Below are 57,333 nucleotides of genomic sequence, written 5' to 3'. Positions count from 1 at the left end.
TTGAACGGGCTCTCTTCCATTTTTCCCATTGCCACTCCCTGGCGGTGCCAGCCAGCCTCAGTGCTGGCAGCGGCGCTCCAGCGCGTCGAGGTACAGGCCGGCCACGTTGATGTCGGTCTGGTCCATGATCTCGCGGAAGCATGTCGGGCTGGTGACATTGACCTCGGTCAGATAATTGCCGATGACGTCCAGGCCGGCCAGCAGGATGCCGCGCTTCTTCAGCTCCGGCCCCACCGCCGCGGCGATCTCGCGGTCGCGCGCCGTCAGCGGGCGCGCCTCGCCGCGGCCGCCGGCCGCCAGGTTGCCGCGCGTCTCGCCGGCGGCGGGAATGCGCGCCAGGCAATAATCGACCGGCACGCCGTCTATCACCAGAATGCGCTTGTCGCCGTCGCGGATTTCCGGGATGTAGCGCTGCGCCATCACGGTGCGGCGGCCGCGCTCGGTGATGGTTTCAATGATCACGCTGAGGTTGGGGTCATTCGGCTTGACGCGGAAGATGCTGTCGCCGCCCATGCTGTCCAGCGGCTTGAAGATCGCGTCCTGGTGCTGGTTGACGAAGGCGCGCAGCCGATGCGACTCGGCGGTGATCATGGTCGGCGCGATGACCTCCGGGAAACGCAGGATGGCCAGCTTCTCGTTGAAGTCGCGCAAGGCCTGGCCGCTGGTGAACACCTTGACGCCCTGCTCTTCCGCCAGCGAGAACAGCTGCGACGCGTACAGGTATTCCATGTCGAACGGCGGGTCCTTGCGCATGACCACCGCGCTGAAGGCGCTCAGCGGCTGGCGCAGCTTCTGCCCCAACTTGTACCAGTGCGGACGCTCGTCGGTGACGGTCAGGTCCACCGCGTCCACCAGGATGCGGCCACCCTCCACCGACAGCTGGTGAGCCTCGGCGAAGCTGACGGCGTGGCCGCGGCGGTGCGCCTCCTCCATCATGGCGAAGGTGGTGTCCTTGTAGATCTTGAAATGTTCCAGCGGGTCGGCAATGAACAGGATGCGCATGGCGTTTCTCCTGCGAGGGTTATTCGGCGTCCGGATCGGTGGCTTCCAGCTCCAGCGCGGCGGCCAGCAGCGCCAACCGCGAAATCACGCCGTAGGCGTAGAAGCGGTTCGGGGCGCAGTCCGGCAGGCCCTTGCGGTCCGGCAGACACGGGGTTTCAAACGACAGCGGCACAAAGTGCATGCCCGGCGCGTTCAGGTTTTCGTCTATGCCGCGGCCGGTATGCACGCGGTAGAAACCGCCGACGACGAAGCGGTCCATCATGTAGACCACCGGCTCCGCCACCGCCTCGTTGACCGTCTCGAAAGTGTACACGCCTTCCTGCACGATCACCTCGGAGACCTCCAGGCCTTCCTTCACCACCGACATCTTGTTGCGCGCCTTGCGGTTGAGGCCGATCACCTCGTCCGGACTCTTCACGCTCATCACGCCCATGCCGTAGGTGCCGGCATCGGCCTTGACGATGACGAAGGGGTCGTTGTCGATGCCGTATTCGCGGTATTTGACGCGAATCTTGTCCAGCATCTGCGACACCGTCTCGGCCAGTTGCTCCTCGCCGGTGCGCGCGTGGAAATCCAGGCCGCCGCAGCTGGCGAAGTAGGGATTGATGGTCCACGGGTCGATCGAGATCAGCTTGGCGAACTCATTGCAGACCTTGTCGTAGGCTTCGAAATGATGCGTCTTGCGGCGTACCGCCCAGCCGGCATGCAAGGGCGGCAGCAGCGTTTGTTCCAGATTCTTCAGGATGTCGGGAATGCCGCCGGACAGGTCGTTGTTCAGCAGCACCACGCAGGGATTGAAGCCATCGGCCAGCACCAACCGGTTGCCGCGACGCTCCAGCGGCTCCAGCGTCAGCTTGTCGCCATTGGCCGTGGCCAGTTCGGTCGGCTCGGTGATTTCCGGATTCAGCGAACCCAGGCGGACCTTGAGGCCGGCCTGCTCGAAGATGTGCACCAGGGTGGCGACATTCTGCAGGTAGAAAGTGTTGCGGGTGTGGTTTTCCGGAATCAGCAGGATGCTGCGCGCTTCCGGACACACTTTGTCCACCGCGCTCTGCGCCGCCTGTACCGCCAGCGGCAGGAATTCCGGATTCAGATTGTTGTGGCCGCCCGGGAACAGGTTCATGTCCACCGGCGCCAGCTTGAAGCCGCTGTTGCGCAGGTCCACCGAACCGTAGAACGGCGTGGCGTGGGCATGCCATTGGCTGCGGAACCAGTGCTCGATCTGCGGCTGGGCGGCCAGGATGCGGCTTTCCAGCTCGTACAACGGAGCGGTGAGGGCGGTGGCCAGGTGCGGAACGGGTGGCATGATCTTCCCTTGGGCGTGTTTTAATCCACCTATGGTGGGGGTGGCGGCGCGCTTATTCAAGTGCGGCAAAACAAAAGGCACCGCGCGAGCGGTGCCTTGCAGATGAAGCGGCGGCGCTTACAGCGGCCATTCCTCGCCGTAAGCCTGCAGGTAGATATCCTTCAGCGAGTCCCAGTCGAAATAGTGGTTCTGGCAGCCATGCGTGGTGACCTTGATCGCGCCGATCACATTGGCCAGGCGGCCGGTGACCTTCCAGTCGATACCGCGGCTGATGCCCCACAGCAAGCCGGCGCGGAAAGCGTCGCCGCACCCCATCGGATCGACCGGCTTGATCGGCATCTGCACGCGCGGAATCAAGTGCACGGTGTCGTCGACATAGATTTCCGCGCCCTTGGAGCCGCGGGTGACGATCAGCGCCTTCACCTTCTTGCGCAGGTCGTCCACCGTCAGGCCGGCGCGTTCGCGCATCAGCTCGCTCTCGTAGTCGTTGATCGCCACATAGCTGGCCAGCTCGACGATCTCGCGGATCTCGTCGCTGGACAGCAGCGGCAGCTCCTGGCCCGGATCGAAAATGAACGGGATGCCCGCCGCCGCCAGCTCGCGCGAGTGCTGGATGAAGGCGGTGTAGCCGCCCGGCGACAGAATAGCCAGCTCGATCGGGTCCGCGATATCCGACACGTGGTTCTCGGTGGCGAAATCCATCGCGCCCGGATGGAAGGCCATCAGCTGGTTGCCGTCCTTGTCGGCAATGCCGAAGCATTGCGGGGTATACTGCTTGCGGATCAGGCGGATGAAGCGATCGTCCACGCCCACGCGTTTCAGGTGCTGACGGTACGGCTCGAAGTCCTCGCCGACCACGCCCATCACGATGGGCTTCTCGCCCAGCAAGCACAAGCTGTAGGCGATATTGCCGGCCATGCCGCCGAATTCGCGGCGCATCGTCGGAGCGAGGAAGGTGGTCGAGATCTTGTGCAGCTGATCCGGCAGGATCTGGCTGTCGAATCGGCCATGGAACGAGAACAGGGTATCGTATGCGAGCGCCCCGCAGACGAGGATAGACATGCCCACTCCGCAAAGTAATCAATCGAACATTTTAACATAAAGTTTATTTTTCGATCATCCCCGGATGCACGCAAGTTGCGGAAATCCAAGACAATTCCAATGACATCACAGGAAAAGCCGATGAACTCCAAACGCCTGTTCGCCTCCCTGCTCCTAGCCGCGCTGCCGCTGGCCGCCCAAGCCGCCCCCACGCTGGAGCAAAGCCGCTTCGCCGACCTCGACGCCAAGCCGGTGGCCATGTCCGCCTACAAGGGCAAGGTGACGGTGCTGAATTTCTGGGCCACCTGGTGCGGCCCGTGCCGCGAGGAAATGCCGATGTTGAACGGCTTGCGCAAGAAGCTCGCGCCCAAGGGCGTGGAAGTGGTGGGCGTGGCGCTGGACAACAAGGAGCAAGTGGCGCCCTTCGTCAAACAGCTGAAGATCGGCTACCCCATCCTGCTGGGCAACGACGACACCTTGGACCTGATGCGCAGCCTGGGCAACAAGACCGGCGGCCTGCCTTACACGCTGGTGCTGGACCGCAGCGGCAAGGTGGCCGCCACGCTGACCGGCAAGCTGGACGAGAAGAAGCTGGAAGCGGCGGTCAAACCGTATCTGTAAGCCGGCGTTCCGCCGCATCGGCCATGATGGCGGAACGCCCGGCCGTGCCGGGCTTCCGCCCTACTTGGCCACTCTTTTCAGCGCGATTTGCGCCAGCACCTCAGCCATCTCCGCCGGCGCCTCAGGCTCCAGCAGCCAATAGCGCCGGCAATCGTCGGTGCGGCCCATCCAGCCGCCCTCGACGAGCTCGCGGCGGATCAAGACATGGTCGCCGAAGGCTTCCAATGCACGGATGGCCAGGTTGACCGCCGGCTCATCCCATTCCTCGCCGCGCGGCAAACCGAACCATAAGGCCCATAGGCAGGCGCGCTGCTCGCTGAATTTCTTCGGCCAACGGATCAAGCGGCCCTGTTCGTCGAAATGGCGCAGCAATCGCTGTGTCGGCACGGACACGACGACCGGTCCCGCGGCTGGCGGGCGATCATGCTCGGCGCGCAAATGCTGGAAATTCTGGAAGCCGGCGGCGCGCGCCAGCATATTGAGGATTTGCAGATGGCCGGGCGGCTGGGCCTGATCGGCCCATTGCTGTTTCAGGGAGCGGGCCAGCGACGAGATGTCGCTGCTGTAAAACGGATAGTGCGGGCGAGACATGGTTCGAATCCTGTCTGCGTGCCAAAGTCGGGAAAGACTGCCGCGGTCGCCGTTGCGGCCTGGCACGAGGTTCGAGCCAAGCGTGGAAAGTATCCTGCTGCCAAGACAGGTTTAGCGTGGCGAAATCGCCGGCGACGCCTGGGTGAACTGTTGACCCGCCGCCATGCTATCACCGCGTCATGGCTTTGCAAAGCCTGTAGCGCGGGCTGGCGCCACGCGCCCTGCCCACCCTTCACTCCTCACGTCCACGCAGCGACAAAAGAAAAGCCGACGCGAGCGTCGGCTTTTCATGGCGGCGATCAGGCGATCAGGCCAGCTTGCCGTGGCACTGTTTGTACTTCATGCCGCTGCCGCAGGGGCAGGGATCGTTGCGGTTGATGCGCAGGCCTTGAGCGGCCAGCGCGTCCGGCGACAGCGGATTATCCTCGTCGTCGCCCAGCGCGGAACCCGGATCGGCATGCTGCATTTCGAACTCAGGCAGCTCGTGCGGCTCCACCGCGTCCACGTCGTCCTGGCCGCGGATCTGCACCGTCATCAGCACCTGCACCACGCTGCGCTTGATGCGCTCCAGCATGTCGGCGAACAGCTCGAAGGCCTCGCGCTTGTACTCCTGCTTCGGGTTCTTCTGGGCGTAGCCGCGCAGGTGGATGCCCTGGCGCAGGTGGTCCATGGCGGCGAGGTGTTCGCGCCAGTGGTTGTCCAGCATCTGCAGCACCAGGCTGCGCTCGAACTGGCGCATCACGCCCTCGCCGGCCAGCTCCACCTTGGCCTGGTAGGCGGCGGCGGCCAGCTCGATGATGCGCTCGCGGATCTGCTCGATGTCGAGATTCGGTTCGGCCTTCAGCCATTCCGCCACCGGCGCGTGCAGCAGGAAGTCCGAGGCCAGGGTCTTCTCCAGGCCGGCCAGGTCCCACTGTTCCTCCATGGTTTCCGGCGGCATGTGCAGGTCGACCAGGTCGGAGATCACGCCTTCGCGCATGTTCACCACCACGTCCGACACATCGTCCTCCACCAGGATTTCGCTGCGCTGCTGGTAGATCACCTTGCGCTGGTCGTTGGCGACGTCGTCGTATTCCAGCAATTGCTTGCGGATGTCGAAGTTGCGGCCTTCCACCTTGCGCTGGGCGTTCTCGATGGAGCGGGTCACCCATGGATGCTCGATGGCCTCGCCTTCCGGCATCTTCAGGCGGTCCATGATGGCGGCCACGCGCTCGGAAGCGAAGATGCGCAGCAGCGGGTCTTCCAGGCACAGGTAGAAACGGGAAGAACCCGGGTCGCCCTGGCGGCCGGAACGGCCGCGCAGCTGGTTGTCGATGCGGCGGGATTCGTGGCGCTCGGTGCCGACGATATGCAGGCCGCCGGCTTCCAGCACCGCGGCGTGGCGTTGTTTCCACTCGGCGCGGATCGCTTCCACCTTGGCGTTCTTCTCGTCGTCGGACAGGCTGTCGTCGGCGCGCACGGCCTTGATTTCCGGCTCGGGGTTGCCGCCCAGCACGATGTCGGTGCCGCGGCCGGCCATATTGGTGGCCACCGTGATCATGCCGGGACGGCCGGCCTGCACCACGATGTCGGCCTCGCGGGCGTGCTCCTTGGCGTTCAGCACATTGTGCGGCAGTTTGGCTTCGGTCAACAGATGGGACACCAGCTCGGAGTTTTCGATGCTGGTGGTGCCCACCAGCACCGGCTGGCCGCGCTCGTGGCAATCCTTGATGTCGGCCAGGATGGCGTCGTACTTCTCCTTGGCGGAGCGGTAAACCTTGTCCTGGGCGTCCTTGCGGATCATCGGCTTGTTGGTCGGAATCACCACGGTTTCCAGGCCGTAGATGCTCTGGAATTCATACGCTTCGGTGTCGGCGGTGCCGGTCATGCCGGACAGCTTGCCGTACAGGCGGAAGTAGTTCTGGAAGGTGATCGACGCCAGCGTCTGGTTTTCGCGGTTGATCTCCACGCCTTCCTTGGCTTCCACGGCCTGGTGCAGGCCGTCGGACCAGCGGCGGCCGGCCATCAGGCGGCCGGTGAATTCGTCGACGATCACCACTTCGCCGTCCTGCACCACGTAGTGCTGGTCCTTGTGGAACAGCGCGTGGGCGCGCAAGGCGGCCATCAGATGGTGCATCAGCGTGATGTTGGTGGCCGAGTACAGACTGTCGCCTTCCTTCAGCATGCCCAGCTGGGTGAGGATTTCCTCGCTGCGCTCATGGCCGGTCTCGGACAACAGCAGGCTGTTGGCCTTCTCGTCCACCCAGTAATCGCCTTCGCCCTCTTCGGTTTCCTGGCGCTTCAACATCGGCGGCACCGCGTTCATGCGCTGGTACATGTCGATATTGTCTTCGGCCGGGCCGGAGATGATCAGCGGCGTGCGCGCTTCGTCGATCAGGATGGAGTCCACCTCGTCCACCACGGCGTAGGCCAGCTTGCGCTGCACCTTCTCGCCGACGCTGAACACCATATTGTCGCGCAGGTAGTCGAAGCCGAATTCGTTATTGGTGCCGTAGGTGATGTCGCAGCCGTAGGCGGCCTGCTTGTCGTCATGGGCCATCTGCGACAGGTTCACGCCCACGGACAGGCCCAGGAAATTGTACAGCGGCGCCATGATGCCGGCGTCGCGGCTGGCCAGGTAGTCGTTGACGGTCACCACATGCACGCCGTCGCCGGTCAAGGCATTCAGGTAAACCGGCAGCGTGCCCACCAGGGTCTTGCCTTCGCCGGTGCGCATTTCCGCGATCTTGCCATGATGCAGCGTCATGCCGCCGATCAGCTGCACGTCGAAATGGCGCATGCCCAGCACGCGGCGCGAGGCCTCGCGGCAAACGGCGAACGCTTCGGGCAACAGGTCGTCCAGCGTTTCGCCCTTGCTCAGGCGATCGCGGAATTCTTGGGTTTTGGCGGCCAGGGCCTCGTCGGACAGCGCCTGCATCGCCGGCTCCATCGCGTTGATGCGGGCCGCGGTTTGGCGGTATTGCTTCAGCAGACGATCGTTGCGGCTGCCGAACACCTTCTTGAGTAGCGAAGAAATCATGTAGTCGAATCCAGAAACCAGCGGGCCGGAAAACGTGTCCGCAAAAAATGCTGAAAAGTGTAGCACATTCCCAGCCAAGGTTATGGGGGCATCCATGCGCCACATCAAGAGCAGGGTAACAGACAACTGTTGGATTTCGACTACGCCCAGATAGAGCAAACGCTCGATTCAATTGACCGAACCATTCATACGATTTACATATTCCTTGGCGATAATCCGCGATTTTCATAGCGACAGCATAATTCACCCAGGAGCAGCGATGGATAGGCGGCAATTCCTCAAGTGGGGCAGTTTTCTGACGGTATCGGCAGCCAGCGCCGGGCTGAGCGCCTGCGGCGGCGGGGGCGATGGCAGCGCAAGCGCTGCGGCGGGGCAGAGCCAACTGGCCGCCGGCAAAGCCTTTGGCCTGGGCGTAGCCTCCGGCGATCCGCGGCCGGACAGCATCATTCTGTGGACCCGCGTAGACGGCGGAGACGGCGCCAACTCGCTGTCCGTCACCGTTCAGCTTTCCGACAAGCGGGACTTTTCAAATCTGCTGGTCAACCAGGCGCTCAGCGCCGACCCGGCCTGGGACTATACCGTCCGCCACAAGGTCACCGGGCTGTCCAGCGCCACCACCTATTACTATCGCTTCCTCACCGGCGGCACCAGCAGCGCCATTGGCCGCACCAAGACCGCGCCCGCCCCCGGCACCGCCGTTTCGCAGCTGAAATTCGCCTATATCACCTGTCAGGACTGGAGCGTCAACCACTGGGGGGCCTTCGACGAAATCGCCCAGCTGGATCTGGATTTCGTGATGCACGTCGGCGATTACATTTATGAAACCGTCGGCGCGGGCTTCCAGAACGGCAACAACGAGACCCGGCACGCTGCGCTGACGCTGCCCAACGGCACCAAACGCGCCGATGGCGCCATCTACGCCACCACGCTGGCCGATTACCGCTATCTGTACAAAAGCTACCGCTCCGATCCGCGCATCCAGGCGGTGCATGCCAATTTCCCGGTGATCTCGATCTGGGACGATCACGAGTTTTCCGACGACTGCTGGCAAGACCGCCAGGTCTACTATCCCGGCGACGACAGCGTGCCCAACACTCCGCGCCGCCGCAGCGCCAGCCAGGCCTGGTTTGAATACACGCCGGCCGATGTCAGCATCGACTTGTCCAATCCCTCGTTCCAGAACATCCAGATCTACCGCAGCTTCAGCTTCGGCAATCTGGCCACTCTGGTGATGACCGACCAGCGCCTGTACCGCTCCGACCACATCATTCCGGAAACCGCGGTGCCGAATACCGGCCTGGCTAATCTGGGCAGCCGCTACTTTGTGCCGAAATCCGCGCTGGCGCAGGCCGAGGCGGCCAAGATGGCCTCGACCGGCGGCAATCTGCTGAATGTCTCCATTCTGGGCGAAACGCAACGCAACTGGTGGCAACAACAGATGCAGGGCGCGTCCACTACCTGGAAACTGTGGGGCAATGAGGTGTCGCTGCTGCGCATGGGCGTGGACGGCACCATGGCGGTGGCCGGCCTGCTGGCGCAAGGACTGATCGCCGCCCTGGCCAAGCAGGGCATGGACTTCAGCGCGGCGCAACAGCAACTGGCCGGCGCGTTGTATCAAGACCTGCTGGCGGCCGACAAGAGCGGCGCCACGCCGGTGCTGAGCTACACCCACACCCAAGCGCTGCTGGCCACGCTCAGCAGCGGCGCCATCAGCGCAGGCATGTTCGCCGCAGCGGTGAAGCCGGTGCTGGACAGCAATTTGCCGCCATCCATGCTGCTGGACCAGTACATCCTCAATGCCGACCAATGGGATGGCTACAATGCCGAGCGCAAGGCCTTGATGGGCTTCCTGAAGAGCAATGGCATAGCCAACGTGGTGGGCATCACCGGCGACATCCACGCCTTCTTCGCCGGCCCGGTGATGGACGATTACGATGCGGCCAGCCCCACCCCCGTGATGGTGGACCTGGTCACCGCCGGCATCTCCAGCAACTCCTTCTTCAGCTACTTCAAGAACGTGGTGGACACCGTGCCGGCTTTCGCCAAGGCCGCGCCGCTGATCTATCAAACGGTCAATGGGCAGACCGTCAACACCTTCAACAACACGCTGAAGCAATTCAACGGCAACTGGCTCAAATACGTCGATACCGACGCACAGGGCTACGCCGTGGTCACGCTGACGCCAGCCAAGCTCAGCTGCACCTTCCACAAGATGGCCAAGCTAGTGAACGGGGTGGCGCCGTCGCCGGCCACCGCCAGCACGCAAACGCTGGAAGTCGCGTCCGGCACCCCGGCCGTCAACGTGCTGTAAGCCGCCGCCGCGCCGCGTCGCAGCGCCTTGTCGGCGTTGCGGCGCGGCCGCTTCCGGCTTCAATTCCAGCTAGTACATTTCGTCACAAAATACCGCCTATCCAACCGCGTTTTTAACAATGGTTTTATGGCTTCTCTGGTAGCATTCATGCCCTGACCGGAACCTTCTCGGCAATCATCTGGCGCGTTTTCCCGCGATGCCCGCCGCGGCATGGCAGCCGGCCCGCAGCATTCCAACCGGCATCGGCAGTGCTACGGTAAAGTGACGCGTTTCCCGCGTCCGGCGCCCCAGCAAAAAACGGCCCGCTCGCCGCAAGGCCGCGGGCCACCGGAACAATCCTATAAAACCGGAGAGGCCTGATGACCACCGCCGTCCGCCACTTCATGCCCGCCACCGCCCGGCGGCTGATACCCAACCGCTGGGATTTGATCGCGTTTCCGCTGATCCTCGGCTTTTTATTGCTGGCCACTACCGGCATTCGCGCCACTTGGGCGCCGATCACCGCGCTGCAAACCATTCCCATCACGCTGGACCCCGGCCATCTGCCGGAATACGCGCTGCGCACCACCTTGCGCATGCTGGCGGCGATGGTCGCGGCGCTGGTCTTCACGCTGATCTACGGCACGCTGGCGGCCAAGAGCCGCCGCGCCGGCCTGCTGCTGGTGCCGATTCTGGACATCCTGCAATCGGTGCCGGTGCTCGGCTACATCTCGTTCACGGTGACCTTTTTCATCGCCCTGTTCCCTGGCCGCGTGCTGGGGGCGGAATGCGCGGCCATCTTCGCCATTTTCACCAGCCAGGCCTGGAACATGACCTTCAGCTTCTACCAGTCGCTGCGCACCGTGCCGCGCGATCTGCAGGAAGTGTCCGTCAATCTCCGGCTCAGCGGCTGGCAGAAGTTCTGGAAGCTGGAAGTGCCGTACGCCATGCCGGGCATGATTTGGAACATGATGATGAGCATGTCCGGCGGCTGGTTCTTCGTGGTCGCGTCCGAGGCCATCACCGTCGGCGACAAGACCGTCACCCTGCCGGGCGTCGGCTCGTATCTAGCGCTGGCGATCCAGAACAAGGACCTGGCGGCCGTGGGCTGGGTGATCCTGACCATGTCCATCGTGATCCTGATCTATGACCAGTTCCTGTTCCGTCCGCTGGTGGCCTGGGCCGACAAGTTCCGCCTGGAGGACACCGCCAGCCAGACGGCGCCGGAATCCTGGGTGCTGAACCTGATCCAGCGCACCCGCTCCATCCAGCAGCTGCTCAAGCCCTTCGGCAAGCTGATCCGCCGCATCGCCCACTTGCGCCTGAATTTCAGCCTGCCCAAGGGCATCCATTCGGAAGACCATACGCCGGTGTCGCGCGGCATCGATATGCTGTGGTGGGCGCTGGTCGCCGTGTTCGCCCTCTACAGCGCCAATCTGCTGGTGCATTTCATCGCCAAGGAGGTCGGTTTCTCCGAAGTGCTGCGGGTGTTCGGCCTGGGCCTGATCACCCTGCTGCGCGTGACGCTGCTGATCGTGCTGGCCTCGGTGGTCTGGGTGCCGCTGGGCGTGCTGATCGGTCTGCGTCCGGCCCTGGCGGAAAAAGTCCAGCCCTTGGCGCAGTTCCTGGCCGCCTTCCCGGCCAACCTGCTGTTCCCGGTGTTCGTGGTATTCATCGTCCACTTCAAGCTGAACCCGGACATCTGGCTGTCGCCGCTGATCGTGCTGGGCACCCAGTGGTACATCCTGTTCAATGTGATCGCCGGCGCCACGGCCTTTCCCAACGACTTCAAGGAAGCCGCCGTGAACTTCCGCATCCGCGGCTGGCAATGGTGGCGCCAAGTCATGCTGCCCGGCATTTTCCCGTACTACGTCACCGGCGCCATCACGGCGTCCGGCGGCGCCTGGAACGCCAGCATCGTGTCCGAATTCGTATCCTGGGGCGACGACAAGGTGGTGGCCCACGGCCTGGGCGCCTACATCGCGCAAACCACCGCCGCCGGCGACTACCCGAAGATCCTGCTCGGCATCGTCGCGATGTCGCTGTTCGTCGTCCTGTTCAACCGTTTGCTGTGGCGCCCGATGTACGCCATCGCCGAAAACAAACTCCGTCTCAACTAAGGGGGCAAGCATGACTCACGAAACCACCACCCTGGGACAAGAAATCTTCTCGCTGAAGAACGTCTGCCGCGGTTTCGCCAAGGGCGCCGATGAAATCCAGGTATTGGACGACGTCAACCTGACGCTGCGCGAAGGCGAGATCGTCGGCTTGCTGGGCCGCTCCGGCTCCGGCAAATCCACGCTGCTGCGCATCATCGCCGGCCTGATCCAGCAAAGCAGCGGCGACGTGAATTACCGCGGTAAACCATTGAAGGGCCCGGCTGAAGGCGTGGCCATGGTGTTTCAGACCTTCGCGCTGTTCCCGTGGCTGACCGTGCTGCAAAACGTGGAAGCCGGCCTGGAAGCGCTGGGCGTGGAGCCGAAGGAGCGCCGCAGGCGCGCGCTGGCCGCCATCGACCTGATCGGCCTGGACGGCTTTGAAAACGCCTACCCACGCGAGCTGTCCGGCGGCATGCGCCAGCGCGTCGGCTTCGCCCGCGCCCTGGTGGTGAACCCGACCCTGCTGCTGATGGACGAGCCGTTCTCCGCGCTGGACGTGCTGACCGCGGAAACGCTGCGCACCGACATGCTGGACCTGTGGAGCGAAGGCCAGCTGCCGATCAAGTCGGTGCTGATCGTCACCCACAATATCGAGGAAGCGGTATTCATGTGCGACCGCATCCTGGTGCTGTCATCCAATCCCGGCCGCGTGGTGGCCGAGATCAAGGTGCCGTTCCCGCACCGCCGCAACCGGCTGGACCCGGCCTTCCGCAAGATGGTGGACGACATCTACGCGCTGATGACCGCGCGCCGCAGCGCGCACACCATGCACAAGCTGCCGCTGGAAATCGGCAGCCATCTGACCGAGGTGTCGACCAACCTGATGGCCGGCCTGATCGAGGAAGTGGCGCAGGAACCGTACTTCGGCAAGGCCGACATGCCGGAAATCGCGGAAAAGCTGCGCCTGGAAGTGGACGATCTGTTCCCGGTGGCGGAAATCCTGGAGCACCTGGGCTTCGTCGAGCTGAAAGACGGCGACATCCTGCTGACCACCGCCGGCAAGCTGTTCGCCGACTACGGCACCCAGGAACGCAAGGTGCTGTTCGCCGAGCACCTGCTGCGCAATGTGCCCATGGCCGCCCACATCCGCAAGGTGCTGCAGGAACGGCCGGGCCAGCGCGCGCCACGCTTGCGTTTCGCCCAGGAGCTGGAGGATTCGCTGTCGGACGAGTCGGCCGAAGAAACGCTGGACACCGTGATCAGCTGGGGCCGCTACGCCGAAATCTTCTCCTACAACGACCACACCGAAACCTTCAGCCTGGAAGACGTGGAAGGCGGCCAGTAAGCCTGCCGGCCAGCCGAACGACGGGCGCCTCAGCGGCGCCTGTTTGGTTTGAGCGCAAGCCGACAGCCCGCGCGATGCTACAATACGGCATCAACCGCCCTCCCCTCTCGCCTCATGTCCGGACGACCGCTCAAAGACATCACCCGCCAGGACAGCCATCTGTCGCGGCTGACCGCCGCCGCGCAGGAGCTGATGGCGCTGGACCGCGCCTTCAAGAAGCTGATTCCGCCGGCGCTGGCGGAAGCCTGTCGCGCTGTGCGCATCCGCGACGACGAGCTGGTGCTGCATGCCGACAACGGCATCGTCGCCGCCCGGCTGCGCATGACGGCGCCCGGCCTGCTGCCGCAACTGGCGGAGCGCGGCTACCCGGCGTCCAAGGTCAAAGTGAAGGTGACGCTGCAACAGGCCCAACCCAAGCGGGCGAAGTGGCTGGCCATCAGCGAAAACGCGCTGGACGGCATGGAACAGGCGGCGGACTGCATCGGCAACCCTGAGGTCAAGCGCGCGCTGGCGCGGCTGATCGCCCATCATCGCCGCAGCTGAGCGGCTTATATAAAACGCCTAAACGCTTTCAGATGTTCATTGAAGCGGAGTAAAGTGTCGGCACTTTCCCATTCCAATCGCCAAGGATAGAGGACCCTGCCATGTCGGAACACGACCCGCTCAAACCCGCTCCCGAAACCACCCAGCCTCAAGACCCGTCGCGCCGCCGCCTGTTCGAAGGCTTGGCCGCCATCGGCGCCGCCAGCGTGCTGCCCGCCGCAGTCAGCGCGAGCGCGGAAGCCGCGCCGGCCGCCCACGGCCCGCTCGACGCCAAGCTGCGCCAGCATGTGAAAAACGTGGTGGTGATCTATCTGGAAAACCGCAGCTTCAACAACCTTTACGGCAACTTCCCCGGCGTCAAATATCCGCTGGCGCAAGCCCCGGCCGCCGCTTGCACCCAGCTGGACCGCGACGGCGCGCCGCTGAAAACCCTGCCCAAGATCTGGGGCGGCCTGGTGCAGCGCGGCCAGAACGTGGGCGGCAAATACTATCTGATCGACGAAAACGCCATCCAGAATCTGCCCAACGCCCCGTTCCCGCTGAAGGACGCCGATGGCCAGCTGCTGCCGGAAGGCGTGATCACCCGCGACCTGTGGCATCTGTTCTACCAGAACCAGATGCAGATCAACGGCGGCAAGAACGACCAGTTCGTCGCCTGGGCCGACTCCGGCGCGCTGGTGATGGGCTACTACAGCGAAACCGCCAAGAACCTGAATCAATGGAAGATCGCCCAGCAATACACGCTGTGCGACAACTTCTTCATGGCGGCTTTCGGCGGCTCCTACCTGAACCACCAGTTCCTGATCTCGGCCCGCACCCCGGAATACTTCAACGCCAAGGACACCGCGGCGGCCAAGAAGATCGCCGTGCTGGACGACGGCCCTCAAGGCTACAAACTGAAAGTGAAGCAGGCCACCTCGGCGATGGACGGCCCGCCGCAATTCGTCAACAACGGCGCCATCACGCCGGACGGCTACGCGGTCAACACCATGGCGCCGCCGTTCCAGCCCAGCTACATCAAGCCGGCCGAAGGCGGCGACAAGCGCTACGCCGATCCGGCCGACGCCAACACCCTGCCGCCGCAGACCTACGACACCATCGGCGACCTGCTGTCGCGCCAGGGCGTCAGCTGGGCCTGGTACGGCGGCGGCTGGCAAGCCGCGCTGGAAGGCAAGGGCGGACCGGATATCCCCAACTTCCAGTACCACCACCAACCGTTCAACTACTTCAAGAACTTCGCGCCCGGCACCCAGGCCCGCGAGAAACACCTGCGCGACGGCGGCCTGGGCGACAGCCCGATCAGCAACCGCTTCCTCGCCGACGTGGTGGCCGGCAAGCTGCCAGCGGTGACTTTCTACAAGCCGCAGGGCAACCTGAACATGCACGCCGGCTATTCCGACGTGGAAAGCGGCGACCGCCACGTGGCCAATGTGCTGCAGCACCTGATGAGCGGCCCGCAGTGGAAAAACATGGTGGTCATCATCACCCACGACGAAAACGGCGGCTGGTGGGACCACGTGGCGCCGCCCAAGGGCGACCGCTGGGGTCCGGGCAGCCGCATTCCGGCCATCGTGGTGTCGCCGTTCGCCAAGAAAGGCCATGTCGACCACACCTTCTACGACACCACCTCCATCATCCGCTTCATCAGCCGCCTGCACGGCCTGCCGGAGCTGGAGGGCGTCAAGCTGCGCAACCAAGCCTTCCGAGAACGCGGCGCGCAGCCGCCGGGCGACCTGACCGGCGCGCTGGCGCTGTGATCGGGCGCGGCCGCGTGCCGCGCCGGCCCGCCCGTCTGCTATAGTGCATCCGCCCCCGCTGCCGGGGGCGTTTTTCCTTTGTACAGGCATATCGTCATGACCCTACGCACCACCCTGTCCAGCGCCCTGCTGCTGGGCCTGCTGTCTTCCCCCGCCCTCGCCTGCGGCGACGAGGCCGCGCAGTACAGCGGCGACTACGACCAGTGCATGAACCAGGCCGCCTCCACCGCTTCCATGCTGAACTGCATCGCCGCCGAGCACGCGCGCCAGGACAAGCTGCTGAACGACAATTACCAGAAGCTGATGGCCCAGCTGTCGGCCAAGCGCAAATCCCGGCTGCTGGCGGCGCAGCGGCTGTGGCTGCAATATCGCGACGCCAACTGCCAGGCCTATGTCGATCCGGACGGCGGCAGCTCCGAAGCGCTGGTCGGCGCCGACTGCGCGCTGCGCGCCACCGCCGAACGCGCGGCCGAACTAGCCAAGATGCAGCCGGAAAACCACTGAGCATGCCTCTGCGGCGGTGGCTGTGCGATGATATAGGCATCGCCGGCCCCTCCGGGCCGCTGCGTATCCTGACACCGGAGACGCCATGGCCCTGATCCGTTTCTGTCTATTGTTGATGCTGTGCCTGCCGGCGCTGGCCGCCGAGCCGCGCGCCAATCCCTCGCCCCAGGACAGCGCCCGCACGCTGGAGCTGGAAAACCAGCCCGTCTTCGTCTTCCAGGCGGAGCAGGCGGGCCTGACGCCGGAGCAGCGCCTGCAACGCACGCTGCAGCGCATCCGCGGGCTGGACGACGAAGACCTGAAGCAGACCGTGCGGTATCAGCCGCTGGCCGATCCGCGCCTGCGCGGCATGGCGCTGAGCATCAACGGCAAGCCGCTCTTGACCATCCTGGGCGACGATCTCGACCCCGGCGACCAACTGACGCTGGAACAGGCGGCCGCGCGGGTGCAGGCGCGGCTCAACGGCCTGCGCCAGGCGGCGCTGGAGCAGCGGTCGCCGGAACAAATCGCCACATCCACCCTGCTGGCGCTGCTGGCCAGCGCGCTGTTCGTCGCCGCGCTGGCGCTGATCGCCCGCATCCGCTCCGCCTCGCGCGGCAGATTGGCGCGGCAGCCTATCGGCCGCCTGCCTTGGCTGTCCGGCCGCTTCGACGTGGTCCGCTTCCTGCGCGCGGCGGAGTGCCAGCTGGTGGACATCACTGCGCTGCTGTCGGCGCTGGTCGCCGGCTATGTCTGGCTCAGCTATACCCTCAGCCGCTTCCCCGCCACCCGCCCGCTGGGACGCAAACTCGGCCAATCGTTCTGGCAGTTGCTGTCAACCATCGTCGACGACATCCTGTCCGCCCTGCCCGGCCTCGCCACCGTGGCGGTGATCTTCTTGTTGACCCGGCTGGCCAACCGCGCGCTGACGCTGCTGTTCGGCGCGGTGGAGCGCGGCCAGCTGGAACTGCCCGGCCTGCACGCGGAGACGGTAGGCGCCACCCGTCGGCTGGCGGCGGTGGTGCTGTGGTTGTTCGCGCTGATCGTCGCCTACCCCTACCTGCCGGGAGCGGGCAGCGACGCCTTCAAGGGCGTCAGCGTGTTCTTCGGCCTGATGGTCACCTTGGGTTCGGCCGGCCTGATGAACCATGCGATGAGCGGACTGGTGCTGATCTACGCCCGCGCCTTCCGCCCCGGCGACTATGTCCGGATAGGCGAGGTGGAGGGCACGGTCAGCGAGCTGTCCACGCTGTCGACCAAGCTGATCACCGGGCAGGGCTATGAAATCACCATTCCCAACGCCGTGACGGTGGGCGGCCGCGTCAGCAACTACAGCCGGCACCACGCCACGGCCGGCGCGATGATCGCCACCCGCGTCACCATAGGCTACGACACGCCATGGCGGCAGGTGGAGGCGCTGCTGGAGCTGGCGGCGCGCCGCACGCCCGGCATCGATCCGGCCTGCCCGCCGCAGGTGCGCAAGCTGGCGCTGCAAGATTTCTATATCGAATACGAACTGCAGGCCAAAGCCCTGCCGGACGCCCAATCGCCGCAGCTGCGCGACGCGCTGCACGGCCAGATACTGGACGCGTTCAACGAGTTCGGCGTGCAGATCATGTCGCCGCACTTCGTCGAGCAGCCGGCCGCTCAGGTCGTCGTGCCGCCGGCGCGCTGGCGAGAGCCGCCTGCCGGACAATAACCAATCCCGCCCATCCGGGCGGCTGGCCCGAGGCCCGGCTTTGGTTTAAGCTGCAAACAATTCGTAAATCGACAGCATGCAGGGCCATCCGCCATGAACGTGAAAGAATACATGCAGCAACTGGGCAAGGCCGCGCGCAAAGCGTCGCGGCTGCTGGCCCGCGCCGAAACGCAACAGAAGAACGCCGCCCTCTTGGCCATCGCCGACGCCATCGTCCGCGATCAGGACACGCTGCTGGCGGCAAACCGACAAGACTTGGACGCCGCGCGCCGGGCCGGCCTGGACGCCGCCATGCTGGACCGCCTGACGCTGAGCGCCAAGGGCGTGCTGGCGATGGCCGACGGCCTGCGCCAGATCGCCGCGCTGCCGGACCCGGTAGGCGAGGTCAGCGAGATGAGCTACCGCCCGTCCGGGATCCAGCTGGGCAAGATGCGGGTGCCGCTGGGCGTGGTCGGCATCATTTACGAGGCCCGCCCCAATGTCACCGCCGACGCCGCAGGCCTGTGCCTGAAGTCCGGCAACGCCACCATTCTGCGCGGCGGCTCGGAGGCGTTTCACAGCAACCAGGCCATCGCCGCCTGCGTGCACGAGGGCCTGCGCGTGGCCGGCCTGCCGGCCGAGGCGGTGCAGGTGCTGGAAACCACCGATCGCGCCGCGGTGGGCGAACTGATCGCCATGCCGGAATACGTGGACGTGATCGTGCCGCGCGGCGGCAAGGGCCTGATCGCCCGCATCAGCGCCGAAGCGCGCGTGCCGGTGATCAAGCATCTGGACGGCAACTGCCATGTCTACATCGACGACACCGCCAATCCGGACAAGGCGTTCGACATCGCGCTGAACGCCAAGACCCACCGCTACGGCACCTGCAACACCATGGAAACGCTGCTGGTGCACGCGGCCTTCGCCGAATTCATGCTGCCGCGCCTGGCCGACGCTTATTGGGAGAAAGGCGTGGAACTTCGCGGCTGCGAGCGCACGCGCATCATCCTGGGCGACAAGGTGATCGCCGCCAGCGAAGACGACTGGGCCACCGAATACCTGGCGCCGATTCTGGCGGTGCGCGTGGTGAAAGACATGGACGACGCCATCGAGCACATCAATCATTGGGGCAGCCACCACACCGACGCCATCGTCACCGAGGACTATGGCCGCGCCCGCCGCTTCCTGCGCGAGGTGGACTCCGCCAGCGTGATGGTCAACGCCTCCACCCGCTTCGCCGACGGCTTCGAATACGGCCTGGGCGCGGAAATCGGCATCTCCACCGACAAAATCCACGCCCGCGGCCCGGTCGGCCTGACCGGCCTGACCAGCCAGAAGTGGATCGTGCTGGGAGATGGGCAGATCCGGCAGTAAAAACCAAGCAAGAGGCCAGCGCCCTCGGCGCTGCCGCCTCGAATCCGTGCGCGGAGATGGCCAGACTGGTCAAGCCGCGCCCGCCAGGACACGCCAGCCGTTTCGCGCCATAATCGCGCTTTGTTATCCCGCTGGCTCCATAAAATGAAAACCTTGACCCAACAAGACCTGGCCGACCTGTCGGCCAAAGCTGCCTGTGCGCCGCGCCTGCGCGCCCACCACAATCTGCACGAACAGCTGGACGATGGCATACAGCGGCTGGCCATCGCCATGGAGCCGGACACCTATGTCCGCCCGCACCGCCATCCGGGCAGCCCGGAGCTGCTGATCGTGCTGAACGGCGCGCTGGACTGGATAGAGTTCGATGCCGCCGGCGAAACCGTCGTCGCCCGCCATCGCTTGGGCGAAGGCGGCGCGCGCGTGTTCGAGATGGCGGCCGACACTTGGCATTCAGTGGTTTCGCTGCAGCCGGGCACCGTGGTGTTCGAAGTCAAACGCGGACCGTATCAGCCGATACCGCCAGGCGATCTGGCAGCCTGGGCGCCGGCGGAAGGCGATGCCCGCGTCGCAGACATGCTGGCTTTCCTGCGCGGCTGCCAACCGGGCGAACGCTTCGCGTAACATCGCTTAACACTTGCCGCCGCCGTCGCCGGAACCAGCGGCGGCGGCATGGGCACCAACCGGCATCGTCAATCACCATCCGATGCCACGCCCGATGTCCAAGTTGCGCCTGTTTTCCGTTCTATCTGTTCTGCTAATCAGCGCGCTGCAGCCGCTGCGCGCGGCGCCCGCCAACCCTGATCTCGCCTCCCGCCACACGCCGGCCCAGGTAACCGACTGCCTGCAGCAAGGGCTGCGCAAACTGCATATTCCGCCCGACTTCATCGAGCGCGTGGACGCCAGCGACGGCAGCCACAGCCTGCGCATGCGCAATCCGCAGAGCGACGCCTCCGGCACGGCGGTGGAGATCCTGCCCAACGGCGACGGCAGCAAGCTTAACGTGGAATTGAACGGCTTGCCGCTGAGCCCGGCATGGAAACGTCTATTGCGGCAATGCGGCGCCACACCGCTGTGAATAACTTGCTTATCCCGCGAACCGCTGTGGACAATCTGGATAAGCTGGGAAAACCCTGTGCAAAAAGTGGCCAAACACTGTGCACAAAGCGACTCATCCACAAGAGGCTGTGCATAATGTGGATAAATCGAGAACAAGCTGTGGGCAACGCTGACCGTTTTCAGACCTAAAGCCGATGCCGGAACGGTTACACTATTCCTCATCGCCCAAGCCATGGACCTGCCCGATGCCTAATGCCCCGCACCGCAAATACGAACAACACTACGCCGACGGCAAGGCGCGCCGTCAGCAATGCTCTCGCACCCGCCAGGCGGAATGCACCCTGGCACCCAAGCGCGACGTGGTGGCGCTGGTGGAATCGACTTCCATCGGCCGCGTGCCGGCGCTGGCGCCCTTGCGCTACGCCCGCATGCATGCCTCGCCGTTCGCCTTTTTCCGCGGCATGGCGATGATCCAGGCCGCAGACCTGGCTGCCAGCCCGAATAGCGGCATCAGCCTGCAAATCTGCGGCGACGCGCATTTGATGAATTTCGGCTTCTTCGCCTCGCCGGAACGGCAGCTGGTCTTCGACATCAACGATTTCGACGAAACCCACCCCGGTCCGTGGGAATGGGATGTCAAACGGCTGGCGGTCAGCCTGGTGCTGGCCTCGCGCAGCCGCGGCTTCAGCGCCGCCACCGCGCGCGAAACCGTGCTGCGGCTGTGCGGCACCTATCGCCGCCGCCTGCACGCCTTCTCCCAGATGAGCCAGCTGGACCTGTGGTACTGCCGCGTCGGCTTCGAGCAATTGCTGGCGCAAGCGTCCGACGAAGGCATGCGCCAGCAACTGATGAAAGTGGCCGACAAGGCGCGCAGCCAGACCCAGGAACGCCTGCTGCCCAAGATGACCGAGAACGAGGACGGCGTCTTGCGGCTGCGCGACAATCCGCCGGTGATCTTCCATCTGGACGACCACGACAGCCCGCTGGCCGCCTGCGACGACTGGCTGGGCGATGACAGCCTGGCCAAGGTGCAGGGCATGTTGAACCACTACATCGCCACCCTGAAGGAAGACCGCCGCGAACTGCTGCAACGCTTCCGCCTGGTGGACGTGGCGTTCAAAGTGGTCGGCGTCGGCAGCGTCGGCACCCGTTGCCTGGTGCTGCTGCTGCAGGACGACTACGACCAGCCGCTGTTCCTGCAATTGAAGGAGGCGCGCGCCTCGGTGCTGGAGCCGTTCACCCAGCAATGCGTGCATGGCAATCAGGGCAAGCGCGTGGTGTTCGGCCAGCGGCTGATGCAGGCCACCAGCGATTTGTTCCTGGGCTGGACCCACAGCGCGGACGACCGCCACTTCTATATGCGCCAGCTGCGCGACATGAAGGGCGCGCCGGCGCTGGAAACCTTCGCCAACGGCGACGAACTGGCCAGCTACGGCCAAGCCTGCGCCTGGACGCTGGCGCGCGCGCATGCCAAGTCAGGCGGCTGCGCCGCCGAGATCGCCGGCTACCTGGGCGAATCCGACAAGTTCGATCAGGCCCTGGCCGACTACGCCGTGGCCTATGCCGATCAGGTGGAAAAGGACTACGCCTTGTTCGACGCCGCCATCAAGAGCGGCCGCCTGCCCTGCGCGGCAGAAACGCGCTAGGCCATCGGGCCTTGGCTGCAAGGCCGTCTGCGCCCGCATCGCGGACGGCCTTGCGATGGCGCTTTGTCGCCGCCTGTTCGCGGCGGCGATATGGCTAGGGGCTGTTGACGTTTGGTGAGTGGATCGCGTTTGAGCCGATTTGGGCCGGAAGCAAGGCGCGCAGTCCGACGCATAGTCATTCTATGCAAGGGCTGGGCAACACGGCTTCCGGCCCAAAGCGGCCAAACCCGCAGGGCCGGGTGCCTTTCGCGCCGACTCTTCGTTGTTCCGCGCTGGCAGAGAATGACTATGCGGCGCGCGAAACGCCTCGATTCGTCGCAAAACGCATCCCGGCGCGACCGCCCACCAAACGTCAACAGCCCCTAGCCGTCAGGGAAAGTTCCAATGTTGATATTTGCGCTCTGAGCTAGACTGTAACAACGAAAAAGCATAATTCAGTCGCGTGCCGCGCCGCCGTCCGGCGGAAGCGGACGCACGGCCCATCCTGCGGTCGGTTCCCTTGCTCAAGAGTGTCGAACATGCAGCTAAATACTCGCCTGATCATCATCATCGTCTCCAGCCTGGTCGCGCTGCTGGGCCTTTCCACCGTCGCCCTGCTGTCTACCCGCGCCACCCTGCATCAGGAAAAGCGCGAGCAAATCGTGCACCTGCTGAAAATGGCCGAGAACACCCTGAGCCATTTCCAACAGCTGGAAACCCAGGGCATGCCGCGCGCCGAGGCGCAAAAGCAGGCCATCGCCGCGCTCTCGGCGATGAAAGTCGATGACATCTATTTCTTCGGCCGCAACCAAGAACATACCGTGCTGTTCCACCCCAGCAAGGCCCGCGTCGGCAAGGTGGACATGGGCAGCAAGCTGCCGGATGGCCGCACCACGGTGCAAGCCTATGAAGACGCGATGCAGCAGGACCACTATGGCGTGCTGGTGATCCAGACCAAGCGCGGCAGCGGCAGCGAGGAGTTCCCCAAGCTGAACGGCGTGTTCCGCTTCGACCCCTGGGGCTGGACCGTCGGCACCGGCATCTTCATCGACGACATCGACCAGCTGTTCTGGAGCGAAGCGCGCCGCTTGCTGCTGGTGGCGGTGCTGTGCGTGGTGGTGCTAGGCGTGCTGGTGGGTTGGATGTCGCGCTCGATACTGCAGTCGCTGGGCGGCGAGCCGCGTTATGCCGCCGAGGTGGTGAAGGCCATCTCCGACGGCGACCTCAGCGTGGACATTCAGGTCAAGGGCGATGGCGACAGCCTGCTCGGCGCCATGCGCGACATGCGCGGCAAGCTGCGCGGCATGATAGAGGAAATCGGCCGCGCCAGCGCCAGCATCAACCAGTCCTGCCACCAGCTGACGCGCGACATGGACAAGGTGCATGAGGTATCCGGCATCGCCAGCTCGTCCACCACCTCGGCCGCCGCCGCCATCGAGCAGCTATCGGTCAGCATAGACCACGTCAGCGCCAGCACCCGCGACACCGAAACCGGCGCCCGCGACACCGCCGAGCTGGCGCGCCAGGGCCAGACGCTGGCCGGCGACGCCGCCGAAGGCATCCGCCGCATTGCCGACCAGGTGCATGGCGCCAGCGACATGGTGGCGCAGCTGGCCGAGCGCAGCCGCAGCATCAGCAGCATCGCCGAGACCATACGCGACATCGCCAACCAGACCAATCTGCTGGCGCTGAACGCGGCCATCGAGGCGGCGCGCGCCGGCGAGATGGGCCGCGGTTTCGCCGTGGTGGCCGACGAGGTGCGTAAACTGGCCGAACGCACCGCCAGCGCCACCGATGAGATCAGCAGCATCGTGCAGGCGGTCATCGACGAGACCGGCAATGTCTCCGGCCGCATGGACGAGATCCGCCCGGCGGTGCAGTCCGGCGTAGAGCAGGTCAAGCAGGCGGCCGACACGCTGCAAGCCATCAGCCAACAGGCCAGCAGCGCGCTGGAAAATGTCCACAATGTGGTGGTGGCGATGGGCGAGCAGAGCCAGGCCGGCACCAATATCGCCGGCAATGTCGAGCAGGTGGCCGGCGTGGTGGAGGAAACGCAGAACTCGGTCAGCCACGCGGTGGAGGCGGTGCGCGCCATCGATCAGCAGGCCGCCAACCTGCAGCAAACCGTCGGCCGTTTCCGCCTGTAGGCAGCAAGACACTTGCCGCCGCCGTTGCGGCTGGCATAATGGTTGCGGGCAAACGCTCCATGACAGCAAGAAGAAAAACTGAGGACAGACAGGAACCCCAGCACGCTTCAGTGGAGAAAAGTATGTCTGATGCCCGCATGCCGGCAGGCCTCATCGAATGGCTGCAACAGAGCAAGGCGAGAGATGTCGAACTCGCCTTCGCCGACGTACACGGTTTCCCCCGTGGCAAGACGCTGCCCGCTCCCGCCTTCATCAAAGGGCAGCAGCTGCGCATCGCCCGCGCGGTACCGCTGCAAAGCTGTGTCGGCGAATTCCCCGACTACAGCTTCTATGGCGAACACGATCCGGACGTCACCCTGCTGCCGGATTACGATACCCTGCGTCTGGTCCCCTGGGCCAAGACGCCGCGCGCGCTGGTGATCTGCGATTGCGTCGACCACGACGGCAGCCTGTCGCCGCTGGCGCCGCGCTCCGTGCTGAAACAGCTGCTGGCGCGCTACGCCGCCCGCGGCTGGACGCCCATCGTCGCCCCGGAGCTGGAGTTTTACCTGTTCGCCGCCCATGGCGATCCGGCCCAGCCGTTCCAGCCGCCGGCGCTGCCCTGCGGCCGCCGCGAAACCGGCTTCGACGCCTTCGGCTTCTCCGCCCTGGGAGAACTGGAAGCGTTCTTCGACGACCTCTACCGCGCCTGCGAGGTATTGGGCATCGCCACCGATACCTGCGTCCACGAGATGGGCCCCAGCCAGTTCGAGATCAATCTGAAGCACGGCGACGCGCTGCAGCTGGCCGACCACACCTTCCTGTTCAAGACCGCGCTGAAGGAAACCGCCCATCGCCACGGCCTGAGCGCGGTATGCATGGCCAAGCCGCTGTCCGGCCAGCCCGGCAGCTCCATGCACCTGCACCAGAGCGTGGTGGACCGCCGCGGCGCCAATGTATTCAGCCAGGCCGACGGCTCGGCCAGCCCGGCCTTCTTCGGCTTCATCGCCGGCCTGCAGCGCTTCCTGCCGCAACTGATGCCGCTGTTCTGCCCCAACCCCAACTCCTACCGCCGCTTCGTCAAGGGCATGGCGGCGCCGGTCAATCTGAGCTGGGGCCTGGACAACCGCTCGGTCGGCCTGAGGGTGCCGGTATCGGGGCCGGAGGCGCGCCGGGTGGAGAACCGCCTGCCCGGCTGCGACGCCAACCCCTATCTGGCGCTGGCCGCCAGCCTGGGCGCCGGCCTGGCCGGCATCGAACAAGGCCTGACGCCGGACGAAGCGGCGCATGGCAATGTGTTCAAGCAGCAGGCCGCCAGCCTGCCGTCCACGCTGGACGCAGCCTGCGCCGCCATGGCGGCCGGCGATGCGGCCGAAGCCCTGTTCGGCGCCGATTTTTGCCGCGCCTATCTGGCGGTGAAGGAGGTGGAGCTGAACGACTACCACCGCCAGATCACCAGTTGGGAGCGGCAGTACTTGGGGTTCTTGGTCTGACCGACTCCGCCAGCCGCCGATGAGATCGACGGAGTCCGCTGCGCGGACGATGATTTTCAAGGCGGTTCCGCCCGCCGGACGTGTCAGGGGGCTGTCTCGCCAGCCCCCTGACCACCCCAGGCGACCCCGACGGCCCGAGAAACCCCGACGAAACAGTCTTGCGCCAGGCGCCGCCGATCAAAAAGCGGCGGCTTAACTTCCCCTGTCGCAAAACTGTTTCGCCGGGGTTTCTCGGGCCGAAGGGGGAGGGGCGCGCGTCGACAGCGCGGCTTATCCACAGGCATCCCTCGCCATCCAGGGGTTTTCGTTTCATTGCTTTGGATCAACACCCGCGCTCGCCCCGCAAGACAAGGCCCGCCATGCCGCGGTATGCTGAAGTCATCCCACCAAGCAGATGTATGCCAAGGAGCCGCCGATGTACAGCCACATCATCGCCGCGATAGACGGCAGCAATAATTCCGACAAGGCCTTGAACGAGGCCATCCGCCTGGCGAAATTCGCCGATTCCCGCCTGACCCTGATCCATATCGCCAGCCTGCGCGACCTGGCCGTGGACAGCCTGGGCGTCTACGCCGGCGACCCGGGCTACGACCTGGTGCTGAAGCAGGGCGAGGAAGCGCTGGCGCGCGCGCAGCAGATCGCCCGCAACGCCGGCCTGACCAATGTGGTCAGCCATATGGAAAAAAGCTGGGAAGGCGGCCATGACCTGGCCGACCTGTTGCTGGGCTATGCCCGCTCGCAGCAAGCCAGCCTGATCGTATTGGGCACGCACGGCCGCAGCGGCCTGGCCCATCTGTTCCTGGGCAGCTTCGCCGAAGACGTGCTGCGCCGCAGCCACTTGCCGCTCTTGGTGGTGCGCAGCCAGGACGACGACGACATCAGCGTCGATTAAGCCCGCCTTGCGCGGGCCGTTTCTGGTTTCAGCGGCGGACGGCGTGGACGAAGAACTCGTGATTGCCGTCGCCGCCCTTGATCGGGCTGTCGAACCAGGCCAGCACCTGCATGTTCTGCTCGGCCAACACCCGGTTAATCTTGTCCTGCACCAGCGGGTAAAGGCTCTCGTCGCGGACGATGCCGCCCTTGGACAAGCCCTCGCGTCCCACCTCGAACTGCGGCTTGACCAGGTTGAGCAAGCGGCCGCCCGGCTTCAGCAGCGGCAAGGCCGAGGGCAGCGCCAGGCTCAGCGAGATGAAGGACACGTCGCACACCATCAGGTCGAAGCCGTCGCCGTCGTTGGCTGCCAACAGCGCCGCGTGATCCAGCGCGCGGGCGTTGACGCCCTCGAAGTAGCGCACCCTGGCGTCCTCTCGCAGCCTGGCGTGCAATTGCTCGTGCCCCACATCCACCCCTACCACCCGGCGCGCGCCGGACTGCAGCAGGCAGTCGGTAAAGCCGCCAGTGGACTGGCCCACATCCAGCGCGCTCCAGCCGGCCACGGCGAGGCCGGCCGCCGCCAAGGCGCCCTGCATCTTCAGGCCGCCGCGCGAGACGAAACGGTCGGCCTCGTCGGCCACGATGTCGAATGCCTCATTCGCCGGGAATTTCTGACTGGGCTTGCCGACTACCTGTCCCCGGCAGCTGACGCGGCCGGCGGCAATCAGGTTCTGCGCCGCCGTGCGCGACGCGGCAAGTCCTTGTTCCACCAGCAAAACATCCACTCGAATCATGTCCACTCCCGGCCAGGGCCGTCCCATAAACGCGACAGGTTGGCGAAGCCGGCGCGGGCTGTCAAGCCGCTCCGCGCCGCGCCGCGCCGCGCCGCCCGGCAGGCGGAATCGCGCCCGCCAGGTTTACAATAAAATGCTAATGGTGCTAGTCTAAAAATCAACAAGCTGATTTTATTCATGAATTCCGCACGATAGCCATCCAGCCGCGATCCAGCTTGCCGCCATAAACAGCAAGCTTATGAATCCGTGCTGACGCTATCCATCCCGCGCCCGCCAAGCGGGCGTCCATGGCGCTCCCCATGAGCCGCCCGTCTTTCCATTTCCAGCGGCGCGCGCCTCGCGCGAGGCCGTGCCGCGCCGCCACGCATAGGAGTATTGATGGTCTTACGCCTGTCGCTATTGCTAACCGTATTATTCGCGCTGTGGGGCGTCGTCGCCCCGGAGCACATGACCCATACCGCCTCGCAGTGGTTGAGCTTCACCATTTCCCGCTTCGGCTGGTTCTACCTGATGTCGGTGTTCGGCTTCCTGGTGTTCGCGCTGTACCTGGCCTTCGGCCGCTTCGGCCACATCCGCCTGGGCAAGGAGGACGACGAACCGGAATTTTCGCGCATGAGCTGGTTCTCCATGTTGTTTTCCGCCGGCATGGGCATCGGCCTGGTGTTCTGGGGCGTGGCCGAGCCGCTGTCCCACTTCGCCACGCCGGCCAGCGCGTCCACCGCGCCGGAATCGGCCGAAGCCGCGCGCCTGGCGATGCGCCATGTGTTCTTCCACTGGGGCCTGCATCCATGGGCGGTATACAGCCTGACCGCGCTGGCCCTGGCCTACTTCAAGTTCAACCGCGGCCAGAGGGGGCTGATCAGCGCGGCCTTCCGTCCGCTGCTGGGCAAGCGGGTCGATGGCCCCATCGGCACCGCCATCGATGTGCTGGCGGTGCTGGCCACCGTGTTCGGCGTGGCCACCACGCTGGGCTTCGGCGCGCTGCAGATCGAAAGCGGCATGCAGATGCTGTTCGGCATCGCGCCTTCGGACTGGCTGACCGTGGCCATCGTGGTCATCGCCACCGCGCTGTTCCTGCTGTCGTCGCTGACCGGCCTGTCGCGCGGCATCAAGTGGCTGTCCAATCTGAACATCGTGCTGGCCATCCTGCTGTTCCTGGCTGTGGTGCTGCTCGGCCCCACCGGCTTCATCTTCGATACCTTCACCACCACGCTGGGCGATTATCTGGGCAATCTGACCAGCAGCAGCCTGCGCATGTCGCCGTTCAGCCAGGGCACCTGGATGGCCAACTGGACGCTGTTCTACTGGGCATGGTGGGTCACCTGGGCGCCGTTCGTCGGCATGTTCATCGCCCGCGTCTCGCGCGGCCGCACCATACGCGAATTCATGGTCGGCGTGCTGCTGGTGCCGGCGCTGGCCAGCTTTGTCTGGTTCTCCGCCTTCGGCGGCACCGCGCTGGACATGCAATTGTTCGGCGGCGTCGATCTGGTCGGCGCGGTGAAGCATGACGTCTCCACCGCCTTGTACGTGATGTTCGAGCAACTGCCGGGCGGCCATGTCCTGTCCTTGCTGGCCATGCTGCTGGTGATCATCTTCTTCATCACCTCGGCCGATTCGGCCACCTTCGTGCTGGGCATGTTCACCAGCGGCGGCAGCCTGAATCCCAGCCACCGCCTCAAGCTGATCTGGGGCGTGCTGCTGGCCGCCATCGCGCTGGTGCTGCTGCAAAGCGGCGGCCTGAAAGCGCTGCAGGCGGTGCTGATCGTCAGCGCGCTGCCCTTCATGCTGATCATGATAGGCATGGCGGTGTCGCTGTACCGCGCGCTGGATGAGGAGGAGCGTGACGGCCGCCGCCGCGAGATCCGCCGCCTGCGCCAGCTGGAAGCGCTGGAAAAACGGCAGCAGAATTGAGCGCATGGCGGGACGAACGGCCGATTTGCTGCCATCATCACGCTATCGTCTTGCCATGGAGAAGATATGGACACGCATCAACTAGACCCGGCCGAAGTGCGCGTGCTGGGCGCGCTGGCGGAAAAGCAAGCGCTGACGCCGGACGCCTACCCGATGACGCTGAACGGCCTGTCCAGCGCCTGCAACCAGCTGACCAGCCGCGAACCGGTGATGCAGCTGTCCGAGGCCGACATCAGCGCGGCGCTGGATGCGCTGATCGCCAAGAAGCTGGTGGCCGAGCGCATGCCGGCCGGCAGCCGGGTGGCCAAGTACGAGCATAGGCTCAACTACGAGTGGAATATCGAAGGCGCCAAGCTGGCCGCGCTGGCCATGCTGATGCTGCGCGGCGCGCAGACCACCGCCGAAATCCGCACCCGCTCCGGCCGCCTGTACACCTTCTCCGGCGTGGAGGAAGTGGAAACCGCGCTGAACGCGCTGGCTGACAAGTATCCGCCGCTGGTGATGAAGCTGGAGCGTCAGCCCGGCGAGCGCGAGGCGCGCTGGTGCCATCTACTGTCCGGCGAGCCCCAAGCCGCGCCGGCGCCGTCGTGCGAAGTGATAGACGTGGGCCTGACTGGCCGCGTGGCCGCGCTGGAGGCCGAAGTGGCGGCGCTGAAGGCCATGGTGCTGTCGCTGGAGCAGCGGCTGAACAGCTGAGTCCAGCCTCGGCAACGGTCCCGCCCCCAAGCCCGGTCCTACCGGGCTTTTTTGTATTGCGCGGCCGTAAACCGCAACGGCGGCCATGCCGTTCAATGAACTTGTTTTTTAGAAATTGGTCACTATCTCTTGCGTCTGAACCCAACAGGAATTACCGCATGAAGCATTTCGCACTCGCGCTGGCCTTGGCTGGCCTGGCCGGCGGCGCCCACGCCGCCGATTACATCGCCGGTTTCGGCAACGGCACGCAGCAATTCCAGCGCACGCCGGACGGCTTCGGCATCGGCCTGAATCTGGATTACCTGCGCGACGACCACAAAGGCAGCGCCGGCGGCGCCGGCCTGGAATTCGCGCTGCCGCTCGGCCCGCTGACGGTAGCCGCCGGCGGCAAGCTGATGGCGCTGTCGCCGGACAGCGGCTCCGCCACCGCCACGCTGATCGGCGGCCGCGCCAGCTTCAATGTCTCGCCCAAGATCAAGCTGTTCGGCCAAGCCTATTACGCGCCCAGCAGCTTCGCCAGCGGCAGCGTCAACCGCGTCAACGACTACGCCGCCGGCGTGCGCTGGAACGCGTTCGGCCCGCTCAGCGTGGAGGCAGGCTACCGCTACTTCGACGTCCGCCGCGACGACGACAGCCGCAGCCGCCGGCTGGCCGACGGCGTCTATCTGGGCGCCGGCTTGAGCTTCTGAGCCTAGGGGCTGTCGACGTTTGGTGAGCGGTCGCGCCGGGATGCGTTTTGCGACGAATCGAGGCGTTTCGCGCGCCGCATAGTCATTCTCTGCCAGCGCGGAACAACGAAGAGTCGGCGCGAAAGGCGCCCGGCCCTGCGGGTTTGGCCGCTTTGGGCCGGAAGCCACGTTGCCCAGCCCTTGCATAGAATGACTATGCGTCGGACTGCGCGCCTTGCTTCCGGCCCAAATCGGCTCAAACGCGATCCACTTACCAAACGTCAACAGCCCCTAGCGGCCAGCCAGGAAAAACGGCAGCTCGCGCTGCCGTTTTTCATTGCCCCATCGACTCACCACCACAAATGGAAACGCTGCTCCGGCGGCAGATACATCTTGTCGCCGGGCATCACGCCGAAAGCCTGGTAGAACGGGTCCAGATTGCTGACGGTGCCGATCGGCCGCCAGATATCCGGCGTATGCGGGTCGGACACCAGTTGCTGCACCGTGGCCGCGTCTCGGCTCTTGCTGCGCCAGGACTGGGCGAAAGCGATGAAGAAGCGCTGGTCGCCGGTCAAGCCGTCGATCACCGGCGCGTCCTTGCCGCCCAGGGCGATCTGGTAGGCCTTGTAGGCGATTTCCAGGCCGGCGTTGTCGGCAATGTTCTCGCCCAGCGTCAGCTCGCCGTTGACGCGGTGGCCCTTCACCGGCTCGAAAGCGCTGTACTGTTTGACCAGTCGGGCCGTCACTTGCTTGAAGTGCTTCTCGTCGGCCGGCGTCCACCAGTTGCGCATATTGCCGTCGCCGTCGAACTGGTGGCCCTGGTCGTCGAAGCCATGGCTGATCTCGTGGCCGATGGTGGCGCCGATGCTGCCGTAATTGACCGCCAGATCGAAACGGGGATCGAAGTAAGGCGACTGCAGGATGGCCGCCGGGAACACGATCTCGTTATTGGCGGCGTTGTAATAGGCGTTGACCGTCTGCGGCGTCATGCCCCATTCGGCGCGATCGACCGGCTGGCCCAGCCGCTTGGCGTCGCGCAGGTAGTTGAACGCGCTGATGCGCGCCACGTTGCCGGCCAGATCGTCGGCCTTGATCTCCAGCGCGGAGTAGTCGCGCCACTTGTCCGGGTAGCCTATCTTCAGCATGTACTTGGACAGCTTGGCGTGGGCCTCCTGCTTGGTGGCCGGCTCCATCCAATCCAGCGTGTCTATGCTCTGGTCGTAGGCCTTCAGCAGGTTGTGCACCAGCTCGTCAGCCTGGCGCTTGGCCTCGGGCGTGAAATACTTCTCGACGTACAGCTTGCCCACCGCCTCGCCCAAGCCATCGTTGACCAGGGTCACCGCTTTCTTCCAGCGCGGCCGGTCCGCGCCGCGGCCAGCAAGCGCCTTGCCGTAGAAGTCGAAATGCGCGGCCACCCAGGGTTGGTCCAGGTAAGGCGAGTACACGTCCAGCGTGCGCAGCGTCAGATAATCGCGCAGCACCGCCGGCGGCGTATGCGCCAGCAAGCCGGACAGTTTGGCCAGATAGCTCGGCTGGTCCAGATTGACATGCGTGGCGGCGGACAACTGCGCGCCGGCCAATAAGCGCGTCCAGTCATAACCGGGCAAGGTCTTGGGCAAGTCAGCCACGGCCACCTTGTTATAGGTCTTTTGGATGTCGCGGTTCTCGACATTGCTCCACTGGATGCGCGCCAGCTTGTCTTCCAGCGCGTAGACCGCCTTGGCGCGGCGCTCGGCATGCTTCTCGCCTGCCAAAGTGAGCAGCTTGCCCAGATAACGCTGATACGCCTGGCGCGCCTTGGCGAAGTCTGCCGATTTGCTGAGGTAGTAATCCCGTTCCATCCCCAGGCCGGACTGGTTCACCCCGGCCAGATAAACCGAAGAGTTCTTCGGGTCCTGCCCCACATAGAAGCGGAACGGCGTGTCTACCAGCTGCGTCTGCAAGCCGGCCATATACGCCACCGCCTGCTGCGCGGAAGCCAAGCCGGCAATCTCGTCCAGCTGGGCGCGCAAGGCGCTCAGCCCCCGCTTGGCGATGGCGGCCTCGTCCATGAAGCTGCGATACAGGTCCGCTACCTTGCGGCCTTCGGCCGTGGCGGCATCGGCGTGCTCGATGATGTCGCGTACGCGCTGCTGGTTCAGGTCGTACAGATATTCGGCTACGCCGGTGGACGAGCGCTCGGCCGGGATCTCGGCCCGTTTCATCCAGGCGCCGTTGGCGTACAGCGAGATGTTGTCCTGGATGCGCACCGAGTGGTCGATGCCCTTCAGGTCTATGCCATAGGCGCCATAATCGAGTTCTTGAGCCGATCCGGCCCAGGCCGCCTGCAGGCTCAACAACATAACCAGCGGCAACCATTTCTTCGTTTGCATGCGTTCTCCCTTGTTTCAATCGCTTCTATGCAAACGTCAATCATAGTGATTCCACACCTCCAGCACCACACTCCCGCCTGCGGCCATCCAGCCGAGCCACCCCTGGCATTAACAATAATTAACAAACTCAGCCTCGATAGCCTTGATTTTCACAGCCCCGTAATTGACATAGACATTCAAAAAAATACAATTCATGACGCTGTACTTATCAATGGCAACTTTCCTGAACGGTACTTATGAAAATCTCCAATATCGATGTCACGCTGCGCGACGGCGGTTACCGCAATCTTTTCAGCTTCAGCGAAAACTACGCCAAACAGCACGTTCAGATGATGGACCAAGCCGGCGTGGAATGGATTGAAATCGGCTATCGCAACGGCTCTTTCAAACCGATAGACAATATTGGTCAAACCGGCCTGTCGCCCGACGCTTACATTCGCTCGCTGCGTGAAGTCGCCCAGCGGCCTTACATCTGCGTGATGGCGCATCCGAAGAACATCCCCGAGCAGGATCTGGCTCACATGCGCACGCTCGGCGTGGACATGCTCCGTTTCTGCGCCGACCAGCAGAACATGGCGAGGACGCTGGACTATGTGCGCGAGGCCAAACAGCTGGGCTACACCGTGTGCTTCAACTTGACCCGGATCAGCCAGCACAGCGTCAAGATGATGGCGCGCCAGGCCGAGCAGGCCGTGGAAGCCGGCGCCGACGTCATCTATCTGGCCGACTCCAACGGCAGCATGACCCCGGAACGGGTGGAGCGTCTGGTCACCACCATCCACAGCGTCGGCCAGTGCGAAGTGGGCTTCCACGCCCACGACAACGTCGGCCTGGCGATGAGCAACAGCATCGCCGCGCTGAACGCCGGCGCCAGCTTCATCGACTCTTCGCTGCGCGGCATGGGCAAAGGCGCCGGCAACCTGAAGCTGGAACTGTGGCTGGGCTTCCTGCGCCGCGAACGCGGCGTCTCGCAGTACGACTACGCGCCGCTGCTGGACCAGGTGGATCATCTGGAAAAGACCGACAGCCAGGCGCGCCCAGCGCAGCCGCTGGACGATCTGATCCTCGGCCTGTTCGATCTGAACGTGGAACAGCGCGAGCGCCTGCACAGCAATGCCCGCCGCGTCAGCGACATGCTGGCCAACGCCGAGGCCTGAGCGGATGGCGGCTCTACAACAACCGATATCAGCGGCGTTCGGACCCGAAACGGGCCCCGCCGCCATCGTGATGGCGCCGATGATGGCTGTCTGGGATAACGGCGCGTTCTGCGCGCCGCTGACGGAGCAGCTGGTGGCGCGCGGCTACCGCGTCACCGTATACGACACCATGAGCCTGGCCCGCGATTGCGATGACCTGCCGCAGGCCGCCGCCCGCTGGGCGGCGGTGCTGGCCGAACGCCACTCCAGCGTCGAACTCGCCGTCGGCTAGGCCTATGGCGGCGCACTGGTGCAATACCTGCTGGGCGGCGCGCTGTCCGCGTGCCCGCGCTTTCTCGGCATCTCCGCCCCCACCTACTGCGACGGCGCGCTGCGCGCGGGCCTGGGCGACATCCTGCGGCTGCTGCGCGACAGCAGTCCCGAAGCCGCGCTGCAGATGCTGGAATGGCGCGTGCTGGCCGACCACAGCGACGCCATGCCGGCCCGGCCCGAACAAGCGCCGGATGAAACCGCGGCGCGGCTGGCTCCCGGCCTCAGCCATCTGCTCGACGCCGACGCCCGTGCCGAAGTCGCCGCTTACGGCGGCCGCGCGCTGTGGCTTTACGGCGAAGGCTCGCGGCTGGTGCGCGGCGCCAACATCGTACCCGCGCCACGCCGCGCGCATCAGCGCGCGGTCGGCCTGCCCGACTGCGGCATGCGCCCCCTCAGCGATGCCCAAGCTGAATCGATAGCCTTGATAGAAGCGTTTCTGGACGAATCCACACTATGAAGAAAATCCTGGTACTACCCGGCGACGGCATCGGCCGCGATGTCTGCGATGCGGCGCTGCCGGTCTTCGACTTGCTGCAGCTGCCGATCGAGCTTCATTTCGGCGACATAGGCTGGGAATGCTGGCGCAACGGCGGCAACCCGGTGCCGGCGGAAACCTGGCGCCAGATCGAGCAATCCGACGCCGTGCTGCTCGGCGCCATCACCAGCAAGGGCAAGCTGGAGGCCGAGCAGGAACTGATACCCGAGCTGCAGGGCAAGGGGCTGAAATACGTGTCGCCGGTGATCCAGCTGCGCCAGCGGCTGGAGCTGTTCGCCAACGTGCGGCCGGCCCGCCACCTGACCGGCGCCCGCAAGCCCTTCCATTGCGTGGTGATCCGCGAGAACACCGAAGGTCTCTACGCCGGCATGGACCGCAAAGGCATTCCGGAATCGATGAGCGATTGGGTGCGCCACCCCAACATCGACCGCAGCGGCCCCGGCGAAGCCGCGATCAGCGTGCGGCTGCAAACGCGCTTCGGCCTGGAACGGCTGTTCCGCCATGCCTTCGACTACGCTCGCGACCACGGCCTGGACCGCGTCACTTTCGCCGACAAGCCGAACGTGCTGCGCGACAGCGGCCAGTTCGCCGCCGACATCTTCCACGCCATCGCCGCCGGCTATCCCGGCATCGGCGCCGACATCCAGAACGTGGACGCGGTGGCGCTGTGGCTGGTGCGCCGGCCGGAAAGCTTCGGCGTCATCGTCGCCGAGAACATGTACGGCGACATCCTGTCCGACCTGGCCGCCGGCGTGATGGGCGGCCTCGGCGTCGCGCCCAGCGCCAATGTCGGCAACCGCGTCTGCTACTTCGAGCCGGTGCACGGCAGCGCGCCTGCGATGGCCGGCAAGGACAAGGCCAACCCGGCGGCGATGTTCCTCAGCATCGCGCTGCTGTTGCGCCATCTCGGCTTCGACGAAGCCGCCGCGCGCATCGACGCCGCCGTCAGCCAAACCATTCGCGCCGGCCGCGCCCTGACCTACGACCTGGGCGGCAACGCCGGCACCGCCGAAATGGCGCGCGCCATACTGCAGGCCTTGCGCCGTCCGCAAGCGCTGAAGCGGGCCAGCATCCTGTGCGTCGGCGACGAATTGCTCAACGGCAGCGTGGTCAACAGCAACGCCGCCGAAATCGGCAAACGCTTGAGCGCCGCCGGCTACGCCGTAGGCCTGCAATTAAGCAGCCCGGACCAACTGCCCGCCATCCGCGCGGCCCTGGACCAGTGCCTGGGCCAATCCGACCTGGTGGTGGTCAATGGCGGCCTAGGCCCCACGTCCGACGATCTTACCCGCGATGGCGTCGCGGCCGCGCTGGGCCTGCCGCTGCATTTCGACGCCGGCTCGATGGCGCATATCGAACAGCGGCTCACCGGCTTCGGTCTGGCGGTCAATCCGCAAAACCGCCGCCAGGCGATGTTCCCCGAGGGCGCGGCGATTCTGCCCAATGCCAACGGCACCGCCCCCGGCTTCGCGCTGGACTGGCAAGACCGGCGCATCCTGGTGCTGCCCGGCCCGCCGCGCGAATGCCTGCCGATGCTGGACGCCAGCCTGCCGCCGGCGCCTGCGCGGCAAGACGCGCCGGTTCGCCGCTGGCTGCTGCTCGGCGTGATCGAAGCCGACATCGCCGATGCCGTCGAAGCCTGTCTGCGCGACGCGGGACAGGAAGCCGCGGTGTCCTATTTGTGGCGTTACCCGCACGTCGAGGTAAGCATCCGCCACGACGACGACGGCGAACCCGCCTGGCTGGACGCGGTGGAAACGCTGCTGCGGCCGCACCTGGTCAGCCGCGATGGCGCCAGCGCCGTCTCCCAGCTGGCCGGCGCGCTGGCCGGCCGCGCCTGGCTGCTGGACAGCGGCATCGCAGGCGCGGACCTGGGCGGACTGCTGCCCGCACCGGCCGCCGGCGATGCCGACCCCGTCCGGATCCGGATCGACGCCAGCCGCGAGCTGGCGCCTCCCTGGCAGGGCGTGCTGAGCCTGAGCTGCCAGATCGACAACGGCGGCCAGCGCAGCAGCTACCGGCTGGACGTGCCGCACCGCGGCGCGGAAGTGGCCGACTACGTCCGCGAATTCTTCGCCTGGAGCCTGCTGCGCAGCTTGAATGGCGCCCATTCCCATACCGAAAGCGAACCCGCATGACCGAACATCAAAACACGCTGCGCCAGCGCCTGCAGGCGCTGGACACCCCCTCCATCGCCGACGCCATGGACAGCCTGGGCCTGTACGGCCCGCTGCCCGGCATCGTCAGCCGCGCGCCGGGGCAACACACCATCGCCGGTCCGGCCTTCACCGTGCGCTACCAGTCCTTCGAACGCCAGGCAGGCGAATTCCACAACGCCGGCAACTACATCGACGAGGTTGCCGCCGGCGAGGTGATCCTGGTCGACAACCAAGGCCGCGCCGACTGCACCGTCTGGGGCGACATCCTGACCGAAATGGCTTTGCGCAAAGGCATCACCGGCACGCTGATCCACGGCGCCGCCCGCGACATCGGCGAAATCCAGCGCCAGGGCTACCCGCTGTTCAGCGCCGCCGTGTTCATGTACTCCGGCAAGAACCGCGTCCGCCTCAGCGAGAAACGCGTCGCGCTGCAGATCGGCCCCACCGAGGTCCAACCGGGCGACTGGATCGTCGCCGACAGCAGCGGCGCGCTGGCCATTCCCGCCGCGCAGGTGGAGGAAGTGCTGCAGCGCGCGGAGCGGATCGACGCCACCGAGCGGAAGATCCGCGCCGCGCTGCGCGACGGCGTGCCGCTTGAGCAGGCCAGGGCCGCTTACCGCTACGACCGCCCGTGGGAAGAGGCGACGCCGGCATGAGCGCATTCCAGTCCTACTGGCGCGAACGGCTGCGCTTCCTCGACGTGCACTATCACGCCGCGCCGGACGCTTTCCGCCGCCGCCACGGGGTGATCGAAACGGGGAGGCGCTACCAGGCGCTGCAGGGCGGCGTGGTGCTGAAGAACCACCTCGGCGACAGCGTCGCCAGCGCGGAGGCCGCCCGGGCGCTGGATCTGCCGGTGTTCGGCTCCACCGTGCTCAACGCGGTGGCCGGCGGTCCGTGCCGGCGGGCGCTGGAGGCATCGCTGTGCAGGCTCCAGTCCGAGCACAGCGGCCGCCTGCTGGTCCATCTGCCCACGGTGACCGCGGCCAGCCACCGCAGCCGCCTCAGCCGCAGCCACAGCAATCCGTTCTGCGAGGCCGCCTTCGGCGAGGCGGCGGCGATCTGCGACGAGCAAGGCCAGCTGCTGCCGCAGACGCGGGAGCTGCTGGCCATGGCGCGCGACTATCCGCTGGTCATTTCCAGCGGACATGCCTCCCGCAACGAGGTGATGCGGCTGCTGGACGCCGCCGACCAGCTGGGCACACCGCGGCTGATGCTGAACCAGCCCGCCAATCCGATGACCGGCATGAGCGCTGCCGACCTGACGGCCATCGCCGGCCCGGACTGGCTGTACATCGAGCAGACGGCCTTGACTTACCTGTTGGGCTACCAGGACTGGGACGACTTCCAGACCGTGCTGCGCGGACTGCCCAATGTCGTCTACAGCTCGGACCTAGGCCAAACCAGCCAGCCGGACATCGAGGACTGGCACCGGCAAAGCCTGGGTTGGTTCGACGACATGCGGCTGGACTCAAAGCGCCGCGACAGCGTCTGGCTGGAAACGCCGCTCGCCATGCTGGCTCCATGACAATAAGATTGCCATTGCAATAGCAATGGCGTTGGCATCGCGTCCGCGATGCCGACCCCTCACCCGCCAAATCATTCAGGAAGGAAATATGGCGAACACCCACCCCAAGCAACCGCGGCTGCTGTTGCTGACCATCACCATGATGTCGGTGATCGGCCTCGTCGCCAGCGACATCTTTTTGCCGGCGCTGCCCAACATCGTCGAACACTTTCATATCAGCGCCAGCCAAGGCCAGTCCATGCTTGGCAACTTTCTGTTCGGCATCGCGCTGATGCAGCTGTTCTACGGTCCGCTGTCCGACAGCCTGGGCCGCCGCCGCCTGCTGTTGCTCGGCATCGCGCTGTTCAGCGTCACGTCGATCGCCATTCCGTACGCGCAGGACTTCCACCAGGTTCTGCTATTGCGGATGCTGCAAGCCATTGGCGCCTGCGCCGGGATCACGCTGGGGCGCGCCATCGTCGGCGACCTGTTCAGCAAGGAAGACGCCGGCAAGGTTTTTCTGACCATTTTTCCGGTCGTCGGCATGTCGCCGGCCATCGCGCCGCTGATCGGCGGCCAGCTCAGCAACGCCTGGGGCTGGCAAGCCTGCTTCATCTTCTCGATGCTGTTCGGCCTGGCGCTGATCGCGCTGATCCTGACGCAGTTGTCGGAAACGCTGCCGCCGGCCCGACGCCGCCCGCTGTCGCTGGGTCAAGTGGCCCAGGCCTACCGCACCTTGCTGGGCACGCTGCGCTTCTGGCATTACGCCATCATCCCCTGCGTCGCCTATTCGGTCTATTTCGCCTACATCGCCGAGTCGCCGTTCCTGCTGCAGGCGCAAGGCGTGCCGCGTAACCTGATCGGCTATTCCTACATCAGCCTGTCCGCCACCTATGTGGCCGGCAACCTGCTGGCGCGGCGGCTGATGCCGCGCGGCCATAGCAGCGACCAGCTGCTGGCCATGGGCTACAAGATTTTCCTCGCCGGCGGCGTCGCGCTGCTGCTGGCCACGACGCTGCTGCCGCACTCTTTCCCCGCCTGCATCGCCGCGATATCCATCCTGACCCTGGGCAACGGCTTCCTGCTGCCGCTGGGCACCAGCGGCGCGGTCACCTGCGTTCCCAGCCTGGCGGGCTCCGCCTCCGGCCTGATGGGCGCGCTGCAGATCGCCTCCGCGGCGCTGACCGCCAACTACATCGGACAACTGTCGCAGCACCAGCCGGGGCGCTTCGGCATCGTGGTGCTGGCGCTGGTCGCCGCCGGCTTCGTGCTGTTCCACTGGCTGGGCGCGTCGGCCAAGGCCGGCCAGCCGGCCAGCGAGACCGGCCGGGCCTGAGCGGCCACGCTCAGGCGTCCATCAGGCGCTGGTACAGGTACACCAGCACCCGCGCCAATTCGGTGGCGGTGTCCTCCTGTCCGGCATTGCCGGCGTGGCCGCCGCCGTCGGTTTCGTAGAACAGCGCGTCGTGGCCCAGCTCCAGCAGCCGCGCCACCATTTTGCGGGCGTGGCCTGGGTGCACCCGGTCGTCGCTGGCGCTGGTGGTGAACAGCGCCAGCGGATAGCGCGCGTCGGCGCGCAGATTGTGGTACGGCGAATAGGCGGCCAGGGCCTCCCGCTCCGCCGCGTCGTCCGGATCGCCGTACTCGTCTATCCAGCTGGCGCCGGCCAAGAGCTGGGTGTAGCGCAGCATGTCCAGCAAGGGCACCTCGCACACCACGGCCCGGAACAGCTCCGGCCGCTGCGCCATGGCCGCGCCCACCAAGAGGCCGCCGTTGCTGCCGCCTTCTATCGCCAACTTGGCCGGAGAGGTCAGCTTGCGGGCGATCAGGTCTTCCGCCACCGCGATGAAGTCGTCGAAGCTGACCTGGCGCTTGCCGCCCTGCGCCGCCTGGTGCCAATGCGGGCCGAACTCGCCGCCGCCGCGGATGCAGGCCAGCACGAAAGCGCCGCCCTGGCCCAGCCAGTGCGGACCAAAGTTTTCGATGTAATACGGCAGCATCGGCACCTCGAAGCCGCCATAGCCGTACAGCAGGGTCGGCGTCGCGCCGTCGAACGGCGCGTCGCGGCGGCGCACCACGAAGTACGGAATCCGCTCCCCATCCGGCGCGGTGGCCTGCCACTGCTCGGCCACATAGGGAGCCGGATCGAAGGCCTCCGGCTGGCGGCGCAGGCATTCGTGCTCGCCGCTGGCCACATCCAGCCGGTACAGGCCGCTGGGGGTCAGGAAATCGCTGTAGCTGTAGTAAAGGACGTCGCTCTGCCACGGCTGGTCGGCGATTTCGATCACGCCGTCGGCGGGCAGCTCCAGGGCTTGCGCCTGCCACAGGCCATCCTGCTTGGCGAAGCACAGCATGCGGCTCTTGACGTTGTCCAGCAGGTTGACCAGCAAGCGGCTGCGCGTGGTTTCCACCATCGCCACCGCCAGCCGCGGCTCGGGCGCCTGCAGCAATTGCGGAGCCGGGCCATCGCCAAACAGGTCCGCCAGGCTGACCGCCAACAGGCTGCCGCTAAGGTAGGTCTGGCCGCGCCAGCGCCAGTCTTCGGCCAGCTTGACGATGAAGTCGCCGCCGATATAGGCCTCGATCTCGGCCTTGGCCGGCAAGGGCAGCGCGTGGGTTTCCAGGCCGCCGTCCAGCAGGTGATACGTCTTGCGGTAGAAGCCGTCGGAGGCCTCGATCAGGTCGACGGCGCTGCCGTCGCTGTCGAGAAAGCGCCAGGCCGCCGTCATCATGGCGTCCTCCGGCGCGGCGAACAGTTGGGTCCAGCCATGCTGGCCGTCTTCGCCGCGCGTCACCAGCCACACCTCGCGCGGATAGCCGGCACGGGTCAAGGGCGCGCCCTTCCAGCCGGGGCAGACGAAGGCGCTGTCGGGATCGCGCCAGGCGATATGGTTCTTGCCTTCCGGAAAGCTGAAGCCCTGCTCGACCCAGCGCCGCGCTTCTACGTCGTACTCGCGCGCCACGGTGGCGTCGCCGCCGCCGTCGCTCAGGTGCACCAGCGCCCGCTCCGGCCGCACCGTGCAATGGGACACCCCATCCAGATACCAGTCGCGCTCGTCGGCGTCGGCCAGCGCGTCGATGTCCAGCACCGTCTGCCAGTCCTGGCTGCCGGCGCGGTAGGCGTCCAAGGTGGTTCTGCGGTAGATGCCGCGCGGATGCGCCTCGTCCTGATGGAAGTTGTACAGCCAGCCGGCATGCTCGGAAAAATACGGAATCTGCCGCGTGTCGCGCAGATGGGCCAGGATGTCTGCCTTCAGTCCGGCGAAGCGCGGATCGGCGTCCAGCACGCCTTCGGTGCGGGCGTTCTGCTCCGCCACCCAGGCGGCGGCGCGGTCGGAGTCCAGGCTTTCCAGCCAGGCGTGGAGATCGTGGGACGGGTTCATGGCGATGGGCATCTAGAATCTGTGAATGGCGGCGAGGGTAGCATCTGCGGACCGGGCTGCCAAATCACGGCCTGCCATGCGCCAGCATCCAGGCGCCGGCCAGCCCCAGCACCCGGTGCTCGATGCCGTTGTAGCCGTGCCAGGCCCACGGCTGGCACGGGTCGCCCTCGTTCTTGCCGCCGTCCAGCAGCATCAGTTCCCTGGGCGCGTCGGCGCGCAGCCGTTCTATCACCGGCCCCAGGTTGTAGGCATGGCTGGCGCGGCAGTCGTCGCGGCGGTGCTGGATCAGCAGCACCGGGATGCTCAGCCGCTCCAGCGGCAGCTGGGCCAGACTGCCGCGGCCGGCGTCTATGCTGGAGGTCAGCAGCAGGCCATCCGCCTTGTCCGGCCGCAGCAGCGCGACCGATGCGGCCGAGGTGGTGCCGCGGCTGGTGCCGGCCAGCCAGACCGGCAGCGCCGCGCCCTGGCGCAGGTAATCGACCACGGCGGCGATGTCGGTCGCATGTTCTGGACTTTCGCGAAAGTCGCCGAGCAGGCCGCGCGGCATGTCGGACGGCGCGTCGACGACCGCCACCCTGAAACCCATATCGGCCCATCCCTGGCGGGTGCGGACCAGGAAGTTGCCGCGGCCCGCGCCCAGCTCGCCCGTGGCGGACAGCTTGAGCAGCCCCTCGCCTCCCATGAACAGAATCAGATTGGCGCGCGCCGGCCCCGGCGGCTCCAACAGCAGGAAGCGCAAAGCAACGCCGGGCCGGGTAGGCAATTCAATCATCCGCTCGGCCCAAGCAGGCGAAGACAGCAGGCAACACAGCAATATGGCGGCACCTCGCATGGCGCATCCTTTCCGCGACTTACGGCACCTCGGCCGCGGCCGCCTTGAACCGGGCGATCACCTCGGGCGGGGTGTCCTTGTTGAAGGCGGCGTACAGCGCGCTGTCCAGCTTGTCCAGCTTGATGCCGCGCACCGCCCGCTCGCGCGGCAGGCCCAAGGCCTTCAACTTGCTGGCCAGGCCGGTCTCGGTGGACGGCAGCAGGTCGCAGCGGCCGTTGACGAACTTCTTGGCGTTGAGCGTGGAGTCGGGCGAGACTTCCAGCCGCAGAAAACCCTCGCTCTCCAGATACTCATGCCGGTAATCATTCAGCACCACGCACACGCTGTACTTGCGGGCATCCTCAAAGGCATGCACCTGGATGTCGCCGCGCGCGGCCAGATGATAAAAATAAACGTCGCTATCGAGGATCTTGAAGGTGAAGTCGAAGAACTGCATGCGCTCGCGCGTCTTGGCGATGGGGAACACCATCGCATACGGATGGTTTTTGGCCTCCTGGTAGGCGCGCGCCCACGGCGCAGCCTGCAAGGCGCTGAGCGGCACCCCCGCCTTGCGCATCACCCGCGTCACCTTCTCCACCGTGGTGCCGCCCATCACTTGCCCGTCCGGGCTGACCATCACATACGGCGGATCGTCGTCGGTGTAGATGCGCACCTGGTCCAGGCCGGCGGCGGCGGCCGGCCCCAAGTGGCTCAGCGCCGCCAGCAGCGCAGCTGCAATCAAGCGCATGCGGCCATGCTCCCATCGGTTTCCACCTCATGGTTATAGCCGCTGCGGCGCCGCTCAGTCGCTGAGCACGCGCTGCATCACCTCCAGCAGGCGGTCGATGTCGGCCCGGCTGACCTGCCAGTGGGTGACCAGCCGCATCGCGCCCTGGTGCGGCGGATTGGCCAGGAAGCCGGCCTGCTTCAACGCCGACATCAGTTCACTGGCATCGATTTCGGCATTGAAGCGGAACCAAACCAGGTTGATGTGGACGTCGGCTGGATCCAGATCGATGCACGGCAGCTTGGCCAAGCCTTCGGCCAGATAGCGGGCGTTCTGGTGGTCTTCATCCAGCCGGGCCGCCATCTCGGTCAAGGCCACGATGCCGGGCGCGGCGATCACGCCGGCCTGGCGCAGGCCGCCGCCCAGCAGCTTGCGCTTGCGGCGCGCCTGGGCGATGAAGTCGGCGCGGCCAGCCAGTATCGAACCGACCGGCGCGGCCAGGCCCTTGGACAGGCAGAACATCACGCTGTCCGCATGGCGTGCGATTTCGCGCGCCTCGCAGCCCAGATGCGCCGCCGCATTGAACAAGCGCGCGCCGTCCAGGTGCACCGGCACGCCGTAGGCGCGGGCCAGCGCGGCGGTGTCGGCCATCGCCGACAATGGCAGCACGCGGCCGTTGCTGTGGGCGTTTTCCAGACAGATCAAGCCGGTGCGCGGCTCGTGGATGTCGTCGCCGACCCGGATGCGGCGCTCTATCGCCTCCACCGCCATCAAACCCTGATCGCCCTCTATGGTGCGCATATGGGCGCCGGCGATCACCGCCGCCGCGCCGGCCTCATGCCAGACCAGGTGGCTATTGTCCTCGGCGATCACCTCGTCGCCGCGACGGCAATGGGTGTACAGCGCCAGCTGGTTGCCGAAGGTGCCGCTGGGCACGAACAGCGCGGCCTCTTTGCCCAGCGTGTCGGCGGCCAAGGCCTCCAGCTTCTGCACAGTGGGGTCGTCGCCATAGACGTCGTCCCCCACCGGGGCGTCGAACATGGCCTGGCGCATGGCCGGCGTCGGTTGGGTCACGGTATCGCTGCGAAGGTCTATCCACTGCATGTGTCGCTTCTCCTCAAGGATGTTGCTGCGCCGGCAAGCCCAGAAAGCCAGCCAACGCGTCGGTAATCAGTTGTTCCAGCCCGGCCGGCGGCGCGCCGGCATCCAGCAGCAGGCCATGGACCAGGCTATCCGCCATGCGCAGCAGCACCTCTGCGCGGCCGGCCTCCAGGCCGCATGCCTGCAGCCAGACGGCCACGCGCTGCAATAACGCCGCGTCCTGCGGATTGCTGGCGGGCGGCTCGTCAAATGCAGGCCATTCGCGCTCCAGCACCCGGTGCAGGCCCAGCTCGCGCCGATGCAGGTCCAGCACCGCGGCCACCATCGCCGCCAGTTGCTCCCGCGGCGGACGGCCGTCGCTCGCCGCCAAGGCGGCATCCAGCGCGGCCAGCGTCTCTTCGCCATGGCGGCGATGCAGCGCCGCCACCAGCGCCTGCTTGTTGGGAAAGTACTGGTATAGCGAGCCGATGCCGACGCCGGCCAGCTCCGCCACGCGGTTGGTGTTGAACGCGGCATAGCCCTCGCTCGCCAGAATGCGAGCCGCCGCCTCCAGAATGGCGGCCACGGCCTGGCGGGAACGGGCCTGGAGCGGCGCTTTGCGCGGTTGCGGGATGTCGTGCATCAAGCTAGCTAAACACGAGTTTTCGCCCATCGCAAGCCAGCTTACATTTTATGCAGAGCGGCGCCGGCCCGCCCTTCCCTATCCCGCTATGGAGAACCACCATGTCGCAACCCATGACTTTCTTCGCGTTGATGCGCGTCCACCCCAACTGGCTGCGGCTGAGCCGGCCGGAACGCCGCCGCTTCGAGCAGGAAACGCTGCAGCCGATTTATGCGCGCTACCCCGGCGTCAAGATGCGCTGGTTCGACGCGGAAGCCTTTACCTCGCGTTGCAGCGACGTCGCCATGTTCGAAGCCGAATCGGTCAAGGCGTTCTATTTTCTGATCGACGCGCTGCGCGACAGCCCGCTGATGACCGAGCCGTACTTCGAATTCGTGGACATCATCCCGGCAGTGGAGGACGGCTTCCGCGACTACGACGCGCAGCTGGCGCAATAAAAGCCGACGGCGGCCGCTGGGGCCGCCGTATTCGGTTGCGCTTGCGCGCTACAGGCAAGGAACCTGTTGGAGCCGGCCCAAGGCCGGCGCGGGCGTCAACGGATTGTCAGCAAATCTTGCCTAGTGAATGCGATACGATTGTCGAATGGCGTCAGCCTGGCGTTCAGCTTTCTGGATTTCGGGAGCGCCCATGCTGATGTCGGCGCCGCAGCGGCAGCGCAAGGCATGGTCGGGTAGCAGGGACTTCAGGTGCATCCGGGTTTCACGCCCGCACTCCTCGCAGGCGATCACCACCGTGGCGTTGTAATGCTTGTCCAAATCGATATCGAATCTTTGCTGCTTCATCGGAATCTCCCTAGTACTGAGAGTTGGCCGGCAGAGGAATCGCCGCAAGCCATTCGTGCCGGTCCCGCAACACATGCCCGGAAAAGCCGGGCACGTAATAGACAAGATACGGCCGATCAAAAAAGGTTCCAATCAATCAAGCAGTTGGATTGTAAAAAAATCTTCACGCCAGCCAGAAACGCCACAACGCGGCGGCAAAACCGCACGCGAACTGGCACTGCGACGGCGGCTTGGTTATCCTTGGCCGTTTTTTCGCAAGCCAGGTAATACCCGATGGACCACTCTGCCGATCTTGACCGCCGCTTCGGCGGCATTGCCCGCCTCTACGGCGACAACGCGCTGGCGCGCTTTCGCCGCGCCCATGTCTGCGTGGTGGGCGTCGGCGGCGTCGGCTCCTGGGCCGTCGAGGCGCTGGCGCGCAGCGCCATCGGCAAGCTGACGCTGATCGACCTGGACAATGTGGCGGAATCGAACACCAACCGCCAGCTGCCGGCGCTGGACCCGCTGTACGGCATGGCCAAGGTGACGGCCCTGGCCGAGCGGATCAAAGCCATCAACCCGGCCTGCGAGGTGGTGGAGATAGAAGACTTCGTCACCGAAGACAATATGGACGAGCTGCTGGGCCAGGGCTACGACTACATCGTCGACTGCATCGACGGCCTGAAAGTGAAGACGGCGATGGCAGCCTGGTGCGCCAGGAAGCGCCAGCGCTTCATCGTGTCCGGCGGCGCCGGCGGACAGATGGACCCGAGCCAGATCAAGCTGGCCGACCTGTCCGAGGTGACGCAGGACCCGCTGCTATCGAAGCTGCGCTACAACCTGCGCCGTCATCACGGCTTCGCCCGCGACGGCAAGAAAATGGGCGTGCCCTGCGTCTATTCCACCGAGCAACTGGTCTATCCGCAAGCGCAGGCCTGTGACGCCGGAGAGGCGCGCGGGCCTCAAGGCTTGTCCTGCGCCGGCTTCGGCGCCGGCATGGTGGTGACGGCCAGCTTCGGCCTGTTCGCCGCGTCGCGGGTGCTGACCGATCTGGCCAAGGCTAAGAAGTAAGCAGGCGTCAGCTGCTTACAAAAACACACGGTTTTGCATCCGCTACGCGGATGATGATTTCCATTGCCGGGGCTGCCCGGCAGACAGGGAGGGGATATGTGTTGAGTGGCACAACCTGTCCGGCTATCCCGGCCACCCTGCAAGCCTGGCCTTCGGCTCCCCGTCGGGCCCCGTCAGGCCCGAGGCGCGGCTGAACTCTCTGCGTCCGAATCTCTCACGGGGCGAGGCGAAGCCTCGCACGTAGAGATTCGCTCAGCGATGCGCGCTAACGTCGCGGGGCTCAAACAAGCAGCCGCTTAAAACCTCGGGCCTGCCACCCAGCGGCAGGCTTAAAGGGACCGGGGCACATCGAAAACATCATGTCTCCGCAACAACAAGCGCAAATGCGGTGCCAAGAATCGCTAACCGACGCTCAGCCCTTACGCTGAATCAAATCCCACTGATTGCCGCACAAGTCGCGGAACACCGCCACCGTGCCGTAGTCCTGCACCATCGGCTCGCGGGTGAACTCCACGCCCGCCGCGCGGTAGCGTTCGTAATCGCGCCAGAAATCGTCGGTATTCAGGAATAACCACACCCGGCCGCCGGCCTGATTGCCGATGGCGGCGCGCTGCGCGTCGTTGCTGGCCTTGGCCAATAGCAGGCTGGCCGCCGAGCCGGGCGGCGTCACCACCACCCAGCGCTTGTCCTGTTCGGCCTGGTAACTGTCCTCGCTCAGCGCGAAACCCAGCTTGCCGACAAAGAAATCAATGGCCTCGTCGTAATCGGCCACCACCAGCGACACCAGCGCCAGACTTTGCTTCATATTCTGTCTCCGCCGCCGGGCGCCGCTGCCGGCGGAACATCCGTCAGCCTGCGCCGCGCCTTGGCAAAAGCTCGATGATACAGCGGGCCGCTGCCCTCAGGCGCGGCGGATGGTATGACAACTTGCCGCTTTGCAGCAGCATGGGACAAGCCTTGCTCGCGCTCACGGCTGCAGAACCTTGCAATCGTGATCCTGCAGCTCCTCGGCCGAAGCGGGATTGATCGCCAACGCGTCGGCGCGCGTCGCCAGCAGCACAAAGCCCGGACCATCCGAGAAATCCGCCGGCAGCAAGGCCAGGCCGTAACGGCCCATCTCCTTGCGCGCCTCCGGCAGTCCGTCGGCCAGCAGGTGGAACGGATCGGCCGCCGGGTCGCCATTGGCGTCGGCATCGACGCGGCGCGCCCAATAGGCATGGCCTTCCAGCTCCACCGGCAGCTGCCGCCAGCCGGTATTCAGGCTGTCATCCAGATCATCCACCTGCTGCCGCACCTTGCGGTCGACGCAGGAGATGTGGATATGCAACTGGTTCTGGCTGCGTCCGTATTGCGAATTGATCGCCAGCGACACCGCCCGCCGCGGCAGCGGCTCGCCGCGCTTGGCATCCATGAAACGGCGCGCCTGCCAGGCCTCGCGCCAATAGGCCGGCGCGTCGTTCTGCAGCAGCCGCGGGCTTTCGATGCCGCTGACCCGCTCCGTGGGAATCAACAAATACTGCAGCGCGCCGTTGCGGTCCTTCAGCACCGCCACGCCTTGTGGCAACTTGACCTCGGCGCAGAGCGCGGGCTGGCCCTTGGCCTGCATGTCCGGCACGCACTGCTCGCCGACGATGCGCCACAGCGCGTCGCTGTCCGCCAAGGCGCGATAAGACACGCCGGCAGCCAGCAAGGCACACAGGCTGAGGCCGACAAAGATTCGTTTTTTCATCGCTACTCGAGAAGAAAGGTGGAAAGGCAACTCAAGAATTTCCGCGCATGCGGCCCTGTTCGATAACGCAATTGCATCAAACATGTGGTTAAAACCACAAAAATGTTTCAATAAATTTTCGTCTTTCGACCTTATTTTTCGTAAATGTGACAAACAATAGAACAAACAAATAAGTTCAATACTTAAGGACAGGTTTTTATCTGCTCATATGGCATATCTTTGCCCCGCCGCGCAGATCCCGCCGCGGCCAAGCAATCCTAATGTCATCGATGCAGAAACCGCAACAACCATGTCCGAAGAATCATTCCGTCCGCTGCTGTACCTTCCCCGTCGCCAGGCCTTGCTGTTCTGCCTGCTGCTTACCGCCTTTGAGCTATTGACCTATCTGGCCAGCGACATGGTGATGCCCGCCATGCTGCAGGTCACCCGCGATCTCTCCGCCGCCAGCCATAACGTCCCCACTGCGCTGAACGCCTTTCTGCTGGGCGGCATCGCCTTCCAGTGGCTGATCGGCCCGCTGTCCGACCGTTTCGGCCGCCGCCCGACGCTATTGGCCGGCACGCTGATCTTCGCCCTCGCCTGCCTCGCGGCCGCCGGCAGCCAGCACATCGCCGGCTTCAATCTGCTGCGCTTCGTCCAGGGCATCGCGCTGGGCTTCATCGTGGTGGTCAGCTATCCCACGCTGCAGGAGATCTTCAACGAACGCGACGCGGTGCGGCTGATGGCCTTGCTGGCCAATATCGCCTTGCTGTCGCCGCTGGCCGGCCCTTTGCTGGGCAGCCTGCTGCTGGAAGTTCTGTCCTGGCGCCAGCTGTTCGCCGCGCTGGGCGCCGCCACCGTGCTGGTGACGCTGGGCTTGTGGCGCTGGATGCCGGAAACGCTGGGCGCGCCGCGGCGCGACGGCCCGGCGCAACAGCCGGTGCCGCTGCGCCTGGCCGTGGCGCTGGCCAATTACCTGGCGCTGCTCAAACACCGCGACTTCGTCTGCGGCAGCCTGGCGCTGGGCATCTTGACCATGCCGCTGATCGCCTGGATCGGCCTGTCGCCGCTGCTGCTGATCCGCAGCCTCGGCTACAGCAGCCTGCAATACGGCCTGTGGCAGCTGCCGGTGTTCGCCGCGATGATAGCCGGCAATCTGCTCTTGAACCGGCTGGCCGGCAGGCTGGAGCTGAGCCGCCTGCTGCGGCTGGCGCTGTGGCCGATGGCCGGCGGCCTGCTGCTGACCGGACTCGCCGCCCCGCTATCGCCGTCGCTGCCGGCCTTGGTCGCGTGCTTCAGCGTCTACGCCTTCGGCCTGGGCCTGGGCAACGCCACCCTGTATCGGCTGACGCTGTATTGCAGCGACAACGCCAAGGGCAGCGTCGCCGCGATGCTGGGCATGTTGTCCACCGCCATGCTGGGCGGCGGCAGCGCCATGCTCGCCCTGCTGGACGCCGGCGACAGCCCGGCCCGCTTCGCCGCCGGCGTCAGCTTGGCCTCGCTGCTGGCCTTGCCGCCCTTGTGGCTGTTGCTGCGCCGCCCGCAGCTCGAACCCGTCTCCGCCTGACTTCCGATTTCTTCATCACGGGAACCGTCATGATCACACTCCCCCATGTCGAGGCCTTGTGCGCGTTGGAACACCCCTACCGCGCCGACGCCGAATGCGACCGTCTGTTCGACGCCGCGATGCGCGAACTGGTCGACTACCACTGCGAGCACAGCCCCGGCTATCGCCGCTGGCTGGAACAGAACGGCTTCACGCCGCAGCGGCTGGCCAGCCTGACCGACTGGTCAGAATTGCCGCCTATCTTCGCCAACTACTTCAAGCGCAGGCTGCTGCTGAGCAAAACCGGCGAGAACGCCCTGGAGCTGACCTCGTCCGGCACCACCGGCCAGAAAAGCCGCATGCGTTACGACGAACGCAGCATCCGCGCCGCCCAGCGCATGGTCGACCGCATTTTCGACCACTACGGCTGGAACACCCCGGAGCAGCGCTGCAACTACCTGCTGCTCAGCTACGAGCCGGCCGGCGCCATCACCCTGGGCACCGCCTACACCGACCAGTTCCTGTGCAAGTACGCGCCGATCAACCGCGCCGTCTATGCGCTGCGCCACAACGGCAAGAGCAGTGAGTTCGACCCTTTCGGCGCCATACGCGCGCTGCAGGAGTTCGCCGAGGAAGGCCTGCCGGTGCGCATCCTCGGCTTTCCCGCCTTCCTGTGGTTCACCCTGCAGCGGATGCGCGACATGGGTCTGCCGCCGCTGGCCCTGCATCCGGAATCGCTGGTTCTGCTCGGCGGCGGCTGGAAAACCCATGCCGACCAGGCGATACCGAAGACCGAACTGTACCGCCGGCTGGGCGAGCAACTGAGCCTGCCCGACGAACGCTGCCGCGACGGCTACGGTTCGGTCGAACACCCGGTGCCTTATAACGAATGCCCGCGCCACCGCCTGCACGTGCCCAGCTGGGCGCGCGCCTGGATCCGCGACACCGCCACCCTGGCCCGCCTGCCTTACGGCCAGCCCGGCTTCCTGCACCTGGCTTCGCCCTACATCACCTCCAGCCCGGCGCACAGCATGCTGCTGAGCGATCTGGCCGTGCTGCAGCCGGCCGAGCGCTGCGGCTGCGGGCTGGCCACCGACTGGTTCGAACTATTGGGCCGCGCCGGCACCAGCAAGAGCCGCAGCTGCGCCATGGCCGCGTCTGAACTGATCAAGGAGTCCTGATATGTATCTGATCCATGGAGAATTGCGCAGCGACCTCACGCTCGATGCCGCGCTGGACGCGCTGCGCCCCCGCCTTGCCGATACCCTGGCCGCGCCGCTGGACGCGGAGACGGTGCTGTCCTGCGCCGAACGCTTCGCGCTGGCCCTCATCGCGGCCGAGCACCACCCCTTGCTGGATGCGGCCTCGCGCACGCAACTGGCCGCCCTTTGCCGCCGCGAGGCGCTGCAAGCCAAACGGGAGCGGGAACTCGGCGAGCGGCCATTTTCCCTGCGCCGCCGCGACTACCGCGAGCCCCGCTTCGAAGCCTGGCGGCCGCTGGGCCTGGTGCTGCACGTCACGCCCGCCAACGCCGCGCTGCTGCCCTTCCTGGCGGCGCTGGAAGGCTTGCTGGCCGGCAATGTCAACTGGCTGCGCCCCAGCAGCAGCGATCAAGGGCTCAGCGCGCGCTTGCTGGCCGAGCTGCTGCATCACGACGCCAGCGGCCGCTTGGCCGAACATATCGCCGTGCTGCCGGCAGCGAACACCGAACTCTGGCAGCTGCTGGCCGACGCGGACGGCGTATCGGCCTGGGGAGGCGACGCCGCGCTGTCGGCCATCCGCGCCCAGCTGCCGCCCGGCTGCCGCTGGATAGACTGGGGGCACCGCATCAGCTTCGCCTATCTCGATCCCGCCGCCGCCAGCGACGAGCAGCTGGACGCGCTGGCCGACGATGTCTGCCGCTACGACCAGCAAGCTTGTTCCAGCCCGCAAGCGCTGCTGGTGGACAGCGACGATCCGGCCGTGATCCGCGACATGGCGAGCCGGCTCTCCGCCGCGCTGCAGCGTCGCGCGCCGTTGTGGCCGGCCTTGGCGCCGGACTTGCAGGAAGCGGCCGAGATCAGCACCCGCATGGCTTTTCACCGCCTGGACCAGGCCTTTGCCGATAGTCAGGGGCAGTTGCTGACAGGCGAAGGCTGGCGGCTGGCCTGGAATATGGATCAGGCACTGGCACCGTCGCCTCTGTTCCGCAGCGTGGAGCTGAGGCCGGCCCCGCGCGCCGCGCTGGCCCGCATCCTGCGCCCCTGGCGCACCCATCTGCAAAGCTGCGGCCTGATCGCGCCGCCCGCGCGCTTGCCGGAGCTGAGCCGCATGCTGCTGGCGGCCGGCGTCAGCCGCGTTGCCCCGGCCGGCCGCATGCACGACGGCTACCACGGCGAGCCGCACGACGGCGTCTACGCGCTGCAGCGGCTATCGCGCCGGGTGTCGGTCAGCCTGGACGATGCCGCGCTGCCCGGCCACGCCATGCTGGACGAGCCGCCGGCCGAGCCGGAAGGTCTGGCCCGGCTGCCGATCATGGACAAGGCCGACTTCCAGAGGCAGCCGCCCAACGACAAGGCCCAACTATTCTTCCGCAGCGGCGGTAGCAGCGGCGCGCCCAAGCTGGCCGGCGTCAGCTACCGCGACTACCACCACCATATGCGCGCCGCCGCCGACGGCATGCTGGCCGCCGGCCTGGACCCGGCCACCGACCGCGCGATGAACCTGCTGTATGGCGGCAAGATGTATGGCGGCATGCTGAGCTTCTTCACGATATTGGATTACCTGGGCGTGCCCCAGTACCCAATGGGCGGCCCGTCCGACGACGACTTCAGCGAAATCGCCCACTTCATCGTCGAGCAGAAGATCAACACCCTGATCGGCATGCCCGGCACCGTGCACAGGCTGTTCGAATGCGAAAGCGCAGTGCTGCGCCGTTACGGCGGCGTGCGCAAGGTGTTCTGCGGCGGTGAACACATCAGCGACGGCCAGCGCGCCTATATCGGCAGCTTCGGCGTGGAGCGGATATGCTCGGCCATGTATGGCTCGGTCGACGCCGGGCCGCTGGGCCACGCCTGCGCGCACGGCGGCGACGGCGAATTCCACCTGCTGGCCGCAGCCCAGTGGCTGGAGATACTGGAAACCGACAGCGACAAAGCCGCCGCGCCCGGCGCAATCGGCCGCCTGGTGTTCACCTCGCGCGAACGCGAGGCGCAGCGGGTGGAGCGTTACGACCTGGGCGACCTCGGCCAATGGCTGCCCGGCCCCTGCCCCTGCGGCCTGGCCACGCCGCGTTTCCGCCTGGCCGGGCGCCACGGCGCGCTGCTGCGGGTCGGCACCATCTTCGTCAACCCGGCCGCGCTGAGCGAGCAGCTAGGCCTGCCGCTGCAATGGCTGGTCGACCATGCCGACAACGGCGGCGACCGCATCCGGCTGCTGGCCGACGGCGATACGCGGACCCTGCGCCCGCGCCTGCTGCAAGACCCCATGCTGCATGAGGTGGTCAGCGGCGGGCTGCTCCAGCTGGACATCATCGCCACGCCAGCCGCCGAATTCCGCCGCCATCCGCACAGCGGCAAGACCCCGCTGGTACTGGACCTGAGACGCTGAAACCCGGCCGGCGCTCTGCCGCCGGCATGTACACACATAATCATGAATCCGAAACTGATCTCGCTGGTCGAACACGCCCGCAACCATTCTCCGCACTACAACACGCTGTACCACGGCCTGCCCGCCCAAGGCTGGCGCTTGGCCGACCTGCCCCCGGTCGATCCCGCCGCCTTTTGGCGAGACTCCCAGGACTTGGCGCGCTGGCCGGCTCTGACCGCCGCCCCGCTCGACGGCCATGTTTTCAAGACCGGCGGCTCCACCGGCGACGGCAAATTGTCCGTATTCAGCCGCGACGAATGGCAGGCTTTTGTCCGCGCCTTCGGCGCCGGCCTCGCCCGCCAGCTGCGGCCAGGCGACCGCGTCGCCAATCTGTTCTTCGCCGGCGACCTCTACACCAGCCTGCTGTTCACCCATGGCGCGCTGTCGCATTCGCCGGTGCCGGTGCTCGAATACCCGTTCAGCTGCAATGTCGATCACGACGCGCTCATCGACGCCATCCGCCGCCATCGCATCAATGTGCTGGCCGGCGTGCCGGCCCAGCTGCTGCGCCTCGTCCATCATCTGGAACAGCTCTCGCTGACGCTGCCCGCCATCGAGACGGTGCTGTATGCCGGCGAGAGCCTGTTCGGCGAGCAGATCGCTCTGTTGAAGCAGGTTTTCCCGCAGGCCCGCATCGGTTCGATAGGCTGCGCCAGCGTCGACGCCGGCCTGATCGGCTTTGCCGACCCGGACTGCGACCATGGCGAACACCGGGTGTTCGACGCCGACAGCATCATCGAAATCATCGACGAAGACAGCGGAGAAGCGATAGACGAGCCCGGCCGCCGCGGCCTGCTGCTGGTGACCAATCTGCAGCGGCGGCTGATGCCGGTGATCCGCTATCCCAGCGGCGACCTGGCCTGCTGGCGCGAGCCGCCCGGTCCGCAGCGCAAATTCGCGCTGCTGGGCCGGGCCGGCAACGGCCATCGCGTCCGCGTCGGCACGCTGTCGCTATTCCCGGACGAGCTGGGCCGCACGCTGGACGAGCTGCTCGACTTGCTGGGATGGCAGCTGGAAATCTCGCGCCGGGACGGGCGCAACTGTCTGGAATTGTTGCTGGCGGCGCGCGCGCCATTGGATTTGCCGCGGCTACGCCAGGCCCTGCTCGCCAGCCAGCCGGCCATCGCCGAGCAATGCGGAAAACAACAGCTGAGCCTGGCCTTGCGGCAGACCACGCCGGAGGCGATGCGCACCCATCCGCGCTCCGGCAAGCTGCTGCGCGTGGTGGACCGCCGCGATTATCAACTGGCGGAGGCGCAGCCATGAGCGTCCGCCATCCTGAAACCGCCTGGGTCCGAGACTACCAGCCAGCCGACGCCGCCGGCATCAGCGCGCTGTTCCGCGCCATCTACGACGACCGCTATTTCTACGCCGACGTCTATCTGCCCAGCCAGATCCAGCAACGCAACGCCAGCGGCCAGTGGCGCTCGGCGGTGGCAATGCAAGGCGACAGGCTGGTCGGCCACGCGGCGCTGTGGCTGAACCCGGCCTATCCGGGCCAGGCAGAACTGGCGATGAACGTGGTGCACCCGGATGCGCGCGGCCAGGGCATCGCCAGCCTGCTGGGCCGCCACCTGCGCGCCGCGGCCGCCGATCTCGGCGTCGCGCTGCTGACGATCAAGCAAGTATGCTCGCATCCGCGCAGCCAGTATGTCGCCCAGGCGCTGGGCTTCCACAACATCGCGCTGCTGCCGGACTACATTGACACCCCTTTTGCCGGTCCGGCGCCGGAAAGCATCCTGTTGGGCTGCCTGCCGCTGCAAGCGCGGCCGCTGCCAAAGCTGGCGTGGCCGAAGGAGTGGGAAACCTGGCTGGCGCCGCTGCGCCAGGCTTTCGGAGAGGGAGAGAACACGCCCGCCGGCGCGGCTGGCGGAAATCGCCAAGCTGCCCAGCGGCCAGCTGATCTATCTGAAATTGCCGGCCAGCGCGGAAACGCTGGCCTTGCGGACGCAGCTGCGAGACGCCGGCTTTCGCTTCGGCGGCCTGCTGCCGGCGGCGGCCGGCGGCTGGCAACTGCTATGGCTGCGCGGCATCTCCAGCCAGGACATCCATCTCTGCGATGAGCAGGCCGCGCGCCTGTACCGGCTGTGCCGTTACAGCGGCTCCACCCTCACGGCCGTGCCGTAGCACAGCACCTCGGTCAGGCCGGCCATCACGTCGGTGGCGTCGTAGCGCATGCCGATCACGGCGTTGGCGCCGAGCATCGTCGCGTGTTCGCACATCAGCGCGTAGGTTTCCGAGCGCGCCTGCTCGCACAGACTGGTATAGATGGTGATGTTGCCGCCGAACAGCGACTGCAAGCCGCCGAAAAAATTGCCGATGACCGAGCGCGAACGCACGGTGATGCCGCGCACGACGCCAAGGTTGGCGGTGATCCGGTAGCCCGGCAGCTCGAAAGCGGTGGTGACCATTCTGGCTGGCAACATGGAAATCTCCTGGTGATGAAGCCCGTCCCGAACAGGATGGGCTCCATCATGATATAGGGGAAGCTCAGACCGGACGATATTCGCCGTCGCGCAGCAGCGGCACGCAACGGCTGACATCGTGCTGCGCCGCCAGCGTCACGTCCTCCGGAAAGCCGCGCTCGACCAGCTCGCAGGCTGACAGGCCCTGGCTCAGCTGGCGCTCCAGATCGTTGCGCGCCAGCACAAAGGCCGCTTCCGCCGCCAGCGCCTCCGGCGACTTAGTGCCGGCCAGATTGTGAATGATGGCGCCGGCGCCGATGAAATCTTCGTAGGCGAAACGCAGGCTGCCATCCGGGTTCCGCTCGCCCGCCGCGATCAGCAGCGCCGATCCGCCCAGATCATTCAGATAGTTGGCCACCACCGAGGCATTGCGCAGGCTGCCGGCGATGGTGCGCGCCGACTCGCTAACCAGGCTGACGGCCGCGCCATTCGGCGACGGCAACACCAGCCGGGTGCCGAAGGCCAGCCGCTGCATGGAAGCCGGCGACAGCGACGGCTGCGTGCGGCTGCGCTTGCCGGCCAGCTGCGCCCGCCGGCTGGCGGCGAAGTCCTGCGCGCTGTCGTCCTTGACCCGATACGGCAAAACCACCACGCCGTTGCCACAGGCGACATCGACACAGGTGCTGAAGGACAACACATCGACGACAACGCAACTGTCCGCCTGCCGGCTCAACTGCCTCGCCGCTTCCACTCCCCACTGCAGCCGAACTGAAAATTCCTGTTGCGTATGTGGCATTCTTCGTCCCTGAAAAATGGCAAGCCGCCGGTTTGCCGGCGGCGGTTCAATATCCGGCACGGCGCGCCCTTCCAGCCCCTTGGCGATGCGCGCCGCGCGATCCGCGCAGGCTCGCGCCCGGTCATCGGATCGAAATAATTATTATTGGAAAGGTCGAAAGCTTAACCATTGGCCATCAAAAACTCAAAGAAATCATATGAAAACGCCCCCAGATGCGACTCTGGGGGCGTTTTCGCTGCGCGATTTCCAACAATGCGCCATCGCGCCTAGGGGCTGTTGACGTTTGGTGAGTGGATCGCGTTTTCGCCGATTTGGGCCGGAAGCAAGGCGCACAGTCCGACGCATAGTCATTCTATGCAAGGGCTGGGCAACGCGGCTTCC

Annotated in this window: 50 protein-coding genes (1 of these 50 only partly in view); 32 read left to right on the top strand and 18 right to left on the bottom strand. The window is 65.8% G+C overall.

All coding sequences use genetic code 11. The features are described from left to right. From QUG01_RS12375 to QUG01_RS12360, 4 genes are all read right to left on the bottom strand, one after another. Positions 1-29: the 5' end (the start) of a diacylglycerol kinase gene (locus tag QUG01_RS12375; protein ID WP_500830414.1), read on the bottom strand. Its footprint begins 352 nt before the window's first position; only the first 29 of its 381 coding nucleotides appear in the window; its start codon is at positions 27-29; the stop codon falls past the left edge of the window. Positions 30-57: 28 nt separating this feature from the next. Continuing rightward, complete coding sequence (gene gshB / locus QUG01_RS12370; RefSeq protein WP_500830413.1) at positions 58-1,002, bottom strand: glutathione synthase; 945 nt, start codon at positions 1,000-1,002, stop codon at positions 58-60. Positions 1,003-1,021: 19 nt separating this feature from the next. Further along, a complete protein-coding gene (gene gshA, locus QUG01_RS12365) occupies positions 1,022-2,308 on the bottom strand; it encodes a glutamate--cysteine ligase (protein ID WP_500830412.1) in 1,287 nt (428 codons plus the stop codon). Between the two features lie 117 nt (positions 2,309-2,425). Beyond that, positions 2,426-3,370 (bottom strand): carbohydrate kinase family protein, encoded by a 945-nt coding sequence (locus QUG01_RS12360; protein ID WP_500830411.1) that lies wholly within the window; start codon positions 3,368-3,370, stop codon positions 2,426-2,428. Positions 3,371-3,490: 120 nt separating this feature from the next. On the opposite strand from QUG01_RS12360, the gene QUG01_RS12355 reads away from it, so the two are divergent. After that, the gene (locus QUG01_RS12355) at positions 3,491-3,970 is read left to right on the top strand and encodes a TlpA family protein disulfide reductase (protein WP_043623956.1); all 480 of its coding nucleotides are present in this window, start codon (positions 3,491-3,493) and stop codon (positions 3,968-3,970) included. Between the two features lie 60 nt (positions 3,971-4,030). Here QUG01_RS12355 and QUG01_RS12350 read toward each other — a convergent pair whose 3' ends face one another. Continuing rightward, positions 4,031-4,561: a DUF2087 domain-containing protein gene (locus QUG01_RS12350; RefSeq protein WP_500830410.1), complete on the bottom strand. Its 531-nt coding sequence runs from the start codon at positions 4,559-4,561 to the stop codon at positions 4,031-4,033. Between the two features lie 307 nt (positions 4,562-4,868). Then, a complete protein-coding gene (secA, locus tag QUG01_RS12345) occupies positions 4,869-7,580 on the bottom strand; it encodes a preprotein translocase subunit SecA (RefSeq protein WP_500830409.1) in 2,712 nt (903 codons plus the stop codon). A 259-nt stretch (positions 7,581-7,839) separates the two neighbouring features. Between secA and QUG01_RS12340 the strand changes: the two genes are divergently transcribed. The 14 genes from QUG01_RS12340 to QUG01_RS12275 all read left to right on the top strand — a co-directional run bounded on the left by QUG01_RS12340 (position 7,840) and on the right by QUG01_RS12275 (position 26,341). Next, positions 7,840-9,891, top strand: coding sequence for an alkaline phosphatase D family protein (locus tag QUG01_RS12340; RefSeq protein WP_500830408.1), 2,052 nt, complete (start codon positions 7,840-7,842; stop codon positions 9,889-9,891). A gap of 359 nt (positions 9,892-10,250) precedes the next feature. Then, positions 10,251-11,990: an ABC transporter permease gene (locus tag QUG01_RS12335; protein WP_500830407.1), complete on the top strand. Its 1,740-nt coding sequence runs from the start codon at positions 10,251-10,253 to the stop codon at positions 11,988-11,990. A gap of 10 nt (positions 11,991-12,000) precedes the next feature. Next, the gene (locus QUG01_RS12330) at positions 12,001-13,314 is read left to right on the top strand and encodes an ABC transporter ATP-binding protein (RefSeq protein ID WP_500830406.1); all 1,314 of its coding nucleotides are present in this window, start codon (positions 12,001-12,003) and stop codon (positions 13,312-13,314) included. Between the two features lie 114 nt (positions 13,315-13,428). Then, positions 13,429-13,857: a DUF721 domain-containing protein gene (locus tag QUG01_RS12325; RefSeq protein WP_500830405.1), complete on the top strand. Its 429-nt coding sequence runs from the start codon at positions 13,429-13,431 to the stop codon at positions 13,855-13,857. 101 nt (positions 13,858-13,958) lie between these two features. Beyond that, positions 13,959-15,614 (top strand): acid phosphatase, encoded by a 1,656-nt coding sequence (locus QUG01_RS12320; protein ID WP_500830404.1) that lies wholly within the window; start codon positions 13,959-13,961, stop codon positions 15,612-15,614. Between the two features lie 96 nt (positions 15,615-15,710). Next, a complete protein-coding gene (locus tag QUG01_RS12315) occupies positions 15,711-16,118 on the top strand; it encodes a lysozyme inhibitor LprI family protein (protein WP_500830403.1) in 408 nt (135 codons plus the stop codon). 85 nt (positions 16,119-16,203) lie between these two features. After that, positions 16,204-17,796 (top strand): mechanosensitive ion channel family protein, encoded by a 1,593-nt coding sequence (locus QUG01_RS12310; protein WP_500830402.1) that lies wholly within the window; start codon positions 16,204-16,206, stop codon positions 17,794-17,796. Positions 17,797-17,889: 93 nt separating this feature from the next. Next, positions 17,890-19,149, top strand: coding sequence for a glutamate-5-semialdehyde dehydrogenase (locus QUG01_RS12305; RefSeq protein ID WP_500830401.1), 1,260 nt, complete (start codon positions 17,890-17,892; stop codon positions 19,147-19,149). A 144-nt stretch (positions 19,150-19,293) separates the two neighbouring features. Continuing rightward, positions 19,294-19,770, top strand: a complete 477-nt coding sequence (locus QUG01_RS12300; RefSeq protein WP_500830400.1) for a WbuC family cupin fold metalloprotein — start codon at positions 19,294-19,296, stop codon at positions 19,768-19,770. Between the two features lie 94 nt (positions 19,771-19,864). After that, positions 19,865-20,224, top strand: coding sequence for a hypothetical protein (locus QUG01_RS12295; RefSeq protein WP_500830399.1), 360 nt, complete (start codon positions 19,865-19,867; stop codon positions 20,222-20,224). 226 nt (positions 20,225-20,450) lie between these two features. Next, positions 20,451-21,851, top strand: a complete 1,401-nt coding sequence (locus QUG01_RS12290; protein ID WP_500830398.1) for a DUF2252 domain-containing protein — start codon at positions 20,451-20,453, stop codon at positions 21,849-21,851. Between the two features lie 518 nt (positions 21,852-22,369). Beyond that, positions 22,370-23,977, top strand: a complete 1,608-nt coding sequence (locus tag QUG01_RS12285) for a methyl-accepting chemotaxis protein (protein WP_500830397.1) — start codon at positions 22,370-22,372, stop codon at positions 23,975-23,977. A gap of 122 nt (positions 23,978-24,099) precedes the next feature. Continuing rightward, entirely contained in the window at positions 24,100-25,449 is a 1,350-nt protein-coding gene (locus QUG01_RS12280) for a glutamine synthetase family protein (protein WP_500830396.1), read from the top strand. A 415-nt stretch (positions 25,450-25,864) separates the two neighbouring features. Then, complete coding sequence (locus QUG01_RS12275; protein ID WP_071108667.1) at positions 25,865-26,341, top strand: universal stress protein; 477 nt, start codon at positions 25,865-25,867, stop codon at positions 26,339-26,341. Positions 26,342-26,369: 28 nt separating this feature from the next. Here QUG01_RS12275 and QUG01_RS12270 read toward each other — a convergent pair whose 3' ends face one another. Beyond that, a complete protein-coding gene (locus QUG01_RS12270; protein WP_500830395.1) occupies positions 26,370-27,116 on the bottom strand; it encodes a TlyA family RNA methyltransferase in 747 nt (248 codons plus the stop codon). Between the two features lie 378 nt (positions 27,117-27,494). Here QUG01_RS12270 and QUG01_RS12265 point away from each other — a divergent pair, with 378 nt between their 5' ends. From QUG01_RS12265 to QUG01_RS12255, 3 genes are all read left to right on the top strand, one after another. Further along, positions 27,495-29,027, top strand: coding sequence for a glycine betaine uptake BCCT transporter (locus tag QUG01_RS12265; protein WP_500830394.1), 1,533 nt, complete (start codon positions 27,495-27,497; stop codon positions 29,025-29,027). Positions 29,028-29,093: 66 nt separating this feature from the next. Further along, a complete protein-coding gene (locus QUG01_RS12260; protein WP_500830393.1) occupies positions 29,094-29,723 on the top strand; it encodes a YceH family protein in 630 nt (209 codons plus the stop codon). A gap of 158 nt (positions 29,724-29,881) precedes the next feature. Further along, a complete protein-coding gene (locus tag QUG01_RS12255; RefSeq protein WP_158248829.1) occupies positions 29,882-30,412 on the top strand; it encodes a YfaZ family outer membrane protein in 531 nt (176 codons plus the stop codon). Between the two features lie 329 nt (positions 30,413-30,741). On the opposite strand, the gene QUG01_RS12250 is transcribed toward QUG01_RS12255, so the two are convergent. Then, positions 30,742-32,763 carry a M13 family metallopeptidase gene (locus tag QUG01_RS12250; protein ID WP_500830392.1) on the bottom strand — a complete coding sequence of 674 codons (2,022 nt, stop codon included), beginning with the start codon at positions 32,761-32,763 and terminating at the stop codon, positions 30,742-30,744. 236 nt (positions 32,764-32,999) lie between these two features. On the opposite strand from QUG01_RS12250, the gene QUG01_RS12245 reads away from it, so the two are divergent. From QUG01_RS12245 to QUG01_RS12215, 7 genes are all read left to right on the top strand, one after another. After that, a complete protein-coding gene (locus tag QUG01_RS12245; protein ID WP_500830391.1) occupies positions 33,000-33,920 on the top strand; it encodes a hydroxymethylglutaryl-CoA lyase-like TIM-barrel protein in 921 nt (306 codons plus the stop codon). Between the two features lie 82 nt (positions 33,921-34,002). Continuing rightward, positions 34,003-34,191: a hypothetical protein gene (locus QUG01_RS12240; RefSeq protein WP_500830390.1), complete on the top strand. Its 189-nt coding sequence runs from the start codon at positions 34,003-34,005 to the stop codon at positions 34,189-34,191. Between the two features lie 18 nt (positions 34,192-34,209). Continuing rightward, on the top strand, positions 34,210-34,689 hold the full coding sequence (locus QUG01_RS12235) for a hypothetical protein (protein ID WP_500830389.1): 480 nt from the start codon (positions 34,210-34,212) through the stop codon (positions 34,687-34,689). Then, complete coding sequence (locus QUG01_RS12230) at positions 34,686-36,866, top strand: isocitrate/isopropylmalate family dehydrogenase (protein ID WP_500830388.1); 2,181 nt, start codon at positions 34,686-34,688, stop codon at positions 36,864-36,866. Before QUG01_RS12235 ends, QUG01_RS12230 begins: the two co-directional genes overlap by 4 nt. Then, entirely contained in the window at positions 36,863-37,543 is a 681-nt protein-coding gene (locus QUG01_RS12225) for an RraA family protein (protein ID WP_500830387.1), read from the top strand. The genes QUG01_RS12230 and QUG01_RS12225 overlap by 4 nt, the downstream gene beginning before the upstream one ends. Further along, positions 37,540-38,415: a DUF6282 family protein gene (locus QUG01_RS12220; RefSeq protein ID WP_500830386.1), complete on the top strand. Its 876-nt coding sequence runs from the start codon at positions 37,540-37,542 to the stop codon at positions 38,413-38,415. The genes QUG01_RS12225 and QUG01_RS12220 overlap by 4 nt, the downstream gene beginning before the upstream one ends. An 88-nt stretch (positions 38,416-38,503) precedes the next feature. Further along, on the top strand, positions 38,504-39,730 hold the full coding sequence (locus QUG01_RS12215; RefSeq protein ID WP_500830385.1) for a multidrug effflux MFS transporter: 1,227 nt from the start codon (positions 38,504-38,506) through the stop codon (positions 39,728-39,730). Between the two features lie 10 nt (positions 39,731-39,740). Here the strand turns inward: QUG01_RS12215 and QUG01_RS12210 are convergent, their stop codons facing one another. Genes QUG01_RS12210 through QUG01_RS12190 form a run of 5 tightly spaced genes read right to left on the bottom strand, consistent with a single transcriptional unit; the run spans position 39,741 to position 45,038 of the window. Further along, the gene (locus QUG01_RS12210; protein ID WP_500830384.1) at positions 39,741-41,789 is read right to left on the bottom strand and encodes a prolyl oligopeptidase family serine peptidase; all 2,049 of its coding nucleotides are present in this window, start codon (positions 41,787-41,789) and stop codon (positions 39,741-39,743) included. Positions 41,790-41,841: 52 nt separating this feature from the next. Beyond that, positions 41,842-42,609 (bottom strand): alpha/beta hydrolase, encoded by a 768-nt coding sequence (locus QUG01_RS12205; RefSeq protein WP_500830383.1) that lies wholly within the window; start codon positions 42,607-42,609, stop codon positions 41,842-41,844. A 19-nt stretch (positions 42,610-42,628) separates the two neighbouring features. After that, a complete protein-coding gene (locus QUG01_RS12200) occupies positions 42,629-43,336 on the bottom strand; it encodes a substrate-binding periplasmic protein (protein ID WP_500830382.1) in 708 nt (235 codons plus the stop codon). A gap of 54 nt (positions 43,337-43,390) precedes the next feature. Next, positions 43,391-44,419 carry a low-specificity L-threonine aldolase gene (gene ltaE / locus QUG01_RS12195; protein WP_500830381.1) on the bottom strand — a complete coding sequence of 343 codons (1,029 nt, stop codon included), beginning with the start codon at positions 44,417-44,419 and terminating at the stop codon, positions 43,391-43,393. A 13-nt stretch (positions 44,420-44,432) separates the two neighbouring features. Next, on the bottom strand, positions 44,433-45,038 hold the full coding sequence (locus QUG01_RS12190; RefSeq protein WP_500830380.1) for a TetR/AcrR family transcriptional regulator: 606 nt from the start codon (positions 45,036-45,038) through the stop codon (positions 44,433-44,435). Between the two features lie 101 nt (positions 45,039-45,139). Between QUG01_RS12190 and QUG01_RS12185 the strand changes: the two genes are divergently transcribed. Next, complete coding sequence (locus QUG01_RS12185) at positions 45,140-45,475, top strand: darcynin family protein (protein ID WP_500830379.1); 336 nt, start codon at positions 45,140-45,142, stop codon at positions 45,473-45,475. A gap of 120 nt (positions 45,476-45,595) precedes the next feature. On the opposite strand, the gene QUG01_RS12180 is transcribed toward QUG01_RS12185, so the two are convergent. Beyond that, positions 45,596-45,820, bottom strand: coding sequence for a hypothetical protein (locus tag QUG01_RS12180; protein WP_043623880.1), 225 nt, complete (start codon positions 45,818-45,820; stop codon positions 45,596-45,598). A 273-nt stretch (positions 45,821-46,093) separates the two neighbouring features. On the opposite strand from QUG01_RS12180, the gene QUG01_RS12175 reads away from it, so the two are divergent. Further along, the gene (locus QUG01_RS12175; RefSeq protein WP_500830378.1) at positions 46,094-46,870 is read left to right on the top strand and encodes a tRNA threonylcarbamoyladenosine dehydratase; all 777 of its coding nucleotides are present in this window, start codon (positions 46,094-46,096) and stop codon (positions 46,868-46,870) included. Positions 46,871-47,282: 412 nt separating this feature from the next. Here the strand turns inward: QUG01_RS12175 and QUG01_RS12170 are convergent, their stop codons facing one another. Further along, the gene (locus QUG01_RS12170; protein WP_500830377.1) at positions 47,283-47,675 is read right to left on the bottom strand and encodes a VOC family protein; all 393 of its coding nucleotides are present in this window, start codon (positions 47,673-47,675) and stop codon (positions 47,283-47,285) included. 162 nt (positions 47,676-47,837) lie between these two features. After that, positions 47,838-48,599: a CDP-diacylglycerol diphosphatase gene (locus QUG01_RS12165; protein WP_500830376.1), complete on the bottom strand. Its 762-nt coding sequence runs from the start codon at positions 48,597-48,599 to the stop codon at positions 47,838-47,840. Between the two features lie 289 nt (positions 48,600-48,888). Between QUG01_RS12165 and QUG01_RS12160 the strand changes: the two genes are divergently transcribed. From QUG01_RS12160 to QUG01_RS12140, 5 genes are read left to right on the top strand one after another with little or no spacing between them, the layout of a single operon-like run. After that, the gene (locus tag QUG01_RS12160; protein WP_500830375.1) at positions 48,889-50,145 is read left to right on the top strand and encodes an MFS transporter; all 1,257 of its coding nucleotides are present in this window, start codon (positions 48,889-48,891) and stop codon (positions 50,143-50,145) included. A gap of 29 nt (positions 50,146-50,174) precedes the next feature. Further along, positions 50,175-51,305, top strand: coding sequence for a LuxE/PaaK family acyltransferase (locus tag QUG01_RS12155; RefSeq protein WP_500830374.1), 1,131 nt, complete (start codon positions 50,175-50,177; stop codon positions 51,303-51,305). A gap of 1 nt (position 51,306) precedes the next feature. Further along, positions 51,307-53,712, top strand: a complete 2,406-nt coding sequence (locus QUG01_RS12150; protein ID WP_500830373.1) for an acyl-CoA reductase — start codon at positions 51,307-51,309, stop codon at positions 53,710-53,712. Between the two features lie 42 nt (positions 53,713-53,754). Then, positions 53,755-55,017, top strand: coding sequence for a phenylacetate--CoA ligase family protein (locus QUG01_RS12145; protein WP_500830372.1), 1,263 nt, complete (start codon positions 53,755-53,757; stop codon positions 55,015-55,017). Further along, a complete protein-coding gene (locus tag QUG01_RS12140) occupies positions 55,014-55,814 on the top strand; it encodes a GNAT family N-acetyltransferase (protein ID WP_500830371.1) in 801 nt (266 codons plus the stop codon). Before QUG01_RS12145 ends, QUG01_RS12140 begins: the two co-directional genes overlap by 4 nt. Positions 55,815-55,844: 30 nt before the next feature. Here QUG01_RS12140 and QUG01_RS12135 read toward each other — a convergent pair whose 3' ends face one another. Beyond that, positions 55,845-56,177, bottom strand: a complete 333-nt coding sequence (locus tag QUG01_RS12135; RefSeq protein WP_043623851.1) for a YbjQ family protein — start codon at positions 56,175-56,177, stop codon at positions 55,845-55,847. Between the two features lie 64 nt (positions 56,178-56,241). Then, positions 56,242-56,952, bottom strand: a complete 711-nt coding sequence (locus tag QUG01_RS12130) for a 2-phosphosulfolactate phosphatase (RefSeq protein ID WP_500830370.1) — start codon at positions 56,950-56,952, stop codon at positions 56,242-56,244. Between the last annotated feature and the right edge of the window lie 381 nt (positions 56,953-57,333).

It is taken from the genome of Chromobacterium sp. CCUG 76385, assembly GCF_059916625.1.
The sequence above is the reverse complement of the archived record's forward strand: the minus strand, read 5'-3'. Positions and strand labels throughout refer to the sequence as shown.

Coding starts and splice junctions, on each gene's coding strand:
- secA (WP_500830409.1), bottom strand. CDS start 7,580: ATGATTTCTTCGCTACTCAAGAAGGTGTTCGGCAGCCGCAACGATCGT.
- QUG01_RS12160 (WP_500830375.1), top strand. CDS start 48,889: ATGTCCGAAGAATCATTCCGTCCGCTGCTGTACCTTCCCCGTCGCCAG.
- QUG01_RS12225 (WP_500830387.1), top strand. CDS start 36,863: ATGACCGAACATCAAAACACGCTGCGCCAGCGCCTGCAGGCGCTGGAC.
- gshA (WP_500830412.1), bottom strand. CDS start 2,308: ATGCCACCCGTTCCGCACCTGGCCACCGCCCTCACCGCTCCGTTGTAC.
- QUG01_RS12130 (WP_500830370.1), bottom strand. CDS start 56,952: ATGCCACATACGCAACAGGAATTTTCAGTTCGGCTGCAGTGGGGAGTG.
- QUG01_RS12315 (WP_500830403.1), top strand. CDS start 15,711: ATGACCCTACGCACCACCCTGTCCAGCGCCCTGCTGCTGGGCCTGCTG.
- QUG01_RS12330 (WP_500830406.1), top strand. CDS start 12,001: ATGACTCACGAAACCACCACCCTGGGACAAGAAATCTTCTCGCTGAAG.
- QUG01_RS12250 (WP_500830392.1), bottom strand. CDS start 32,763: ATGCAAACGAAGAAATGGTTGCCGCTGGTTATGTTGTTGAGCCTGCAG.
- QUG01_RS12175 (WP_500830378.1), top strand. CDS start 46,094: ATGGACCACTCTGCCGATCTTGACCGCCGCTTCGGCGGCATTGCCCGC.
- QUG01_RS12340 (WP_500830408.1), top strand. CDS start 7,840: ATGGATAGGCGGCAATTCCTCAAGTGGGGCAGTTTTCTGACGGTATCG.
- QUG01_RS12350 (WP_500830410.1), bottom strand. CDS start 4,561: ATGTCTCGCCCGCACTATCCGTTTTACAGCAGCGACATCTCGTCGCTG.
- QUG01_RS12180 (WP_043623880.1), bottom strand. CDS start 45,820: ATGAAGCAGCAAAGATTCGATATCGATTTGGACAAGCATTACAACGCC.
- QUG01_RS12190 (WP_500830380.1), bottom strand. CDS start 45,038: ATGCACGACATCCCGCAACCGCGCAAAGCGCCGCTCCAGGCCCGTTCC.
- QUG01_RS12185 (WP_500830379.1), top strand. CDS start 45,140: ATGTCGCAACCCATGACTTTCTTCGCGTTGATGCGCGTCCACCCCAAC.
- QUG01_RS12290 (WP_500830398.1), top strand. CDS start 20,451: ATGCCTAATGCCCCGCACCGCAAATACGAACAACACTACGCCGACGGC.
- QUG01_RS12140 (WP_500830371.1), top strand. CDS start 55,014: ATGAGCGTCCGCCATCCTGAAACCGCCTGGGTCCGAGACTACCAGCCA.
- QUG01_RS12360 (WP_500830411.1), bottom strand. CDS start 3,370: ATGTCTATCCTCGTCTGCGGGGCGCTCGCATACGATACCCTGTTCTCG.
- ltaE (WP_500830381.1), bottom strand. CDS start 44,419: ATGCAGTGGATAGACCTTCGCAGCGATACCGTGACCCAACCGACGCCG.
- QUG01_RS12170 (WP_500830377.1), bottom strand. CDS start 47,675: ATGAAGCAAAGTCTGGCGCTGGTGTCGCTGGTGGTGGCCGATTACGAC.
- QUG01_RS12305 (WP_500830401.1), top strand. CDS start 17,890: ATGAACGTGAAAGAATACATGCAGCAACTGGGCAAGGCCGCGCGCAAA.
- QUG01_RS12200 (WP_500830382.1), bottom strand. CDS start 43,336: ATGCGCTTGATTGCAGCTGCGCTGCTGGCGGCGCTGAGCCACTTGGGG.
- QUG01_RS12270 (WP_500830395.1), bottom strand. CDS start 27,116: ATGATTCGAGTGGATGTTTTGCTGGTGGAACAAGGACTTGCCGCGTCG.
- QUG01_RS12275 (WP_071108667.1), top strand. CDS start 25,865: ATGTACAGCCACATCATCGCCGCGATAGACGGCAGCAATAATTCCGAC.
- QUG01_RS12335 (WP_500830407.1), top strand. CDS start 10,251: ATGACCACCGCCGTCCGCCACTTCATGCCCGCCACCGCCCGGCGGCTG.
- QUG01_RS12205 (WP_500830383.1), bottom strand. CDS start 42,609: ATGCGAGGTGCCGCCATATTGCTGTGTTGCCTGCTGTCTTCGCCTGCT.
- QUG01_RS12325 (WP_500830405.1), top strand. CDS start 13,429: ATGTCCGGACGACCGCTCAAAGACATCACCCGCCAGGACAGCCATCTG.
- QUG01_RS12210 (WP_500830384.1), bottom strand. CDS start 41,789: ATGCCCATCGCCATGAACCCGTCCCACGATCTCCACGCCTGGCTGGAA.
- QUG01_RS12155 (WP_500830374.1), top strand. CDS start 50,175: ATGATCACACTCCCCCATGTCGAGGCCTTGTGCGCGTTGGAACACCCC.
- QUG01_RS12260 (WP_500830393.1), top strand. CDS start 29,094: ATGGACACGCATCAACTAGACCCGGCCGAAGTGCGCGTGCTGGGCGCG.
- QUG01_RS12320 (WP_500830404.1), top strand. CDS start 13,959: ATGTCGGAACACGACCCGCTCAAACCCGCTCCCGAAACCACCCAGCCT.
- QUG01_RS12285 (WP_500830397.1), top strand. CDS start 22,370: ATGCAGCTAAATACTCGCCTGATCATCATCATCGTCTCCAGCCTGGTC.
- QUG01_RS12230 (WP_500830388.1), top strand. CDS start 34,686: ATGAAGAAAATCCTGGTACTACCCGGCGACGGCATCGGCCGCGATGTC.
- QUG01_RS12255 (WP_158248829.1), top strand. CDS start 29,882: ATGAAGCATTTCGCACTCGCGCTGGCCTTGGCTGGCCTGGCCGGCGGC.
- QUG01_RS12245 (WP_500830391.1), top strand. CDS start 33,000: ATGAAAATCTCCAATATCGATGTCACGCTGCGCGACGGCGGTTACCGC.
- QUG01_RS12265 (WP_500830394.1), top strand. CDS start 27,495: ATGGTCTTACGCCTGTCGCTATTGCTAACCGTATTATTCGCGCTGTGG.
- QUG01_RS12165 (WP_500830376.1), bottom strand. CDS start 48,599: ATGAAAAAACGAATCTTTGTCGGCCTCAGCCTGTGTGCCTTGCTGGCT.
- QUG01_RS12355 (WP_043623956.1), top strand. CDS start 3,491: ATGAACTCCAAACGCCTGTTCGCCTCCCTGCTCCTAGCCGCGCTGCCG.
- QUG01_RS12300 (WP_500830400.1), top strand. CDS start 19,294: ATGAAAACCTTGACCCAACAAGACCTGGCCGACCTGTCGGCCAAAGCT.
- QUG01_RS12295 (WP_500830399.1), top strand. CDS start 19,865: ATGTCCAAGTTGCGCCTGTTTTCCGTTCTATCTGTTCTGCTAATCAGC.
- QUG01_RS12310 (WP_500830402.1), top strand. CDS start 16,204: ATGGCCCTGATCCGTTTCTGTCTATTGTTGATGCTGTGCCTGCCGGCG.
- QUG01_RS12280 (WP_500830396.1), top strand. CDS start 24,100: ATGTCTGATGCCCGCATGCCGGCAGGCCTCATCGAATGGCTGCAACAG.
- QUG01_RS12135 (WP_043623851.1), bottom strand. CDS start 56,177: ATGTTGCCAGCCAGAATGGTCACCACCGCTTTCGAGCTGCCGGGCTAC.
- QUG01_RS12150 (WP_500830373.1), top strand. CDS start 51,307: ATGTATCTGATCCATGGAGAATTGCGCAGCGACCTCACGCTCGATGCC.
- gshB (WP_500830413.1), bottom strand. CDS start 1,002: ATGCGCATCCTGTTCATTGCCGACCCGCTGGAACATTTCAAGATCTAC.
- QUG01_RS12220 (WP_500830386.1), top strand. CDS start 37,540: ATGAGCGCATTCCAGTCCTACTGGCGCGAACGGCTGCGCTTCCTCGAC.
- QUG01_RS12240 (WP_500830390.1), top strand. CDS start 34,003: ATGGCTGTCTGGGATAACGGCGCGTTCTGCGCGCCGCTGACGGAGCAG.
- QUG01_RS12145 (WP_500830372.1), top strand. CDS start 53,755: ATGAATCCGAAACTGATCTCGCTGGTCGAACACGCCCGCAACCATTCT.
- QUG01_RS12215 (WP_500830385.1), top strand. CDS start 38,504: ATGGCGAACACCCACCCCAAGCAACCGCGGCTGCTGTTGCTGACCATC.